Here is a 57671-nt window from a genome sequence, read left to right as displayed (position 1 = left end):
CCTGACCATCGTCACCGAGTTCATCGGCATCAGCCTGGCCGCCGATTACATCGGCATCTCCAAATATGTCGTGGTGCCGATCGCGGCGGTGGCGTTGGTCGCGATCATGGCCAGCGGCAGCTTCCGGCGCTGGGAGCGCGCGATGTTCGTCTTCATCGCCATCACCCTGTTGCAGATCCCGATGCTGCTGATGTCGCACCCGCAGTGGGCGCACGCGGCGAAGTCCTTTGTGGTTCCCAGCATCTCGGGCGGCGTGAGCTCGGATGCGGTGCTGTTGATCATCGCCATCGTCGGCACGACCGTGGCGCCCTGGCAGCTGTTCTTCCAACAGTCCAACATCGTCGACAAACGCATCACCCCGCGGTTCATGGCGTACGAACGCGCCGACACCGTCATCGGGGCCTTCGTCGTGATCGTCGGCGCGGCGGCGCTGCTGATGACCGGCGACTGGGCCGCCCGCTCCACCGACACGGTGGGTAATTTCACCGACGCCGGCGCCGTCGCCCACCTGCTCGGCCAGCACAGCGCGGCCCTGGGGGCCTTCTTCGCCATCGTGCTCATGGACGCGTCGATCATCGGCGCGGCCGCGGTGACACTCGCCACCAGCTACGCCTTCGGCGACGTGTTCGGCCTCAAGCACTCGCTGCACCGCGGGTTTGCCGACGCCAAACAGTTCTACCTGTCCTACACCGCGATGGTGGTGCTGGCCGCGGCCATCGTGCTCATCCCCGGCGCCCCACTCGGGTTGATCACCACGGCGGTGCAGGCCCTCGCCGGGCTGCTGTTGCCCAGCGCCAGCGTGTTCTTGCTGCTGTTGTGCAACGACCGGGAAGTGTTGGGGCCGTGGGTGAATCGGCCCTGGCTGAACTGGGTCGCCGGGCTCATCGTGGGCACCCTGCTGCTGCTGTCGGGGATCCTGATGGCCACCACCCTGTTTCCCCACATCGACGTCGTCGCCGTCGCCGGCTACCTGGCGCTGGCGCTGATCGCGCTCGCGGCGGCCGCGGTCCCGACGCTGCGCTGGATGGCCCGCCGGCAGCCCGCGCCGCCGGCACCGAAAGAGCCGGCGCGTCCCGTCGACCGCGACACCTGGCGGATGCCACCACTGACCCTGCTCGAGCCGGTCACCTGGTCCCCCGGCACCCGGCTCGGCATGATCGCCCTGCGCAGTTACCTGGTCGTCGGCGCGCTATTGCTCGTGGTCAAGGCCGTCCAGCTCAGCCACTAGCACGCGAGCCGAGTGGCGCCACCGGCGCCGGTATGCGTAGATTGGCTATCAGGTTGAGTTCGCAGCCTCAGATGCGCCACCGGAAGTTCCCGCGGGTTTCCTCCCGAACGCGGCATCGTTCCCATTCCCCGCCGCGTGCGACCCCCTCGCAACGACGCAAACGATCAACGCCCGTCAGGGCGGGAAATGTGGTGCAATGCGCGTGCAACAAGCCCCTGCCGGCAAGGCGATCACCGACGTCAGCCCGTCACAAGCCCTGTCGGTTCGCGACGGTGACCAGCTGGTCGAGAAGGTTGCCCATGGGCTCGCCGGATCGCTCAACCTGCGCCGCACGGCCCTGCGACTGCTGACGATGATCCGCCCGCAACTCGCCGACTGGTCCGTGGTTATCTTGCCGGACGCCCAGACCGGGGGCCTGTTGCTCGTCGGTGGCGACGACGCCGGGTTCCATGCCCTCGTCTCCCAGCGCTCCGTCGACCCACAAGGGCTGGGCCGCGTCTTGCGGACCGGGCGGGCCGAGCTCGTCCACGTCGCCCTCGGCGCCGACGCCGAGGGCAGCCTGGCGACCATGATCCCGCACCCGCGGCTGGTGCAAGAGGCCGCGACGTTGCGGCCCGCCGACGTGCTCGGTGTCGGGCTCACCGCGCGGGGCACGACGTTCGGCGCACTCGTCATGGTGCGGGGCGGCGGGCGATGCCCCTTCGAGGACGAGCTCGCCGTCATCCGGCGCGTCGCGGAACGGGCCGCGCTGGCGTTGGATACCGCGCGGCTGTACGAGGAACGCGCCAGGGTCGCCGCGGTGTTGCAGGACAGCCTGCGTCCGCCCGCCCTGCCCCGGATCGATGGTGTTCGCCTGGCGGCCCGCTACCGCCCGGCGGCCGAACAGCTCGACATCGGCGGCGACTTCTACGACGCGCACGGCGACGACGGGGACTGGCTGCTGTGCCTGGGTGACGTGTGCGGCAAGGGCGTCGAGGCGGCGGCCCTGAACGGCCGGGCCCGCCAAAGCGTCCGCACCGCAGCGCATTTCGACCGCCGTCCCGAGGCGGTCCTGGGCGCGTTGAACGCCGTGTTGTGCGACGAAGCCACCGCGCAATTCGTCACGGTGGTGTGCGCCCGGATGCGGCGCGCCGCCGACGGTGGCCTGCGGGTGGATCTCGCTTCGGCCGGCCACCCGAAGCCGATCGTGCTGCGCGCCGACGGCCGGGTGGAACAGGTCGACGTGGGCGGCACCGCGGCGGGCATGGTGGCGCGGCTCGCGTACGAACAGGTGACCATCCGGTTGGACCGCGACGACACGATGCTGATGTTCACCGACGGCATCGACGAGGCGTTCGGCGCCGACGGGCAGTACGGCGTCGATCGGCTGATCGACCTGCTGCCCCCGTACGCCGGCGCGGGACCGGAAGTGGTGTGCGAAGTCGTCGAGCAGCAGGTCCTCGAACACCTCGACGGCCGCGCGCACGACGACATGGCACTGCTCGCCGTGACATGCGGCAGTTGAGCCTCCCGGCCGATCCGCTGCGGGATTACGACCGCGCGCTCGGCAGGGGCGATGCCACCGCCATCACCGAGCTGGTGCACGACATGCTGGCCGCCGGGGTTGACCCGGTTTCGGTGCTCACCGACGTCATCGCCGCCGCCCAGCGCGAGGTCGGCAGCCGCTGGCAGCGCGGCGAATGGACGGTGGCACAAGAGCACGCCGCGACCGCGATGGCTGTCTCGGCGACCTCCGTCGTCGAGGAGCACGTGCAACGCGTTCCGGTCACGCACGGCAGCGTCGTCGTCGCCTGCGCGGAACGCGAATGGCACGCACTGCCCGCGATGATCATCCACTGCGCGCTGCGGGCTTCGGGCTGGGACACCACCCTGCTGGGAGCGTCGACAAACCCGCTTCGGCTCAATCAGCACCTTCAAGACTTCGGGCCCGATGCCGTCGCGGTCAGCTGCTCGGTGCTCGGGTCGCTGCCAACCTGCCGCCGGTTCATCGAGGCGAGCACAGCGGTCGGCGTGCCGATCCTGGTGGGCGGTCCCGCCTTTGGCGACGACGACGTGCGCGCCCGCGCCCTGGGCGCCACCGCGTGGGCGCCGGACGCGCCGGGTGCCATCGCCGCGATAGCGCGCTTGCCGGCCGTCGTGGAACCGGCCGCGCCGTTGCCCGACGCCGCGGCCGCCGAGCAAGCCGCACTCGAGGAGGATCACCGCCACCTGGTCGCCCTGTTGAGCGAGCGATGGTCACTCGTCGCCGCGGTGACCACGCCCGAGGCCGACGTCATGCACAGCGTCATGGACATCGCCGACGACGCCTTGCACCAGATCCTGCACGCCGTCTCGGCAGCCTTGCTGACCGGCGATCACCGTCCAATCCCGGAGACCGCAGCCTGGATCGCCGACCTCGTCCGCAGCCGCAACGGCGACGACATGATGCTCAGCGAACTGGCCGGCGTGTTGGGCGTCGTGCTGCGCGAGTACCCACACGCCAGCCGGCTGATCGCCGAGCACTTTGCCGCAGGCTAGCCGCGAAACCTATTGGGGCAGCTCCTCGCCCCGGGTCTCGGGAGCCAGCGGGATGACGAACAGCCCGATGACGAAGGCCACGGCCGTCAGCGCGACGGGCAACCCCAGGGTATGGGTGCGCAGGACCGCCGCGCCGAGCAGGAAGTTCACGCCCGCGCCGACGAAGCGGCCGAACGAGGTGCAGAACGCGAACGCCGTTGCGCGGACGCGCGTCTCGAACTGCTCGGGTAACCACAGGCTGAAGATGGCGAAGTTGCCGCCGAAGAACCCGAGCACGAACAGCCATGCGATGAACGGCGCCAGACCGTTGGGCAGATAGAACGCCCAGCCGAAGCTGCCGGCGATCGAAATCGCCATTCCGGCAAAGTAAATCGCGAGGGTCTTTCGGCGCCCGATGCGCTCGGACAGCACCGGCACGACCAGACACCCCAGGATGGTGCCGATGGACAACAGGCCCGTGGCAAAGGACGCGGTTCTGGTTGCGTCGCCCTTGCCGAAGCCCGCGTGCTGCGCCAACTGAATCACGGCCGTCGGTTCGTAGACCGCGCCCGCCCACAGGCCCACGATCGCAATCGTCAGCAGCGCGCAGGCCACCCAGGTGCGGCGCCGGTAGCGCGGACCGAGGATCTCGCGCAACGGCTTCACCCGGACCGCGGGATCGGCCTCGAGCTTCTCCCACTTCTCGGTCTCCTGCACCCGGGTCAAGATCAGGATCGCGACGACGATCGGCACCGCACCCGTCAGAAACATTGCGCGCCAGCCGAATTGCACGCCGACGGTGTAATTCAGGGCCGCCGCCAGAAAGAATCCGGCGTAGTAACCGGTCTGCAGATAGCCCGCGCCCATCTTGCGCCGGTCCTCGGGCCATGCCTCGGCCACGTAGGTGCCCGCCAGCGCCCACTCGCCGCCGATGCCGACACCCGCGATGAAGCGGAAGATCGCCAGCTGCCACACGTTTTGCGCCGCGGCGGAAAGCCCGGTGAAGATCGCGAATGTGAAGATGGTCGCGGCCAGCACCTTGGTCCGGCCGAAGCGGTCGGCGATCGGCCCCCAGATGAACGACAGGCCCCAGCCGACCAGGAACAGCGCGAACAGGATCGATCCCGCAAGACCGACATTCGTCGACGTCGCCGCAAAACCCGAACGCGGCAGCAGCTCGGTCAGTGCCGGGGCGAGCACGAGCGCGTAGATGAACGAATCCATCCCGTCGAGCGTCCAACCCGTCCACGCGCCCCAGAATCCGGCGATCTGAGAGCGATTGAGCGGTGTGCGGCGTCGGGCGACACCGGCCCGTTCCGTTGTCGAAGTCATTCGGCGCCTCCGTTGGTACGGTCAACCGACCGCCGGGATTCGAGCAGGCGCGCGGGCTTTGCGGCCGCTGCGCGTCACATTGTATATAATATAGTGATGAGCGTAACAGGTCCGTCCGCCCCGGACAACGCCCTCGGCGCACTCCCCACGGCGCTTTCGATCGCCGAGCGGGGCAGCACCCCGCGGCTGATCGCCAACGCGCTGCGCGCCGCGATCGTCGACGGCACCCTCGCCCCCGGCGCGCCGCTTCGCCAAGACGCCATCGCCCGGCATTTCTCGGTCAGCGCAATCCCGGTGCGCGAAGCCCTGCGCCAACTCGAAAGCGAAGGCTGGGCCAGGGTCGAGATGAACAAGGGTGCCACCGTGGCACCGCTGTCGGCCGATGAGGCGCGCGAAGTCTATGAGATGCGCGCCGCGCTCGAGAGTCTCGCCATCGGACTGGCGATACCGGCCCACACGCCGGCCTCGCTGCGCCGGGCCGAAACATTGTGCGAGGCGGCCTCCGTCGAAACCGAGCCGTCACTGTACGTCGCGCGCAACGAGGCCTTTCACACGAGCCTCTACGAACCCGCCGACCGACCGCAACTTCTCGCGATGATCGCGCTGCTCCACGAGCGCGGCGAACGCTACCTCCGGCTCAAGTTCGGTCTGCCGTCCTACAAGGGACAGTCCGACCGGGAACACGCGGCGCTGCTCAGCGCGGTGCGCCGGCGCGACGTCGCGAACGCGCAAGCGCTGGTGAGCAGGCATCTACTCGACACCGGGGAACTGCTTTACCGCGTCCTGTCCGAGGACGCGAACGGGTTTGGGAAATAGACGATTTGATGCGGGCCCGCCGGCCGCCTAGCGCGGATCACGCGGGCGCGCCACCGACGCCGGTCGGCGGCTCGGAACGGCGGTGAACCCCTCGGTGTCGTCGAAGAACGCCCACTGCCCGTCGTCGTCGACCTCCATCCGCCAGCCCAGCTCGGAACTGGCGATGGAGCCGCTGAACCACGCGTGCGCGTCCTCCGCGTTGTCAAAGTTCCTTGTCGCCACGATCTCGCCATGTGGGTCGACAATTCGAAACGTGGCCATGGAATGTGATTATCCCGCGTACCGCGTTTTCAATCACGTGTGTGTTTGCTGTGACCATGGTGAACATTGAGTAACCGGACGCGCTCCGCTCACATGGTGCGAGCCAGCCGGTCCGCCAGCAGCTCGGCGAACCGCGCCGGATCCTCGAGCGCGCCGCCTTCCGCGAGAAGCGCCGTGCCGTAGAGCAGCTCGGCGGTCTCCGCGGCCAGGGTGCGGGCCGCGTCGTCGTCCGCGTTCTTGTGGGCGTCCCGCAGGCCGGTGACGAGCGGATGATTCGGGTTGAGTTCGAGGATGCGCTTGCCGATCGGCACGTCCTGCCCGGACGCCCGGTAGAGGCGCGCGAGCGCCGGCGTGATCCCGAAAGCATCGGTGATCAGGCAGGCCGGCGACTCGGTCAGGCGCGTCGACAGGCGCACTTCCTTGACATGGTCGCTCAACGTCTCGGTCAGCCAGGCCAGCAGGTCGGCGAACTCCTTCTGCTGCTCCTCGCGCTCGGCGCCGCTCTGCTCCTCCTCGGAGTCGAGGTCGACCTCGCCCTTGGCCACCGACTGCAGCGGTTTGCCGTCGAACTCGGTCACGGTGCCGACCCACACCTCGTCGACGGGGTCGGTGAGCAGCAGGACCTCATACCCCTTGGCCCTGAAGGCCTCGAGGTGCGGCGACTTGAGCAGCTGCTGCCGGGTCTCGCCGGTGGCATAAAAGATCTGCTGCTGCCCGTCCTTCATCCGCTCGACGTACTCGGCCAGTGTGGTCGGTTCCTCCTCGCTGTGCGTCGAGGCGAACGACGCCACGCGCAGCAGGGCGTCCTGGTTGTCGAAGTCCGACAGCAGCCCTTCCTTGAGGACTCTGCCGAACTGGGTCCAGAAGGTGCGGTAGTCGTCCGGCCGCTCGGACTGCAGGTCTTTGATGGTGGACAGCACCTTCTTGGTCAGCCGGCGACGGATCGCCTTGATCTGCCGGTCTTGCTGCAGGATTTCGCGAGACACGTTGAGCGACAAGTCCTGCGCGTCGACGACGCCCTTGACGAAGCGCAGGTACTCGGGCATCAATTCTTCGCAGTCGCCCATGATGAACACCCGCTTGACGTACAGCTGAACCCCGGTTTTGGCGTCGCGGTTGAACAAGTCGAACGGGGCGTGGGAGGGGATGAACAGCAGGGCCTGGTACTCGAACGTGCCCTCGGCCTTCATCGCGATCACCTCGAGCGGGTCGTCCCAGGCGTGCGCGATGTGCTTGTAGAACTCCTTGTACTCCTCCTCGGAGACCTCGTCTTTGGGCCGGGCCCACAGGGCCTGCATCGAGTTGAGCGTCTCGGTCTCGACGGTGACGGTCTCCTCGCCGCCCTCCTCAGTTGCCGGCGTGCGATTCTCGACCTCCATCCGGATGGGCCAGGCGATGAAGTCGGAGTACCTCTTGACCAGATTGCGGATCTTCCACTCCGCGGTGTAGTCGTGCAGTTCGTCCTCGGCGTCCTCGGGCTTGAGGTGCAAGGTGACCGACGTTCCCTGGGGGGCGTGCTCGACGGATTCGATGGTGTAGGTGCCCTGGCCGCTGGACTCCCACCGGGTGGCTTCGCTCTCGCCGGCCTTGCGGGTCAGCAGCTCGACCTTGTCGGCGACCATGAAGCTCGAGTAGAAGCCGATGCCGAACTGGCCGATGAGCTCCTCCGAGGCCCCGGCGTCCTTGGCGTTCTTGGCCTCCCTGAGCTGCTGGCGCAGCTCGGCGGTGCCGGACTTGGCCAGCGTGCCGATCAGGTCCACAACCTCGTCGCGGGTCATCCCGATGCCGTTGTCGCGAACGGTCAGGGTGCGCGCGTTCTTGTCGACGTCGATCTCGATGTGCAGATCTGAGGTGTCGACATCGAGGTCCTTGTTGCGGAAAGCTTCCAGTCGCAGCTTGTCCAGCGCGTCGGAGGCGTTCGAGATCAACTCCCGCAGGAACGAGTCCTTGTTGGAGTAGACGGAGTGAACCATCAGATCCAGGAGCTGGCGAGCCTCTGCCTGAAACTCCAACTGCTCGACGCGTGCGTTCATGGCCTTCCCTACATTCGGCGTCCCGACATGACGTTTCAAATTTACCGAGATCCGCGTCGCCCACGCGCAGGGGCTGGCCCTACCCTGAACGCATGACCGTTGCACAACGCGAACGCGCCGCCCTCGTCGACACCCTGCGAGCCGTCGGGCCGGATGCGCCTACGCTGTGCGAAGGTTGGAAGACCCGAGACCTGGCCGCTCACCTGGTGATTCGCGAGTACCGGCCCGACGCCGCTCCGGGCATCCTGATCCCGTTTTTCGCTTCCCACACCGCCAAGCTGCAGGACGAGGTGGCGGGGCAGACGGAGTGGGATGAGCTGGTCGACAAGGTCGCGTCCGGCCCTCCGGTCTACTCCCCGTTCAAGCTGCTCGACCCGGTGGCCAACGTCGCGGAGATGTTCATCCACCACGAGGACGTCCGCCGCGCGCAACCGGACTGGGAGCCGCGGGTGCTCGAACAGGGGCTGTGCAGGGCGCTGCGCCGCACGCTGTCGCTGATGGCACGGATGACGCTGGCCAAGGTGCCCGGCCGGGTCGCCCTGCGCATCCCGGAGGGCAAGACGGTGCTGACCGCGGGGTCCGGCAAATTCGATGGCACGACGGTGGTCGTGACCGGTGCACCCGAGGAGCTGCTGCTGTTCTCCGTTGGCCGGGAGGCGCGGGTGGAGTTCGACGGCGATGCCGCGGCGGTGCAGGCGGTCCGCGACGCGCCGAAGGGGTTGTAGTCAGCGGTTCAGCCGAAGGCCGCGCGCAGGTCTTTCTTGATCACCTTGCCGAATTGGTTGCGCGGCAGCGCGTCGACGATCACCAGTCGCTCGGGGTGTTTGTAGCGGCTCAGTCCTTGCGAACGGCAGTGCTGCACAAGGGAATCCAGCGAGACGCCATCGCCCGATGCGGGCACCACGACGGCGCACACGCGCTCGCCGGTGCGCGGGTCGGGCACCCCGATGACCGCGACGTCGGCGACCGCGGGGTGGGTGGCCAGCGCGTTCTCCACCTCGAGGGCCGAGACGTTCTCGGCGTTGCGGATGATCGCATCCTTGATCCGGCCCGTGACGCGGACGTTGCCGTCCGCGTCGACCATCCCGAGATCACCGGTGCGCAGCCAGCCGTCCGCGTCGAACGCGTCGGCGTCCAGGGCGCCGTCGGCGTAGCCGAGGAAGCATTGGGGTCCCTTGAGCCGGAGCTCGCCCTCCTGCCCCGCGGCCAGCTCGATTTCCCCGTCGCCGACCACTCGAACGCTGACCCCGGGACCCGGCGAGCCAACGGTGTGGTCGAGCACCTCCGGCGCCGCGGTCAGCGAAGGTGAGGTGGCCACCGGGAATTCGGTGAGCCCCCACGCGTTCGCGATGCCGGGCAGGCCGAGGGTTTCGCGGACCTGGCGCCCCAGCTCGGCGGTGATGGGCGCGCCGCCGGCCAGGCCGCCGCGCGCGTAGGGGAACAGCGGCTCGTCCCCGTGGTTCTGCTGGGCCTCGAGGAACGCCACGAAGAACGGTGTCGCCATGCCGAGGAACGTGGGGTTGTGCGCCGCCATGGACAGCGGCGTGGTGGCCGGGTCGAACACCTCGAACAGCGCCAACCGCATGCCCGTCAACAGTGCGGCGGCCAGCATCACGGCGCCACCGATGTGGGCGATGGGAAAGGCGACGGGATCCACGTCGCTATCCGTGATTCCGATCTTGTTCACCAAGCCCACCGCGGGGGCCATCACCGACGCGTCGGTGTGGCGGATCCCTTTGGGCGACGAGGTGGTCCCCGACGAGTAGTAGATCCATCGAGCGTCCCCTGTGGGGTCCGGCGGCGGCGGCAGGGAATCGGCATCGGCGCTGGGCAGCCGAATCTCACCGGTCGCCGGCGGGGTGGCCAGATCGACGGTGATGACCTCGAAGCTCCGCCCCGCAGACAGCGACCGCGCCAGCCCACCGTAATCGAATTCGTGCCAAAACTCCGGCACCACAAGGAATTCCGACGAGAGCTGCGCGGTGATGAAGCCGACCTCGTGCTCGCGCAGGATCGGAATGATCGGGTTTTGCACCGCGCCAAGGCGCGCCAGCGCCGCCATCACGATGGTGGCCTCGAGCGTGGTCGGCAGCTGCCATGACACGACGGTTCCCGCGCCGATCCCCCGGCCGGCGAACGCGGCGGCCGTCGCGCACGCTGCGTCGTGGAACTGGCGCGCCGTCAAGCTGCGTCCATGGTCGTCGGCGAGCAGCGCCCGGTTCGACCCCCGCCGCGCCGCGTCGGCGATCAGACCCCAGTAGCCGGCGTCGCTGCCGACCGTCATCCGGCCGGCGGCTCGGCGATCGGACGGAACCCGGAGTGCGCGATCGCGACGGACACGGCACTGCCGATCGGGCCCGTCCGGTCGACCAGCACGGCCGCGCCGCTGGCTACGCCGTCGTGGCTGTGGTGGGTGAGCGAGGCCAGCCCGATGTATGGCCCGTCCGGCAGCCGGGTCAGCGTGAGGGTGTAGTCGACGTTGATGAACTGCAAACCGTTCGTGCCCCAATTGGCGAGCGACGCCGTGATGTCGGCGCCCATCGCCGCGCGGGTGAAGGCGCCGAGCGGTTCGCCGTCGATGAGCGGGCGCGTCTCCTGCAGCCAGGTGTATTTGGGGCCGCGGCGGTCCGCCCAGTCGCGGTCGGGGTTCTGAATTCCGGTGCCCCAACCGTAAGTCCGCATGAACAGCGACGGTTGCGCGCCGTCGTCGATGGGCAGCGGGGGCATCTGGACCGGCGGGGACCACACGTCCCCCTCGGGCTGCGGGCCGCGCCGCAGGAACAGCGCACTCCCCCGCGCGACGGGGACACCGCCCTGGGTGAGAACGGCCTCGACGAGCCGCAATCGCCGGCGATCGTGGCGCACCTGCGTGTGCACTTCGATCGGTTCGAGGGCGGCCGGTGCGGGAAGGTCGACGGTCAGGCGCGCGGGCTGGAATGCGGGGTCGTCGACGGCGCGTTCGGCCGCCCGGCCCAAGAGGCCGCCCACCACGTGGCCGCTGAGTGACGGACCCCAGCCGCCGCGCGCGATTTCGGTTGGCACGAAACGGTTTTCGTCGCGCAGGAAGTATGGCATCGGCGCGGCTGGATCAACGTCGTTCGGCAGGGTCTTCGTTTCGGTCAATGCACGACTCTTTCGGGTCAGAACGGCAACGGTAAATATTACAGTTCCCGTTCCAGTCCCGACGCCCGGCGTCGACCGGGCCGGTCAGGCGATCGCGGCCCCCACCACGTGGCCGATCACATACGTGACCGCCAGGGCGAGCCCGCCGCCGATGACGTTGCGGAGCACGGCCCGGCCCGGCGGCGCACCGCCCAGTCCCGCCGAGACCGCGCCGGTGAGCACCAGGGCCAGGAGCACGGCGACGACCGTGGCCGGGATCCGCCAGGCCGCCGGGGGCGCCAGGATCACGATCAACGGCAGCAAGGCGCCCACCGTGAACGACAGGGCCGAGGACAGCGCCGCCTGCCAGGGGTTGGTCAGGTCCTCGGGATCGATACCGAGCTCGATCTCGGCGTGCGCGAGGAACGGATTGTGGTCGGTGAGCTCCTCGGCCACGGTGCGCGCGGTCGCCGCCGACAGGCCCTTGCCTTCGTACAGCGTGGCCAGCTCGTCCAACTCCGCCGCCGGATCGTCGCGCAACTCCTGAAGTTCCTTGGTCAACAGCGCCTGCTCGGTGTCCCGCTGGGTGCTGACGGAGACGTATTCACCGAGCGCCATCGACACGGCCCCGGCGGCCAGCCCGGCGATTCCGGCGGTCAGGATGGGGCCGCGGTCCACCGTCGCCGCCGCGACGCCCACGACGATGCCCGCGGTGGACACGATGCCGTCGTTGGCGCCCAGGACTCCGGCGCGCAGCCAATTCAGCTTCGACGAGACCGATCCCACGTGGGGTTCGGCCGGATGGGAGGTAGCCGACACGACCGCCACGATATACGTCAAAACCGCTTCCTACCAGCAAATATAGGCTAGCCAAAGCGAGCGCAGGCTTGCCTTATTCGGCGTTTTTCGGCGCCGCCGCGTCCCCAAAAGTTGCACATGGGGTCGTCACAGCGGATCCATAGACGCGCTATCTAGCGTGTGGATTGTTGGGGGGTTCTAGGAACTCACTTCTAGACAGGTGAAGGACTATGAAATTAAAGCAATTCATCGCGGGGGGAACGATCGCCGGCGCTCTGGGTGCCGCCGCGTTGGGCATGGGTGCCGGTTCGGCGTTCGCCGCTCCGGGTCCGCAGCCGCCGGCCCCGGGTAACCACGGCGCCCCGGCGCCCGCGGACCACCGCCCGGCCGGACCGAACGATCCGGGCGGCCCGGGTGGGCCTCCGGGCGGCCCGGGCGGGCCCGGCAATCCTGGTGGGCCTCCGGGCGGACCCGGTCACCCCGGCGGTCCCGGTGGACCCCCGCCCGACCATCCCGGCGGCCCCGGTGGGCCCGGCGGTCCGGGCGGACCGCCGCCCGACCGTCCGGGCGACGACCATCCCGGCGGCCCCGGCGGTCCCGGTGGGCCCGGCGGACCGTGGCATGGCGATCCGCAGCGCGGCTACTTCCACGGTGCCCCGTGGGGCGACGGACCCGGACCTTGGGGATACGGTCCGCCGCCGCGGCCGGCCTGGGACAGGCCCCTTCCGCCCCCGGGCGGGCCATGGGGTTACGGCCCGATCAACTACTACGGGTACAACGAGACGCCCGTTTGGGATCCCGGATTCAACCAGTGGGGCTTCTGGTTCTTCGGGGTCTGGATCCCGCTGTAACAAGCCAATCCACGCGGATACCCGCCTCGCCGTCCGGTGAGGCGGGTATCCGCGGGGTCCGTTAGGGTCAAGCCACTTCGGGCTTGATCTCCTCGATCACCCAGTCGGCGTAGTCGAGGTATTCGTCGATCCCGCGCACGGCGGGGACGGGCACCGCGCTGAAGGTAACCCCTTGCTCGGCAAGCTGATTCAGGGTGTCGATGAGCTCTTGGGCGCTCCTGCCGGGGCGTGCGTGCGGATCCTTGACCACGCGGTGGCCCTCACCGACGCGGTTGGTACCCAGCCCGTGCATGATTTCGAAAGGCCGCCCGTCGTAGCCGGGTTGGCTTTTGAGGAATTGGACACGTTCGGCGATCTTGTCCGGTGGGGTCAAAAACGGCCACCAGCCGGAGGCGAATCGCGCCGCGCGCTTGAGGGCGGCATCGGCGTCGCCTCCGACCCAGACCGGAAGGTGGGGTTTCTGAACGGGTTTGGGTTCGAATGCCATGTCGCGGAAGGAGACGTATCTGCCCTCGAAACGGGGCGATTCGCTGGTCCACAGTTCGATGATCGCCGCGAGATATTCGTCGGCGATGCGGCCGCGCTCGTGGAACGGTACCCCGAGGAAGTCGAATTCGCGTTCCAGCCAACCGATTCCGAAGGTGACCATCATGCGCCCGCTGCTCATCCAGTCGGCGGTCGCCAGCGCTTTGGCGACCACGATCGGATGCTGCAGCGGCAGCACCGTGACGCACGAATTCAGCCGGATCTTCTCGGTGGCTCCCGCGATGTAGGCCTGCGCGACGGTGGAATGGAGGTAATGCGGACCGGACAGCTCGACGTGGTCGGTGGGGATGACGAAATGCTCGGGGATCGCGATCATGTCGTAGCCCATCGCCTCGGCGCGCTTGACCATTCGGGTTTGGTCAGCGCCCGTGACGTCGGCTTCCCACGGCTGGGTGATTGCCTTGAGTCGCAGCATGTGCGGTAGGGGGAAGGCGAATTTCACTCCCGCATTCTGGCCGTCCCAGTGGGCACCGGCAATAGTATAGCATTTCTGCTATATTACTGGACATGACGTCCTACGGTGGCGACCTGGTCCGTGAGGCGCGCCGGCGCGCGGGTCTCACACAGGCCGAATTGGCGATCCGCGCTGCTACAACGCAGTCGGCCGTCGCCCGCTGGGAGTCCGGCCGCACCGCCATCAGTCTCGATGACGTTCGTAGATTGGTGCGCTTGTGCGGCTTCGACCTAGAGCTGATGCTGGTGCCGCGCGACGACAGCGATACGGCGCAGGCGACTCGGCTTGCGGACCTGAGCGGCCAGGAGCGCATGGATCGACATGCCCGGGTGGCGCGGCAGCTCGCTGCACTGCGGCAGGCCGGAGGGGACTGACATCGAACTCGACCTACCCCGCATCCTCGAGATTCTGCACCGGCACAAGGTCGCTTACGTTCTCATCGGCGGCCTCGCCGCGGTCTACCACGGGTCGCCTTTTCCGACAGAGGATGCCGACATCACCCCCGAATTGGGCCGGCGAAACCTCGACAGACTCGCTGCCGCGCTGCGTGAGCTCAACGCACGGATCCGTACCGACTCCGAACCAAGCGGCCTGCCGTTCTCCTGTGACGGCGAAACGTTGGCCGCCGCTGAAACCTGGAACCTCACCACCGACGCCGGTGATCTCGATGTAAGCTTCAAGCCTTCTGGCACAAGCGGATACCGCGACCTGCGCCGCGACGCGGCCCAGGTCGAGCTCTATGGAGTCAGCGTGCGCATCGCCTCACTCAGCGACGTGATCCGGTCGAAGCAGGCAGCCAACCGACCAAAGGACCAGCGAACGTTGCCGACCCTTCGGGAGATCCTCGCCCGACGAGGCTAACTCTTGGTGCCGACGGTGATCAGGTCGGACACGATTCGGGCCCAGACCGGCCGCGGAATGCGGTGCTGATCGGTGACGGCGAACCCGGCGCCTTCGAACAAGCTCCGCATCTCGGCCGGCGACGCGTTGTGCTGCGGTTTCCACCGATTGGTCGCGGGGGCCTGCAGGAGCGGTTGCCGGGTGCTCAGGGCCGAGACCGCCACCAGGCCGCCGGGCGCCAGCACCCGGTGGAATTCCCGCAGGGCCGCCGGCTGGTCGAGGAAGTGAAACGCCGAGGTCGTGACGACGGCGTCGAGCGCCCCGTCGTCGAACGGCAGCTGCTCGGCCGGGCCGCGCATCCACTGCACCCGATCGGACCTGGCGCGGGCCTGGGCGAGCATGCCGTCGGACATGTCGACGCCGTAGATCTCGTCGGGATGCAGTTCGCGCTCGATCCGGTCGCTGAGAATACCGGTGCCGCAGGCGATGTCAGCGATCTTGCGGGCGTTGTGGGAGCGCAGTTGCGCGATCACCTCGTCGTGGGGCGGCCGGTAGACCCACTGCTGCAAGAACGGGAGATCGTAGGCCGGGGCGAGGAAGCTCCACATCCGGGTGACCGCGTCGTTGAGACCGCGGCGCTGCGCTGCCGTCATCCGCCCAGTATGGAGGCGTAGTAAATCGCGTCGGCCACCGACACCGGGTCGTTGGTCTGGGGGATGGCTGCAAGGCCGCCCTCGGCCAGCAGCTGACTCATCGGGGTGCCGACCGTGCGCCATCCCAGGCCCTGCAGGTAGGCCTCCACATCGTTGCGCTCACCCTCAAAACCCAGGTCGGCGAACTCGAGATCGAGGCCGTGCTCCCGCCACTTGACGGCGGCCCTGCGCATCATCTCTTGCGCTCGCCCGCGGTCGGGGTCCGGCAGGTCGGGCACGGCCTCGCAGGCCAGCCGACTGCCGTCGGCGCTGAGCCCGGTGATGTTGTCCAGCAAGCGGTCTTGCGCTTCCGGCGGCAGATAACCGAACAGGCCCTCGGCGATCCAGGCGGTGCGCCGCTGCGGGTCGAAACCCGCCTCGCGCAGGGCGTTCGGCCAGTCCTGCCGCAAATCGATTGCAACGGTGCGCAAGTCGGCTCGCGGGGCGGCGCCCAGATCGGCCATGGTCGCCGCCTTGAACTCGACGACCTCTGGCTGGTCGATTTCGAACAGGGTCAGGTCGGTCGGCCAGGCCAAGCGGTAGGCGCGCGCGTCGAGGCCCGACGCCAGGATCACGGCCTGCCGGATTCCGGCGTCGATCGCGCCCTGGAAGAACGAGTCGAAGAAGCGGGTGCGCGCGGTCATCGCGTCGGGCATGTGCCCGAGCTTCCAGCCGGACTCATGGTCGTCGACGTCGGCGGCGTCGAGGTCTCCGCTGACCCAACGCGTGAAGAAGTCCACGCCGACCGCGCGAACGAGCGGTTCGGCGAACCGGTCCTCGATCAACGGGTTGTCGGCCTTGGTGGCGATCGCCCGGGCCGCCGCGACCATCGTGGCCGTCACGCCCACGCTGGTGGCCAGGTCCCAGGTGTCGTTGTCTGTGCGTGGCATGCGCCTGCTCTCTGGTGTCGAATCCAAGCTTTACTTAGTCAGTATAACGACTGCTGGAGACGCGGTTGCGCGGCTTCCCGCCGGCGCAACAGTGTGCGCTGACGGCTTTGGGTGTGCGACAGGGCGGGATTTGCGCGGTTTTTCCACCCAGTGCTCACACGCAAAGCCCGGGGCGCACACCCGCCCGTCGACTAGTGGCGGCCGGGTCCGCCCGGTCCGCCGGGACCACCGGGCCCCGCAGGGCCGCCCGGCCCGCCGGGTCCCCCCGGTCCACCCGGCCCGCCGGGGCCACCGGGGCCGCCGGGTCCATTTGCGGCGGGAAGCACGAACACGCACTGATTCAAGTCGGCGCTCCAAGCCCAGCCGGGGGCGCACGGAGGCGGATCGTCAGCCCGGCTGACCGCCGGCGCGGCGATGGCGATCGTCGGCAATCCGGCCAGGGCGAGCGCGAATACCGTTAGACCGCAACGTGTTCGAAGACGCCCTGATGCGTGCGACCTCGCCTGGTCCGGACCCGTTGCCATGGCGTCGGTCATGTCGATCCTCCTCGTGCCGTATGCCTCGATGCCCGCTCAGTACTGATTAAATCGCTGCGAGGGTTCGTCTATCGGCTTTTTTATGAACTTGCGGTGGTGCCGCGACGCCTTGAGCGACTCGCGAGCAAGCGGCGCGACCGAGGCTATGCCGCCGAGCGGCCGTCGGCCATCGGTATCAGTTGCACGCGCGCCCAACACGGTGAGGGCGGAGACAAGCGAATCGAGCCGGTGGGTTGGCGATTCGCGAATCCGGGTATGCCTGGTCATCCCATCGATTGGGTGTCGGCTTTGAGATATGAAGTGAGCACCGATGGTCGGCTGGCTGGACAGGTTGCAGCGACGGAACCGCGCCGTCGGTGTGGTGATCGCCGTCTTCTACAAGTACCTCGACGATCAAGGCGGCTACCTGTCCGCGCTGATCACTTACTACGGTTTCGTGTCGCTGTTTCCGCTGCTGCTCCTGCTGACCACGGGCCTGGGCGTGATCCTCGCCGGGCGCCCCGACCTGCAAGACCAGGTGCTGCACAGCACGTTGAGCCAGTTCCCCGTCATCGGAAGCCAATTGCACCAGCCCGAGGGGCTCAGCGGCGGCACGGTGGCGGTGGTCGTCGGCATCGTAGGGGCACTCTATGGCGGTCTGGGTGTCGGCCAGGCGGTGCAGAACGCGATGGATTCGGTGTGGGCCGTCCCGAGGAACAAGCGCCCCAATCCAATCCGATCGCGCCTGCGCAGCTTGCTGCTGCTGTTGGTCCTCGGGTCGGCCGCCGTCACGGCCACCGTCCTGTCCGCGGCCGGCCAGGCTACGGGCGCCCTGGGCTTTGTCGGGAAGATCGGCGTCACGCTCGCCGCCGTCGCGATCAACGGGCTCATCTGCCTGGTGGCGTTTCGCGTGACCACCGCCCGACCACTCACGTACCGGCAGGTGTGGCCGGGAGCCCTTGCGGCGGCATTGATCTGGCAGGTCCTGCAGCGGTTCGGCGCCGGTTACGTCGCGCACACGGTGAAATCGGCCAGCGCGACGAACAGCGTTTTCGCGTTGGTGCTGGGGCTGCTGGCCTTCCTCTTCCTGGTGTCGTCCACGCTGGTGCTGTGCGCCGAGATCAACGTTATCCTCGTCGAGCAGCTATACCCACGCGCGTTGCTCACCCCGTTCACTGATGAAGCGGAGCTCACGCAGGCCGACCGCAAGACTTACACCAAGAAGGCAAAAGCCGAGCGCGTCAAGGCCTTTCAACGAGTCAGCGTCAGGTTCCACGATCTCACCCGCAAGGAAGCCGATCCGCAGACTCCGCCCGCGCACAGCCGGCCCGCGGGTTAATCGGCACCGCGACCCGTCTGCTGCTGCAACTCGTCGATCAGCTCCGACGCTTGCGCCTTCGTCAGGTCGTCGGGAACGTCGCGCCCGGCTTCCTGGGCGAGTGTGTTCAGGTAGCTGCGCTGCGGCCCGGTCATCGGCTCGTCACCGGTCACCCAGTCCGACCGGTCCTTCTCGGGGGTTTCCCGCGGCGCCTGTTGCATGTTGTCAGCCATGCCACTGGAATAACCATCGCACACCCGTTCGAAACACGATGGTGTCAGGCGTCGATCACCACGCGACCGCTTTTCGCCCGCGAGACGCAGACGAGCATCTCGTCATCGCCCTCGACCGTGCGGCCGCGGCGATCCACCTCACCGGCCAGCACCTTGACCTTGCATGTCCCGCAGAACCCCTGCTGGCAGGAATACGCGGTCGCGGGGTCGCGGTCGAGCATGACGGCCAGCGCCGACCGATTCGCCGGCACGCTGAGCACAGCCTCCGAGCGCGCGAGCTGCAGCTCGAACGGGATGCCGTCGACCACCGGCGGCGGGCTGAACCGCTCGTAATGCAGTGGCGCGTCGACGTGTTCGTCGCGCGCCCCGCGGACCGCCTCGAGCACGGCCGTCGGCGCGCATACGTAGACGGCCGTCTTCGGGCCCGCCCCGGCCAGCAGCTCGTCGGTGGTCGGGAATCGGCCGCGCTCGTCGTCGGCCCACACGGTGACGCGCTCGGCGTCCACCGCCAGCACCTCGTCGAGCAGCGGCATGTAGTCGCGGCTTCGGCCCGCATAGACTGCGCGCCAATTGATTCCGTGCTGTTGGGCAACCCGGATCATCGGCAGGATGGGCGTCACCCCGATGCCGCCGATGACGAACAACACTTCCTGCTCGTCCGTCACCAGATAGAAGGCGTTGCGGGGCCCTTCGAAAGTGAGCGTGTCACCGACGGCGAAGGTGTCGTGCATCTCGATCGAACCGCCGCCCCCGTCGGCGATCCGGCGCACGGCGATGCGGTAGTCGGTGCGCCGCCCGGGCGGTCCGCACAGCGAATACTGCCGCCGGCGACCCGATGGCAGCCGAACGTCGATGTGCGCTCCCGGCGTCCAGGACGGCAGCAATCCGCCGTCCGGATCGGACAGCGTCAGGGCCACCACGTCGGGCGTGAGGAGCTCGCGTTTGGTGACCACCGCGGTGTTGGCCCGCCGCACCGGCTGTACCCGCGAGGGCGTCCAGCGCGACGCCGACGCGAAGGCACCGAACACCGTTCCCACGCCCCACAACGCCGCGTAAAGCCGGTCGCGCTTGCGCCGGCCGTAGAGGTCGGCGGGCCTGGAGCTCCAGATGGCATGTGTCACAAAGAATTCCTCGGTCTGTCGAGTGCGACGATCGAGTCGACCCAGTCGGCGGTGAGCTGGGCGATGACGTCGGGGTGGGAGGCCACCACCCAGTGTCCACCCTCGATCGGGACGATCCTGTTGTCGGGCGGTATGGAACCGGTGAACCGCTGCAGCGCGGGCGACACGAAGTAGTCCCTCCGGGCCACCAGCACCTGCACCGGGACGCGTGTCTCGGGCAGCTGCGCCGGCGGCGCCAGGATCGGCCCGGGCATGTTGGCGCGGTACAGGTTGAGACCGTTGAGGTAATCGTCGAGCGACCGGGTCGGGGCCGCGCGCAGCGGACCGGCGCCGCGTGGCCGGCCGATGCGTTCAACGGCCCCAAAGACTTTCAGGGTCGCCCGGGACCGGATCGCCAACTCCGGCAGGACCGGGCACAGAAAGAACCAGATATACGCCGAGGCCAAGATCTGTTTGACGACGTCGGCCGCGGCGCGGGGCGTGCGCGGTGACCGCAGAAACCTGCCCGCATAGTTCAGGTGCGGCCCCGAGATCGAGGTGAACGAGGCGATCCTGCCCATCACCGACTCGTCGGTGACCGCCGCCCAGGCCTGAATCGAGCCCCAGTCATGGGCCAAGAGGTGCACGGCGTCCACCCCCAGGCTGTCGATCACCGTGCCGATATCGTCGACCAGTTGGACGAAGCGATAGCCCGATCGGCTTGCCGGCCTGGCCGATTCACCGATGCCACGGACGTCGTAGGCGACGAAGTTGTATCGGTCACCGAGCTTTTCGGCGACGCCGTCCCACACGTGGTGGTTATCCGGGTAGCCGTGGATGGCCAGGACCGTCGGGCGTCGGGGGTCGACATCGGTGTAGGCGTGCACCGCCAGCGATACGCCGTCCGACGCGGTCACGGTGGTGAGCTGAGTCATCCACCGGCCTCAGTAAGACGCCCGCGCCGCTGGTGATCGGGCCAGATAATCGACCGCGCGTCCCACCCCGCCCAGCTTGGACGGGTGGAAACTCGGCTTGTAGTACGCGCCGATGACACCCAGGAACTCGAAGGGCCCGGGCACCAGGCCCCGGCGCGCCGCACGGAAGTAGTCCCGCCAGCGCGGTTTGCTTCCCGCCGGCAGGTTCGGGTCCACCGAATACATGAATCGCACCCCGCGGATGAACAGCCACAGCAACGACGGGGTGACCAGCAGCTGGGTGCGCACCTGCCGCCAGTACCCCGCCCGCAGATGCTTCATGGTGTCGAACGCGACCGCCTTGTGTTCGACTTCCTCCGCGCCATGCCAGCGCAGCAGGTCCAGCATCACCGGGTCGGTGCCCATGGCGTCATGTTGCGGGGTGTCGAGGATCCACTCACCCAGGATGGCCGTGTAGTGCTCCAGCGCAGCAACCATCGACACCCGCTCCAGCAACCAGCTCTCCCGTCGACACCGGCTCCACCCGGGCCGGTCGCCGATCAGCTTGCCGAACAGCCACGCCATCTGGTCGGTGAACGGCGTCACGTCGATGCCGTTGGCCGCGAAGTGCCCGAGCACGCCCGAATGCGCCTGGGAGTGCATGGCCTCCTGGCTGATGAAGCCCTGCACGTCCAGCCGCAGCTGATCGTCCTTGATCAGCGGCAGGGTGTTTTTGAACGCGTCGACGATGAACTCCTCGCCCGCCGGCAGCAGCAGGTGCAGGACGTTGCAGAAGTGGGTGGTGAAGGGTTCGTTGGGCACGTAGTAGAACGGCAGCTTCGCCCAGTCGAATTCGACGTCACGCGCCTGCAGGACGATCCGCTCGTGGTCGAGCGATACGTCATGCGGACCCGCCGCCTGGTCGTCGACTGTGAACATGGTGGATCCCCCGACGTGTGCGTTGTCAGGCACTGCGTTGCGCCTCTTCCTCAGCCTCGGTGATCAACCGCTCGCGCCGCAAGAACCGGACCAGATTATCGACCGTGTCGGTGAGGGCCGGCTCGCGCAGGTGGACCTTGGCCAGCGCGCGGGCGTGCCGGTACTGGGTGTTGTCGTACCGCTTGTCCCGCATCGCCGCGATCTTGTCCGCCGAGCGGACCAGGAAGTCGACCAGCGGATAGAGCTGATCGCGCGGCGTGCACCGGCGGTTCAGCTGCTCGACGAACGACGGGATGTCGTGGTACTCGAAGCGGTAGCCGTGGCGTTCGGACAAGACCCGGGCGATGTCGGTCAGGTTGTAGTAGTCGTCCGCGGTCATATTGAAGACACCGGACACGGTGTCATCTTTCGGCAGACCCATCAGCGCCACGACGTGATCGGCGATCAGGTCCGCCGGCAACAGGCTGATCTGGTTGAGCGCGTCGACGGCGAGCCCGTGCTCGATCATGAACGCGGTGAGGCGAACCAGGATGTCGTCCTGGCTCCCGAAACCGGCCCTGGTGGGCGAGATCAGCGAAGGCCGATAGATGCGCACATCGAGACCCTGCCGTTGCGCCGCCAGCACCAGCTGCTCGGCGACCCACTTGGTCTGCGAGTAACCGAAGTCCAGCCCGCTCATCCTGGCGTTCGCGTCCCACTCCCCGACCACCGGCTCGGTGCTCCACCCGTAGATGAAGGTGCTGGAGACCAGGTGGAAGGTCTTGCGGTGGTGGGTCATGGCCAGGCGCAACAGTTCTCGCGTGCCCTCCACGTTGGCGGGCCGCAGCGCGTCGTACGTCCGGACGTAGTTGACCAATGCACCGTTGTGGACGACGGCGTCGACGGTGTCGGCCAGTCGCCCGAACTCCGCCTCACCGATTCCCAGGTGCGGCTCGGCGAGGTCGCCGCAGACCACGCGCACCCGCGCGCGGACCTCGTCCTCCAGGGCCGGGGACCAGAGCTGCGCCCGGCGCAGCGACGCGACGATCCGGTCCAGCCCGTGCGCGGAGTCCGTGGCGCGGACCAGCGCGTGGATGGTGTAGGACGTCTGCCCGATCAGGCTGTTCACCAGGAACGGCCCCAGGAACCCGGTCGCGCCGGTGAGCAGGATGTCGGCCGCCGGACCCGACCGCTCCACCGGCAGGGCCGGCAGCGCGAGCCGCGCGTCGGCGCGCATCTGCTCGACCTCCTGCGCCTCGTACTCGGCGGAGATCTGGTCCAGCGCCTGCCGCAGGGCGTCCAGCGGCTGCCCGGACCGATCGCCGAACTGGCGCATCAGCCGGAAGAACTCGGCGACCGTGAGGCGCTGCAGGAGGCGCGTGTTGACCTCCTCGGCCAACTCGCCCGCCCCGTGCTCTTCCAGCAGGGACTGCAGGTCCGCGCGGAGCTCGGCCAGGGCCAGCGAGTCGATGCCCAGATCGGCGAAGGAGCAGTCTTCGTACCCGGTGAGGTCGTAGCTCTCGATGAGGTGGCGGAACCGGCCGAGGGGGCCCGTGCTGGCGGCCGGCCCTTCGTGGGTTTTGTGGACCCAGGTCGCCAGCACGGGCAGCTTGTCGTCCAGCCACAGCCGGCGGGTTTGCGATCGCCTGATCTTCCCCGAGGTGGTCTTGGGGATGCTGCGGGGCGGCACGAACACGATGGTGTGCGGATCGATGTGTCCGTGCCGCCGGATCGCGCGCGCCAGGGCCTTCCCGTCCGGGAGGTCGCCGCCGTCGCGCACCTCGGCGACCACGACCAAAGCCTCCTCGTCCTCGCGCTCGACGGAGAAGGCCGCGACGCAGCCGTGCCGGACCTGCGCGGCCGACCGCTCAACGACGGCCTCGATGTCCGACGGGTAGCAGTTGACGCCGCGGACGATGATCAGGTCCTTGCTTCTGCCGCAGACGAACAGTTCGCCCTCGTACAGGAAGCCGAGGTCACCCGTCCGCAGGTAGGCGTGCTCGTCGTCGCCCTTGATCCGCGCCCCGAACATCTCGGCGGTGACGTCCGGACGGTGCCAATAGCCACCGCCCTTGGACGGCCCGGAAAGCCAGATCTCGCCGACGCGGCCCTCACCCAGCGCCCGCCGGGCGTCGGGATCGACGATGCGGACGACGGTCCCGGCGGCGGGCTTGCCGCTGCTCACCAGCGGGGTCTGGTTGTTGTTCTCGGGCACGGCCTTTTCCACCCGCACCACGTTCTGCTGCAGGGCCCGCTTGTTCACGGCCAGGGTCTGGCGCCCCTGCAGGGACACGATCAGCGTGTTCTCGGCCAGGCCGTAGGCGCCGGTGAGCGCGTCGGGCCGCAGGCCGTAGGACGCGAACCGCGCGCGGAAGCGCGTGAAGGTCTTGGCCCGCAGCGGTTCCGCGCCGATGAGCATGGACTCCAGACTGCTCAGATCGATGCCCTCGAGCTCCGATGCGGGCAGCTTGTCCTCACGCAGGCAGTACTCGAGCGCGAAGTTCGGCGCCGGCGTGCGCGTGCCGCGCACATCGCTGATCAGGCGCAGCCACGCCGACGGCCGCTTGAGGAAGTCCTCCGGTGACATGCCGTGGGTGGTCCCGCCCAGCACCACGATGAACAGGTACGGCGAGATCAAACCCATGTCGTGGTGCTGCGGCAGCCAGCTGACCGCCACCTCGCTGTCGGTGAAGGCCGAGGCGTTGGCGATGACGTTGGCGTGGGTCACGACCACGCCCTTGGGATCGCTGGTGGAACCGGACGTGTACTGCAGGAACAGCACCCGCCCGGGCGTGTCGGCCACGGCAGCGCCGCCGTAGTCCCGCGTGGCGTCCGTCGCCACCCAGGGCAACTCGGGGAGCCGCTCGACGTCCGGCCAGGGCAGGCCGCCCTGCCGGTGGCCGAGCAGCTGGCGAAAGGTCTGCTCGAGCTCCTTGGTGGACAGCACGGCCTTGGCCTGCGAATCCCGCGCGATGAAGCTCAGCTTGGCCAGCCCGGCCTCGAACGACATGGGCAGCGGCGGGCTGACCGGCACGGCGATCACCCCGAGGCGTGCGCACGCGTAGAACGCGGCCGCCATCTCCAGCCCCGGCGGGTAGACCAGTAGCGCCCGATCTCCCGGCTTGAGCCCGGCCTCGGTGGACAGGTAGGCCGCCAGCTCACGCGTGCGCTCGGCGAAACTCGCGTAGGTGTAGCGCTCAAGCTCCCGCCCGTCGGCGTCGACGAACCGGAAGAGGGTCTGGTCGGGTCGCCGCGCTTGCCACATCCGCAAGTAGTCGATCAGCGTCTGCATCGAGGAGTCCCTTCGGGGTCGGTGGTCCGTCTTGAGTCGGAATCGGAACAACATGTTCTACTTCGCAATTCGTAATTCCACGGTAAAGGTCGATCAAACTCTAGGAAAGATATTTTGGAGCCGCACATTAATTTCACAGGCTCGCCGAAGGCGGGTAAGTGACGCGGCTCATAGCCCGCCATTTCTCCAAGGCGGGAATACGGCTTTAGGAAATACTGGTATCAGTACCTCAGCATGCACTTACGAGATGAATATCCAGCTCACACGGCTTCGACGGAGATACTGAGATACGGATTTGCGGGCCTACGTAACGAATGGTTACGAGGCCGAAATTAATTCTGCGAGCCGAACCCGGATGATTTCCGGCGCCAAAGCGCGACAGGTAAACACTTCGCTAAGGCGATGCCCCGGCCATTGCGCATCTGGGCCCTGCTTGAGGCAACAATTGTCGGCCCGGAAGAGGCTTTGGGACGCGGGGCCGGCGACCGGCCGCGCCCTCGGGTGGGACTCATCGTCTACGCATATACTGAGATGACTTACTGATCACCGGACCTACTGTTGCCCCGAGAAGGTCGTCCAGGATGAGCCCTCCAGACCCCGCGTACCGCCCCGGCGACGCGCTGACCCCCGCGGTCGCCGCGGCACCCACCGAACCCTTCGCCGTCGGACGAACCCGAAACGTGAAAACCCGTCGCACCGTCGACCTCGCGCCGGCCCAGCACCGGGCCCTCGATATCTGGCAGCGAGAAGCCGCCGACCGGCTCGGCGTTGCCCGTGTCACCGGCCAAGAGGTCCTTGCCACCCTCGTCGACCAACTGCTGAACGACCCGAAGCTGTCCGCGCAGATCGCGCGCACCATTCGGGCGCGACGCTGATCGAAGCGACTTACCGCCCGGTGACCTGGGCGACGCGAATGCGCGGTCCGGCGCGGACGACCAGCCGGGTGATGCCCGGAAAGCGCTCGCCGTCGATGATCGGCGACAGCGGCTCGCCGTCGGCTTCGATGATCATCTCCCGGCCATTGACGTCGCGCACCCGCTCGCCGCGCATCGTTCCGTTGGTGAGCGCCGCGGGAAGCTGCGCAACGATCTTCGAGGGCCGCACCTCGCCGGCTTGAAACTGCAGCACACCGGGCTTGGCGGCCTTCGGGAAGAGCCGGAACGGGCCGCCGATGCGAAGGTCGATGGCGCCGGCGTGCAGCAGGCGGTGCGTCCGCGTCGGCACCTCCTCGCCGTCGATCACGACGCGGGCGCGCGTCGGAGTGAACAGGACCGACGCGTAGTTCGGCGTCTTCACCCGGCTCGGCGCGACCTTGGAGGTCAGGTAGTCACCGAACGAGCGGGCGATCACCCTGGCGACGGCCAGGCGGTCATGATTCGGCGAGTCGTAATACCGTTCGTAGAACCGGTTTCCGACACCGCCGGCGGCCAGACCGAAGCAGAGGCGATGAAACGCCGCGCCGTCCTCGGTCTGACCGTCGAGCTCGAGGGTGTCCAGGCGCATCTCGGCCGGGGGCCGGTCCGCCTCCGCGGCCGCCGCCAAGGCGCCGATGATCCCGTCGGCGCGACCGCGGATACGAGCCTTCCGGGCGACGGCGTTGACGCTGCCACCGTTGCTGGGCACGAACGTCGGCCAGCGGTCCGAGTCGGCGATGCATTGCTCGATTTCGTTGACCAACCAGTGCAGCGCTCCGTCGCCGCCGTCGCCGACGAGGTGGGTGGTCCGCGGATTGAGCTCCTTCACGGTCCTGCGAAGGTCCTCGACCGAGGCCGTCTCGTGTACCTCACCCCATGGCCCGATGAGCCGGCGCAAGTCGGCGGCGCGATCCGGCGCGGCGCGGTTCTTGCGCGCTTGCGGATTGACGATGACGCCGAGGTACATTCCCCGAACGATACCCGCGGCGCCTGGGTGGGCGAGGTCGCGCCGCTGGGCCGTTCGCTCGTTTTGGTCTGTTACGCAGCGGGTTTGCTCCCTGCGCAAGCCGCCCGTGCTACGCAGATAGGGTTGCTGTCATGCCTGGTTGGACCGCCGCAGACCTGCCCTCGTTCGCCGGACGCACCGCGATCGTCACCGGCGCCAGCGGCGGCCTCGGCGAGGTGACCGCCCGCGAGTTGGCCCGCGTCGGTGCCCACGTCGTCCTCGCGGTGCGCAACACCGACAAGGGACGAGCCGCGGCCGCTCGCATGACCGGCGACGTCGAGGTGCGCCGACTCGACCTGCAGGACCTGACCTCGGTGCGCCGCTTCGCCGACGACACCGGGGAGGTCGACGTCCTGGTCAACAACGCCGGCATCATGGCCACCAAGCACGCGGTCACCGCCGACGGGTTCGAGGGCCAGATCGGCACCAACCACCTCGGGCACTTCGCGTTGACCAACCTGTTGTTGCCCAAACTCACCGACCGGGTAGTGACGGTGTCGTCGCTGCTGCACCACATCGGCTTCATCAGCCTCACGGACCTGAACTGGCAGTCCCGCCGGTATTCGGCCTGGCTGGCGTACGGCCAGTCCAAGCTGGCGAACCTGTTGTTCACCAGCGAGCTGCAGCGCCGCCTGCGGGCCGCAGGTTCTTCGCTGCGCGCGCTGGCCGCCCATCCCGGCTGGTCGCACACGAATCTGCAAGGCAACTCCGGCCGCAAGTTGGGCGACGCGGCGGTGCTGGCCGCCGACCGGCTGGTGTCCACCGACGCGGACTTCGGCGCCCGGCAGACGTTGTACGCGGTGTCGGCCGACCTGCCGGGCGACACGTTCATCGGTCCCCGGTTCGGCCTATACGGCCGCACGCAGCCGACCTGGCGTAATTGGCCGGCCAAGCGAGCGACCACCGCCGCCGCCCTGTGGGATCTGTCCGAACGGCTGACCGGTACGAAGTTTCCGCTGTGACCCCGGCATCGTCGGCTCGACGGGCCCGTCTCGCCAGTCGCGGTTAGATTGGATGGATAGCCGGTCGCCGAGGCCGACAGCTAACAGCGCGACGCCACCTTGGCAAACAAGCGCGTAAGCGAGGAGGTCATCCCATGTCTGGAACGGATGTGGCGGCGCTTCTCGCCCTGCTGGCCGCGCTGGCATCCGCGATCGGAAACGTCATTCGGCAGCGGTCCGCGCAGGAGGTCACCGACAAACAGGTCGGCCACCTGACGCTGTTCGGTCTTTTACTGCGCGACAAGCGCTGGTGGCTGGGTGGTTTGGGGGACATTTCCAGCTACTGCCTGCTCGCCGCCGCCCTCGACAAGGGTTCGGTGTTGCTGGTCATGTCGCTGCAGGTGACCGCGCTGCTGTTCGCCTTGCCGATCTATGCACGGTTGACGCGCCATCAGGTGACCCGCGCCGAGTGGCTGTGGGCGCTGCTGCTGGCGGTTGCACTGGCGGTCGTTATCGCCGTCGGGCAGCCGGTGGGCGGTCATGAGCAGGGCTCGCTGCGGGCTTGGCTTGTGGTGGCCGTGGTGATGGGTCCGCCGTTGCTGCTGGGGGTGCTCGGCGCGCGGATCTGGGCGGACCGCCCGGCCGCGGCCCTGTTGCTGGCGGCGGTGGCGGGCTCGTTGTTGGCGGTGTTCTCGGTGCTGATGAAGGGCGTGGTCGACGTCATCGAACACACCCCCGGCCAGCTATGGCACAAACCCGAGCTGTATGCCTGGGTGGCCACCGGGGTGGCCGGGATGATCTTTCATCAGTCGGCCTATCGCGCCGGCGCGCTGACGGCCTCGCTGCCGACGATCATCGTCGCAAAGCCGGTGGTGGCCGGAATCCTCGGTGTTGCGGTGCTCGGCGAGACTCTGCGCGCGGACGGTCCGCAGTGGTTGGTGCTGGCGGTGGCCGCCGCGGTGGTGATCGCCGCGACGGTGGGCCTGGCCCGCGGCGAGGCGGCCACCATGGCCGCCGGCGCCGGGCGCGACCTGAGGATCGCCGACCAGCCGAAGGCGGCGTCGCAAGCCTGACCGGCGGTGCGGTGGGCGCCGTCTAGGGCAACGGAGCCGCCCAGCGCACCCGGGTGCCGCCGCCGGGGCCGTCGCCGACGGTGAGGGTGCCCCCAACCGCTTCGGCGCGTTGGCGCAAGTCGACCAGGCCACCCCCGGTTGCGTTGCCGTGCATGCCTTTTCCGTCGTCCACCACCTCGATGCACAGCATGTCCCCAACATCGACACTGACGGTGAGCTTGGTGGCCCCGGCATGCCGCGCCGCATTGCTGATCGCTTCGCTGACGACGGCTTCGGCGTGCTCGGCCAGCTCCTCCCCCAGCGCCGACAACGGTCCCTTGTACTGGACGGTGGTCGCCATGCCCTCCGACAGTTCGCCGATCATCTCGTCGAGGCGCCGCCGCACCCTGGCCACGTCGGCGGACCTGGTACGCAGGCCGAAGATCGCGGCGCGAAAGTCTTGGACCACGCCGTGCAGGTCGTCCACCGCCCTCATCAGGCGCTGCTGCACCTCCGCCGATCGGGCCCGCGGGATAGTGGCCTGGAGAGCGAGTCCGACGGCGAAGACGCGCTGGATCGCGTGGTCTTGCAACTCGCTTCCGATGCGGTCGCGTTCCGCGAACACCTCGGCCTCGGCATAGGCGTCGGCCAAGTCGGACTGAATCGCCAGCTGCTCGGTGATATCACGCATCGCCGCCGACACCAGCACGCCGCGTTCGGTGCGCAGCGGGCTGAGGCTCACCTCGAGGGGAAACTCCGTACCGTCGCGACGCAGCCCGAATAACTCCAGACCGACGCCCATCCGCCGCACCTTCGGGCTCGCGAAAAACGTTGCGCGGTGGTGCTCATGGGCTTGCCGAAGCCGGGGCGGGATGAGCGCCTCGACCTCCATGCCGATCAGGTCCTCGCGCTCGTAGCCGAACATCTCGTCGGTCTGGGCGTTCGCGAGCATGATGCGACCGTCCGATCCGACGATCACCACCGCGTCGGGCGCCGCCTCCAGCAGGCCGTGGAACATGCTCTCGGTTCGCCGATGCTCGGCGGTCACGTCCCGAATGACCTTTGTGAAGCCGGTGATGGCGCTTGTCTCATCCTGAATCGGGGTCAACACCACGCCGGCCCAGAATCGCCGGCCGCCCTCGCGCACCCGCCAGCCCTCGAACTCGTACCGGCCCGACTCGCGGGCGGCGGCCAACTCGCGTTCGGCCAGGCCGCCGGCGCGGTCCTCCTCGATGTGGAACAGCGACACCGGCCGGTCGAGGACCTCGGCCGCGGAGTAGCCCAGCAACGCCTCCGCACCCGGGCACCAGCGGAGCACGTTCCCATCGAGATCCAGCTGGATGATCGCGTAGTCGGTAATGGCGTCCACCATCGCGTCGACGTCGCAAAGACGTTCGCGCGTACTCTTATTCAGTAATGCCGCGCTGAGGTAGCGTTCGGCGCTGGGCGTCGTCATCAGTGCGCCTTCCTCGTTGTCCCGCGGCCGCTTGCGCCGATGCTACCGCCCAGGCAAATCTTGACCTCGTCAATCAGCAGCGGGGCAGCCGCGCCCTGACTGGCGGGCCCCGCTGGCCTACCACCCGCCGGCCCACACTTACCCGCGTTGGTCGGGCCGGCCGTCAATGGCAGCGTCACTGAGGCGACCGTGTGCCCGGACCGCGAGTAGACAGGCCAACCTCTTATCAAACGGCCGGAGAATTCATGTCGTGGACACATAGGTGTTTCGCAAAAGGCATTTCACAAGCGGTTTCGCGCGCCCTAGCGTCATAACCGGGGGTTAGAAAGCCCTATGAGGACGTTTGGGCAACGATCCCTGGCCGCGCGACATGCCGACAATGTGCTTGAGCCAAACCCGCCACCGGGGGTTAGCTTCGAGGCATTAGCTGGACCCGTAAGCGATACGGCGAATACCAGCCGCGGTTGCGGTGTTGTGTCGGTTATGGCCCGGACAGGAGATTGAGATGACCGCACCGTCAGCGAACCCAGCCCGGGCCAACGGCGTCGACGCACGCCGAACCCTGACGGTCGCGCGCCGCGTCATCCTCGCGGCCACGACCCTGTGCGTACTGCTGACCGGCTGCACCGTGTCCGCCACCGGCCGCCCGGTGGCGGCAGCCAACCTCGGGCACTGGCAACCTCCGCGGATCCTCAACACGCGCCTGGACCACCTGCTGCTGAGCGCCGGCGACGTCGACGCCGTCGGGCAAACGACCAACATGGTGTTGCGCAGGCCCATCGTGGAGATGTCACACAGCGAAGACCAGGTTTCGGACCGCAATTGCCTGGACGCCTATTCGCCGGTCGAGGCCGCCGTCTACGGGGCCGGCACCTGGGTGGCGCTGGAAGGCCAGTTCCTCGATAACGCCCGGTCGCGGGACCCGCAGCGCAAGCACGCCCTGCTGCAGGCCGTCGTCAGGTTCGGTGACGCCGACTTGGCGCAGCGCTTCTTCAGCCAGGCCAAGCCCCGCTGGGCCGCCTGCGCCAACCGGCCGCTGACCGTCACCCAGCCCGGTGACGACCCGGTCAAGTGGACCTTGGGCCAGCTGGTCGCGACCGACACCACCCTGAGCCTCGTCCAGACCCTCGACCGTGGCCGCGGCTTTGCCTGCCAACGCGCCGTGGGAGTGCGGAACAACATCGTCATCGACACGCTGTGGTGCGGGTTCGACACCGGCAACCAGGCGGGCGATGTGGTCAACAAGATCGCGTCCGCGGTCGAAGTCTGATCAGAGCCGAAATCGCTTGCGGCGCAACACCAACACCGTGACCAACGCCAGCACGGCCAGCACCGGTGCCCACGGGATGAGGAACCCGGCCGCCACGACGGCGCCACGGACAACGGCGAGCAACGAGTGCCACCCGCGTTCGAGCGCGCCGAGGAACCCGCCGCGTGTCACCGTGGGCTCGGCCGCGATGTGGACGTTGATCGTCGCGTAAGCAACCTGGTCACCCAGCGCGGCGCGCTGTGCCCTCAACGAGTCCAGATCTGCCTGTCGCTGGGTCAGTGACGATTCCGCGGCCAGCAGGTCCGCGACATTGCCCGCCCGGCCCATCAGCTCCAGCAGCCGATTGACCGACGTCTGTAAAGCCTCGATGCGGGCGTCGAGGTCGACGCGCTGCGAAGTGACGTCGGTATGGCCGATCGACATGGAGTCGACGGCGCCAAGTTTCTTGGTGTCGGCAAGAACCCCGTCGAGTTTGTCTGCGGGAATGCGCAACACGAGATCCACCGTCGGCGAAGCCGATCCGGATCGCTCCGACCGCGAGTCCACCCGCCCGCCGGCAGCGGTGACCGCCGAAACGAGCCGGTCGGCCACCTGGGCGGGCTCGGCGACGACCATCTGCAGCGATCCCGTGGTGACGATGTCGCGTTTGAAGGTGCTGTCCTGCGGGGCCTGTGGCGGCGGTGGCGCCGCCGGTGCCGCGATCGTGTTCTCCTGAGCGCCGGGCCTCGCCCCGGGGACTGGCGCGGTGGTCTTGCCGCTCACTGCGCCGTCGTGCGTCGGGCTGGACAAGCCACCCCGGCTCAGCGACCCGACCCAGCCGACGCCGATAATCAACGCGCTGACCACCGCTACCGCAATCACGTTGCGCAGCTTGACCGTTCGCGCTTTTGAGTCGTCCGAGGACGCCTGGGCGGGCGGCGGGGGTTGGCTCGGCACGGTGCCCGCGGCGTAAGCGGGGGCCGACGGCATCGGCCCGGCGAAGGAGGCTCGCCCGGCCACGGCACCTTGGGGTGGCGGCGCGCCCACAAGCAGCATGTCGGCCTTGACCGGTGTCGGGCCCTGCTCCCAACCGGCCGGCGCCTCGACAGGTTGCATCACCCGGTGCCGCACCGGGCCGTCGGCAACTATCCGGCTGTCGACGGCGACGTAGGCCGTGAACCGGCACAGCACGCCAAAGCGTAAGGAGGTCTTGACGATTCGCCTCGCCAAGTCCGAGTTGGTTGCCGACGCGTAGCGGTCTTCGAGGTCGCGCAGGTGGGCCCTCGCCCACTGCGCGGTCACCGCGGGCGCGTCGCGGCGCTGCCCGGCGGCGGTCCGCGTCCAGTCCCCGCCGTCGCGAGAGGTGCCGCGCAGGGCGAGCGACCCGGTCGCGCTCCCCCGATACCGCCCCGTCACCACCAGCGGCGCCCCCGGGAACAGGTCGGGAATCCGGGCCGGGCTCGCGGTGTCGTCGATGGTTTCCAGCCCCTCGGCGCACAGTCGCAGCGAATATGCGAGCGGCGCACCGATGCGGCGATGGATGGCCTCCATCGCCTCGTCGAGGCGGTCCTCGCTTTCCACCAGCTCGCAACGGCCGCCGCCGGCAGTGGCGAGGCGTCCCAGGAATCCGGCGTTGACGGCTTGGTCAATCCCCACCGTGTGCACCCGCACCCGCTGCAGGCCGTCTGAAAGCTCGCGCAGTAGCTGGTCCTCGTTGCCGACCTGCCCGTCGGTGACGAGGACAACGATGGCATCGCGGGCCTCGCCGTTGCGCGAGGCGCCCAGCAGGGCGAGCGCCTGCCGTAACGGCGCGGCCATCTCGGTGCCGCCGCGTGCGTCGGCGCGGGCGAGATGTTCGATCGCGCGGTACCGGTTCCGGTCGGTCGCGGCGACCAACCCGTCGGGCAGACCGGCGGGGCGGTCGATCGTGTCGTCGAACGTCAGCACCGCGAACCGGTCGGCGCCGGTCAGTGTGTCGACGATGCGGGCCGCGGCGCGGCGGCCGGCCACCATCTTCCACCCGGCCATGCTGCCGGAGCGGTCGAGCACCAGCACCAGGTCCCGCGGGCGCGGCGGCGCGCTTGAAGCCGGCGGCAGCACGGTGAGCTGATAGGTCCCTTCGTCACCTTCCGAATCCGGTACCAGCACAAGCGAATCGGAGAAGTCGCCGGCGCCGTAGCGCAGTCGCAGGACAAAGTCCCGGTTGGCCCGCTCGCCGGGCTGCACCCGTATCCGGCCGTCGGCGGTGGACACCGTGTGCAGGCTTGACCGAACCTCCGACAGCGAGAGACCCGCGGGGTCGACGCCGACCTCGATGGCCAGCGGAACCGGATGGGGGAAACCGGGCAGCAGCACGGGCGGGGTGATGCGCGACGCGTCGGGCACCGCGTCGGTGTCATCGGCGTGGCCGTCGCCGACCGCGGCATCCGCGAGGGCGTCGCCCGGAATGTAGCGCGGCGCAACCACAAGCGGGAAGCGGAACGTCGCCTCGCCGTCCTCGTAGGCCAGGGGGCTCACCAGCGTGAGCGCGATGCTGACCCGCTCCCCGGGCAGGATGTTGCCGACCCGCATGGTGAAAACGTCCGGCCGCTCCTCCTCGGCGATGGATGCCCGCCGACCCGACGCGATCGCCTCGTCGTAGGCCTCGCGAGCCGCTTCGCGCTCGCGCAGCTCGGCCTCGACGACCCGCCCGTCGGCGGTCATCTGCATCCGTGTGACCGCGCCCCGATCCGGCAGTGGAAAAACGTAGGTCGCCTCCAGCGGCACGTCGTAGGCGTTGACGAAGTCCTGACTCAGCTCCACGCGGCTGGTGAGTCCGGTGATCTGCGCCCGCACGTCGATGCATGCGAGCGGCAGATTTCCGCGCTCGGTGCGCAGAGCGCCCAGCCCCGCCTCGTCATCGGCGGCCGCGCGGGCCGCCGCCGCCTCGTCGCTCATCGATGTGATGGGGACGGTCATGATGGGCTCCGTTCATCGAGGGAAAGCAAGCCACGTTCGGCCAGCAGTTCGAGCAGCGGCCGCGCCGCCACATGGATCGCGTGGACGTCGTCTTCGTCGGGTCGACCGCTGCGATCGGACCGGGTAGGCAGGAGCAGCAGTGCCCCACCGGGCAGGCTCACCGCGGCCAGCTTGGTGACAGTGTCATCGCCGCCCCCGTTCGCCGAGGGTTGGGCGGCGGCTGGCGGTTCCGCCCAGAAGCGGCGTCGGCGATCGTGGCGCTGCGTCAGTCCGTCAGGCGGCGGCTCCGCGGCGAGCAGTTCGTCGGGAACGGCGGCGACTTCGCGCAGCGTTGCCTCGGTGGCCCCGGCAAGCTCGGCCTGGATGTCGGCGAGCGAGCGGCCCTCGGCCTGACGGCGTTTGACGGCCACGATCTGCAGCAGCTGCCGCGGGCCGTAGAGCGCCGTACGTCCGTGCATGGCCGGCCGGTCGACGAGCCCGCTCGTCGTGTACCACCGCACCACCCGCCGATCGGGCAGCTCTCGAACCCGGCCGTTGGGCGCCCCCGGATAAGCGGGGTCGGCGAGCCCCACGGCCACCCGCCGCACCAGCTCGTCCAGCGTCCAAGACGCCCCGTCGCTCACGCTTCGATACTGACACTGTCACGATGACACTGTCAATGTTTGGGCCTCCGACACGATCCGGAAAAGGCGCCCGCCGCCACGAGCCACGCATACGCTGCACGCGTGTCTCTTCTGGTGGCGGCCCCTCAGTCATTGGCGGCCGCCGCCGCGGATGTGGAGAGCATCGGTTCGGCGCTGACCGCGGCGCATCTGGCGGCCGCCCTTCCGACCGGCGGGATCGCGGCGGCCGCCGCCGATGAGGTGTCGCAGGCCGTGGCGGCGCTTTTCGCCTCCTACGGCCGGGAGTATCAGGCGCTCAGCACTCGGGCCAGCGCGTTCGGCCAACAGTTTCTGCAGGCCCTGAGCTCGGCGGCGGGTTCGTATGCGGCGGCCGAGCAGACGAACGGGTTGCTGCTGCAGGTGCAGCAGGATGTGCTCGCCGCCGTCAACCCACCCACCGAGGCGTTGTTGGGCCGTCCGCTGATCGGCACCGCAAGTGCCACAGGGACGGGCGTTTTGGACGCGGCGGCCAGCGACGCGAACCTGCTCGTCCAGCGCGAACTGGGCATCTACAACTTTCGCGACTGGCGCGGCTGGGCGGCCTTCCTGCTGGACTACACCTGGGGCTCACCGGGCACGGCGCTGGGCTACGGGGTGCAGATCGTCAACGCGTTCTATCCCAACTCCAACTACGATCCCGCGCTCAGCGCGCTTGTCGGTTCCCACGTGTACCGCGGCGGCATCGGGTTGCCGGGCTTTACCACCACGACGGGCAACGTCACCACCAACCTCGGGACAGGCCCGGGCGCCACCGACGTGATGGTCAATCACGAAGAGGTACACGTCTGGCAGAACAGGCTCTTCGGCCCGCTGTTCTCCACCAGCTACGCCGGCTGGCTGGTCGGCGGCTACGTCGTGGGGACTGGTTATTGGTTGCTCCACCCCGGCCAAGATTGGTTCAGCCTGGTCGAGACTGCCGCCTATTACGACAACCCGTGGGAAGTGTGGGCCTACGCCAACGACAACAACTGGCCGCCGCCGGGGGCAAACCCGGCCCTGCTGTGGCCGGCCTGGACGGACCCGGTGCTGCTGTGGCCGGCCCGGGCGAACCTGCTGGGCCCGCTGCTGTGAAGAGGGGTTGTTGCTGGCCGGGCGGTTATCTCGGTGGGCCCTCAACCCGCCGGCTCGCAGAATTGCAGGTAAAACTCGTCTTTACTCGACCTTGACCGCTTGTTGAATCCCCTCCCCCACGATTGCCAACGTGACTACGCTTCATCGGGTGGAGCTGGAGGTTTTGGGGCCTCTGCGAGTCCGGCAGGCTGGCCTGCCGGTCGCGATTCCGGGCGCCAAGCCCCGCGCGATCCTCATCATGCTCGGGCTGCACGACGGTTCCGTGGTGTCGGCCGACTCGCTCGTCGAGCTGCTCTGGGGCGACGACCCGCCGCGCACCGCGGCCAAGGCCCTGCAAACCCACATCTCGTTGCTGCGCCGCACGCTCGGCGACGGCTTCGTCTTGACGCAGGGGGCCGGCTGGGCGCTGGCCGAGACCGAGGTTGACGCCGCGCGCTACAAAGCGGCCGCGCGGTCGGGCCGCGACGCCGCCGCCGCCGGGGACGACAGGCGGGCGGTGGTCTGCTTCGACGAGGCGCTTGCGCTGTGGCGCGGGATTCCCGAACTGCCCGGCGGCCGGCGGGGAACGCCGGAGAAGACGCGGTGGATCGAGGCCCATGCCGCGCTGGTGGAGGACCGGGCCGATGCGCTGCTCGCGACGGGCCGCGCCGCCGAGATCGTCGGCGAGCTCGAGGCCGCAGTGGCCGACGCGCCGCTGCGCGAAAGGCGTTGGGGCCAGCTGATGCTCGCGCTCTACCGGGCCGGCAGGCAGGGCGAGGCCCTAGGCGCCTATCAACGGGCGCGCGCGTTGCTCGCCGACGAACTGGGCGTCGACCCCGGGCCGAACCTTCGCCGGCTCGAGACTCTGATTGTCGCGCAGGATGTCGCGTTGGAAGTCCCTGCTACACAACGTGTTTCGCCGGTGACCCGCGCCGTGACCTTCCTGCTCACCGACATCGAAGGGTCGACGGCCGCGTGGGAGGCGGACGCCGGCGCCATGGCGGCGGCGCTCGCCCGCCACGACGAGCTCGTCGAACAGGTCGTCACCTCGCGCGGAGGGCGGTTGATCAAGACCCGCGGCGAGGGCGACGCCACGTTCTCCGTGTTCGATCGGCCGTCGGCGGCGGCCGCCGCGGCGATCGAACTGCAAGATGCGATTGACCATGAGCCGTGGGCGCTTTCGGAGCCGATGCGCGTCCGGGTGGCGTTGCACACCGGGGAGGCCGAGCTCCGCGACGGCGATTACTTCGGCCGGGCGGTCAACCGCGCCGCGCGCCTGCGGTCGCTGGCCACGGGTGGCCAGATCCTGTGCTCGGGCGCGACCGCCGAACTCGTCATCGACTCACTGCCGGACCACGTTGCGCTTGCCGACCTGGGAAAGCGCGAGCTGCGCAACCTCGCTCGCCCGGAGCACGTCTTCGAGCTCCGCCTGGATACCGCCGACGACCAGCCGCAGTCGGTCTCCCCCGATGCGCCGATGCAACGCCCGGCCCTGCCCGCCGTGCTTTCGGGACCCGGGCCGTTCGTCGGACGCGGGAACGAACTGCAGCGGCTCTTTTCCGCGTGGCAGACGGCGCTCGCCGGCGGCACCAACGCGATATTGATCGCCGGTGAACCGGGTGTCGGCAAGACGCGGCTGGCCGGCGAATGGTCCCTGCAGGCGTACGACCAAGGCGCCCTGGTGATTTACGGCCGCTGCGACGAGGACCTCGGCGCGCCGTACCAGCCGTTCGCGGAGGCGCTGCGCGCGCTCGTGCCCTGCCTCGGCGCCGGGGGGCTGCGCGGGCTGCGTGGCGTGGAAGCATTGCTCGCCCTGGTCCCCGGGCTGATCGACTTCCTGCCCGATCTTGCCCCGCCGACCCGCGCCGACCCGGACACCGAACGCTACGCGCTGTTCGACGCCGTCGTTGCCGTGCTGGTGGTCGCCTCGGCGAGCGCGCCCGTCGTGTTGATACTGGACGACCTGCACTGGGCCGCCAAGCCGACGCTGTTGTTGCTCCGGCACCTGCTGCGCTTCGGCGAGCAGGCGCGCGTGCAGATCATCGGCACCTACCGCAGCACCGATCTGGACCGCTCCCATCCCCTTGCCGCGATGCTCGCCGACCTGCACCGCGACGGCAGCGGCAATCGGATACAGCTCAGCGGTTTAGACGAGGACGACGTGACCGCCTACGTCGCCGAGGCCGGCTACCACGACGAAGAGCTGGCCCGCGCGTTGGCGTCGGTCACCGGCGGCAACCCGTTCTTCCTCATCGAGGCCTTGCGTCACGTCGATGAAAGCGGCGGCCGCTGGGATCAGAGCACCCTGCCGCAGGGCGTGCGCGAGGCCGTAACCCGCCGCCTCACAAGGCTTTTGCCCGAGACGAACAAGGCCCTGGCCGCGGCCGCGGTGGTCGGCAGCAGGTTCGACCTGGAACTGGTCGAACGCGTCGTCGGCGACGACCTCGTCGACGCGTTCGACGAGGCGTGCAAGGCCGGCATCGTCATCGAGGAGCCCGGGGGCCGCTACCGGTTCAACCACGCCCTGGTCCGGCAGTCGCTGCTCGCCGAGCTGCCGTCGGTGCGGCGCATGCGGCTGCACCAGCGCATCGCCACCACGCTGGAGAGCCAGCCCGGCGCCGATGACGAGCTGCTGGCCGAGTTGGCCCATCATTACTTCGAATGCGCGTGGGCGGGAAACGCCGCCAAGGCCGTCGAGTACTGCCACCGCGCCGCCGACCAGGCGATGACACGACTCGCCTACGAAGGTGCCGCCGACCTCTACGACCACGCCCTGCACGCGCTGGAGGAGATCGACGACGAGCTGCCCGACCGCGACGACCAGGCCGCCGAGCTGCTGGTCGCACGGTGTGAGGCCCTGCTCGCCGCCGGCGACGTGGCCGCGGCCGCCGGTGCGGTCTCGCAATTGCAAGGAACCACAGTCGATTCGGCGCGGCTGGCGGCATGGGCCACGTGCTTCGACGGACAGCTGTCGATGCTGATCCACCCCGAGCGGTTGGACGAGGCCGAAGCCGCGCTGAGCGCGGCGGCCGCGAAGCTGGCCGAATTGGACGATGCCGCAGGCGAAGCCAAGGCCCACACCGTCCGCGCAGGGTGCCTCGCCCGACTCGGACGGATCGGCGACTGCGAGGTCGCGCTGGACGACGCCCTGACCGCGGCCCGGCGCGCGCGCGAACACCGACGGGTGAACAACGTGCTGGCCAACGCTCCCCTCGCGGCGCTGTGGGGACCCAATCCGGTTCCGCGCGCCGGCGGTCGGTGCCTTGACGTGGTGCGGCTGCTGCGAATCACCACCGATTCGCCCGCGGTCGAGGCGACATCGACACGATGCCAGGCCGTGCTGGAGGCGTTCCGCGGCCGCGCCGCGGCCGCCCGGCGGATGATCGACTCGGCCCGGCGCACCGTCACCGAGCTCGGCCTGCGTCACGCCCTGCTCGAGGTCGAGCAGTTCGCCGGCATCGTCGAGCTGGTCGTCGATGAACCCGCCGCGGCCGAGACCCCTCTCCTGAAGGCCTACAACGGATTTCGACGCATGGGACTGGATGCCGACACCGCCGAGACCGCCGCGCTGCTGGGCCGTGCGTGCCTGGCGCTCGGCCGCGATGCCGAGGCCGACGAATTATGTTCGGAAAGTGAGCGTCTTGCCGGGCACGCGCTGAAGCCGTCGATCGCCTGGCGCACGCTTCGGGCGCAGCTGCTGTCACGCGCTGGCGATCACGGCGAGGCCCGGCGTGTTGCGGAGGACGCCGTCAGCTTGGCCGAGCGCACGGACGCGTTGGTCGATCACGGCGATGCGTGTGCGACGCTGGCCATGGTGTTGGGCGCTGCCGGTGATGTCGCCGGCGCGCGGGCCGCGGCCGAGCGGGCGGTCGGTTTGTACGAGCGGAAAGGCGCTGCAGCGCTTGCCGAGAAGGCGCGGGGCATTCTCGGTAAGCGCGTCACGCCGGTGGCCGAGACTCCACCCGAAGCCCCGAGCGTCGAGTTGGACAACGCGGCCGCGCGAGTGGGCGAACGTGTGATGGCCGCCATTCATCGGAGAGCCTGGGATGAGGTCGACCAGCTATTCGCGCCCGATGCCTCGATCGAAAGTCGCCGGAAGATAGTCGGCTTAACGCTCTCCTCGGAAGCCGTACGACGTGCGATGAGGCGCGAACTCGAGCTTGGCACCATGCGGATCAACCACGTCATGGTCGCGGCCCGAGGCGAGCGGCTAGCTCTCTCGCGGCTCATAACGAGCAGTCCCGACGTGAGCGTCGGAGCGCCGCGCGACGAGCTTCTTCAACTGTATGCCATCAACGATGACGGGCAAGTCGCGTGGCAGGTATGGTTCGACGTCGAAGACGTCGATACCGCACTCGCCGAACTCGACATGGCGCACGCGCGATTTGTACAAGAGCGACCACAGGCAAAGCGGCTTGAGAACGCGGCCTATCGCATGTTCGAGCGCATGCAGGCGTGCTTTACAGCCCGCGACTGGGACGCGTTGGCGGGCACCCTGGTCGGCGACTTCCACAACGAAGATCGCCGTCGGGTGGTTAATGGGGGCGTCTTACGGGGGCAAGGCGCCGCGGTCGAAACGATGCGGCGGGCCGCCGAACTCGGAATCACTCACGCGACATCAACCGTCCTCGCCACCCGCGGTAAACGGCTCGTCCTCGCTCATGCGCGATTCGCCCAAGGCGACGAGAACCCGGAGACGTTCCAAGCCGAAGCCCTCCAGATTGCAGAGATCAACGCCGAGGGGCAGCTCACGGCAAGCATCCTGTTCGATGCCGACGATCTCGGCGGCGCTACCGCGGAACTCGACGCACGTTATCTGGCCGGCGAAGCCACAGCGCACGCACGCACGTGGTCGGTCATAGGAGGGGTCTACGCCGCGCTGAACCGGCATGAATTGCCGGCGACGACACCGGACTGGATAAACATTGATCATCGATCGCTGGTAAGCGTCGAGGCAGGTGGTATTGCCGCATACCTTCGTGCCACGTGGGATCACTCCCCCGACGCCGGCATCTACATCGAGGCCGTGCATCGGCTCAGCGATATGGGAGCGGTCCTTACTCATGCGGCGTATGGCACTTCGCACAAGGGATTTGACGCCGAGTGGCGGATGGTCGAACTGCTGACGTTTGACGGTGATCTGATCAGCCGCTCTGAAATGTTTGACGAAGCCGACGTCGACGACGCGGTCGCGAGATTCGATCAACTGAGCCGGCCGGCGCGACGGCTGGAAAACGCAGCGAGCCAAGTCACTGAACGCTTGCTGACGTGTTTTACAACCCGCGACTGGGACCTGTTCGCCAGAACTTTGGCCGGCAATATTTCAACCGACGATCGTCGTAGGGTCGTGAATGCCGGCGTCCGGCAGGACCGCGATGCTGAACTCAAAGATTTCCGGTCGGCCGCGGACCTAGGGGTCGCGAACGCGACATCAGATGTCATTGCGACCCGTGGGGAGCGACTTGTCCTCACAAGTCTGCGATTATCGCGTAGCGAAGGGGAAGACGAGGGCTTCCACGTCGACCTGTTGTGGCTAATCGAGATCGACGCCGACAAAAAGATCGCGGCCTGGGTCACATTCGACCTCGACGACTTCGGGGCCGCAATCACCGAACTTGATGCCCGATACCTCGCTGGCGAAGCAGCCGCCCATTCTCACATCTGGGCCGCCGCGCTCGAGGCCTACGCCGCAATCAACCGGCGCGAACTCCCCGCCCTGACACCGAACTTCGCCAGCATCGACCATCGGCGAGGTACAGCTTTCGCACCAGGTGAGTTAATCGAATATCTCCGTGCCGGTTGGGATCTCGACCAAGGCATGCATTTCTACATCGAGGCCGTGCATCGGCTGAGTGATCTCGGGCTAGTCGTCACACACACTGGACGCGGGACCTCACGCGAGGGCTTCGATGCCGAGTGGCGAGAGGTTGCGCTTTTAACCGCCAGCGGTGACGCGGGCAGCCGCTACGAGGTATTCGAGGAGGCAGACCTCGACGCCGCGATCGCGAGGTTCGATCAACTGAGCCGGCCGGCGCCACGGCTGAAAAACGCGGCCAGCCAAGTGGCAGAGTGTTTTCTGGCGCACTTCTCGACAGGCGACTGGGACGCGATGGCCAAGCTACTGGCCGACATCTACAACCTCGATGATCGCCGTCGGGTGGTGGGAGCGGGAGTCCGGCATGGTCGAGAAGCCCAGATCGTGGACTTGCGGGCTATCGCCGAAGTGTGGATCACGAATGTTACGCCGACCGTCATAGCAATCCGTGGGGAGCGCCTTGTCCTCATGCGTGTTCGCCATTCGGACAACGATCAACAGTCCGACGCGTTCCACACCGATGCGCTGGTCGTCGGCGAGATCAACGACGACGAGCTGATCGTCGCGGCAATATCATTCGACCTCGACGACATTGACGCCGCCTTCGAGGAACTCGATGCGCGATACCTCGCCGGCGAAGCGGCCGCCCACGCGCGCACGTGGTCGGTGATCAGGGATGGCTACGCCGCGCTTAACCGACACGAACTTCCCCCGACCGCTGCGACCGGAGCGAGTATCGACCACCGGCGAGGGCGAGCATTCGCGCCCGGTGATTTAGCCCCGTATATCCGCGCGACGTGGGACTTGACGCCGAACGCCAGAATTTACGTCGAGGCCGTGCACCGGCTGAGCAACCTGGGAGCCGTCGTCACCCACGCATCGCATGGCGCTTCAACACAGGGCTTCGACGCCGAGTGGCGCGAGGTCACACTCGTAACAGTCGACGGCGCAGTGATCAACCGGGGCGAAATGTTCGACGAGGAAGATGTCGACGCCGCGATCGCGAGGTTCGATCAATTGAGCCGGCCGGCGCCACGGCTCGAAAATGCGGCAACGCGCGTATTCGAGCGCTACCAGTCGCATCTCGCAGCCCGTGACTGGGAGGCCATCGCTGCCACGGTGGGCGACCACTCCTACACCGACGATCGCCGGCGGGTGGTGAACGCCGGAATCCGGCATGCTCCAGATGCAGTCGACGATTTGCGTGCGCTCACGGACGTCGGCTTCAGGTTAAAGATGGTGGGCGTCGTGGCGACCCGCGGCGAGCGCCTCGCCCTTACGCACGTCCGCGGATCCGGCCAAGGCCCCGGAGCGATCGAAAACGAGGCGCTCAACGTCGTCGAGATCGACGCCGACGAGCGGTTCGCGGCGGTCGTCGTTTTTGATCTCGAGGACTTCGACGCCGCCATCGCCGAACTCGACGCGCGCTACCTCAATGGCGAAGCTGCCCCGCACGCACGCGTTTGGTCCGTCATTACGCGGGCCTACGCCGCGCTCAATCGGCGCGAACTGCCTCCTACGACGCCAGATTGGGTGAACATCGACCACCGCCGAGGCACCTCGTTTGGCTTCGGTGAAATGCCCGCGTTACTCGATGCCGCATGGAATTTCACCACCGATCTCAGCCACTCCATCACAGCTGTGCATCGGCTGAATGATCTTGGAGCGGTAATTACCAACACGTCGCACGAGACATCACAAGAGGGCTTCGACGCCGAATGGCGGGTGATCACCGTCGGGATGGTGGAAGGTGGATTGCTCAACCGCTGCGAGATATTCGACGCGGCAGACTTAGATGCCGCTCTCGCGCGCTTCGAAGAATTGAGCTCGCAGATAAGGCGCTTAGAAAACGCGGCGAGCCAGGCCTACGAGCGCTTCCGGACGTACTTCGCCGCGCGCGACTGGGTCGCGATGTCGGAACTGCTGACCTCAGACACGTCTGTCGATGACCATCGACGAGTCGTCAATGCGGAAATCCGGCGCGGTCGGGATGTCGAGATAGCGAACATGCGGGCCTTCGCCGACATTGGGGCGAGGAGAAGTGTTGCGACGGTCCTCGCGACTCGAGGCGAACGCCTTGTCCTGTGCCGGACGTGTGTCTCGGGCGAGGACAACCAGGCTGGCGAGTTCCGCATCGAAATGCTCGTTATCGTCGAAACCTCTGCCGACAAGCGGATCCTGGCACGCGTGGCTTACGACCCAGACGACATCGACGCCGCCTTCGCGGAACTCGATGCGCGGTACCTCGCTGGCGAAGCCGCCGCCCACGCGCATACATGGTCGATTGTTTCGGCGGCTTATGCCGCGATGAACCGGCACGAGCTTTTTGCAACGACGCCGGATTGGGCAAACGTCGATCACCGACGGCCCACGATAATTGAGGAGGGCGGGCTGAATGCATCCCTCCTGTCGCTGTGGAAACTGGTGCCCGACATCACCTTCCGCATCATCGCCGTGCATCGATTGACGGATCTCGGAGCTGTCTGCACCCACACGGCGGATGGTGTCTCGGAAGACGGCTTCGGTGCCGAATGGCACGGAATCGAAGTCATGACTGTCGAACGCGATCTCATCAACCGCTGTGAGATTTTCGACGAAGCGGACCTAGACACCGCCATCGCGCGGTTCGATGAGCTGAGCGGGTCCGCGTCGCGGCTAAAGAACCCGGCCAGCGATGCGGCGGAGCGCTTGTTGGGTTGTCTGGCGACAGGCGACTGGGACGCTATGGCAAAGACGTTGGCCGACAATTTTTCCCAGGATGATCGTCGGCGGGTAGTGGGCGCGGGGCTACGACACGGTCCAGACGCTCAGATCGCGGACATGCGGGCGATCACCGAGCTGCAGATAGCTGACGTGACGTCAACCCTGATTGCGACCCGGGGCGAGCGCCTTGCCCTCGCGCATGCCCGTTTCTCGGACCGCGACCAGGACGCCAGGGCGTTTCTGACGGAAGTACTCGGCATTGTTGAGATTGATAGCGACGGGCGTATCGTCGCGGCCGTTTCATTCGATCCCGACGACGTCGACGCCGCATTCGAGGAGCTCGACGGCCGATACCTCGCCGGCGAAGCGGCTCCGTATGCGAGCGCCTGGCAAAGCGCCTTGGACGTGCTGCACGAGCTCAACCGCCACGAGTCGGGTCCGATGATCAAGCGACTGGCGTACACCGATCACCGGCGAGTCCCGTTCGCGGACGGGGACTACGGGCGCGCGATCGAGGAGCTGTGGCTCCTCGTTCCGGATGCGCGCTATCGGTTCCAGGCAGTACATGCTCTGGATGCCCGCGGCGTCGTTGCCAGCCTGGTCATCGAAGGCACCGACGCCCAGGGAAGCGAATTGCAATGGGGCCGCGCTTTTTTCCTCGATCCCGACGAGCCGCGATTGGAGATCTACGAAGAAAGCGATGTCGACGCCGCGATCGCCCGATTCAAGGAGCCGCAACGGCGGGCACCACTACTGGAAAACACGGCAAGCCAGATCGGCGAGCGCTTTCTGGCGCGTTTCGCAGCGGCTGACTGGGACGCCATGGCGGAGCTACTGGCCGACGACTTCTCCAACGACGATCGGCGTCGGGTGGTAGGCGTAGGAGTCCGAAATGGTCGAGGCGCCCAGATGGCGGACATGCGGACGATCGCCGACCTCTTCAGCACGACGGTGACGACGACCACGATCGCGATCCGAGGGGCGAACCTTGCCCTGATGCATCTCCGCTTCTCCGCGCGCGATCACGAGTCTGATGCATTTGTTCTCGAAACGGTCTGCGTCCTTGAAATTAACTCCGACCAGCGAATCTTCGCAGCGGTCTTCTTCGACGTCGACGGCCTTGATGCAGCCTTCGAGGAACTCGATCGTCGATACCTCGCCGGCGAAGCGGCCCCGTATGCGCGCGTGTGGAAATCCGGAATGGACACGGTCGCGGAGCTAAACCGCCATGAGCCGGGACCCAGGATGAGGCAACTCACGTACGTCGATCATCGACGGGTCCCCTTCGCATCGGGCGAGGACTTCGGCCGAGGGGTCGAGGAGCTGTGGGAGCTCGTGCCTGACGCTCACTATCGGGTGACATGTGCGCACGCTCTCGACAGCCGCGGCACCGTTGTCACGTTCGTTATCGAAGGCACCGATAAGCATGGCAACAAATTGCAATGGCGTCGCATCCTTCTCTTCGACTCCGAAGCGCCGCGCTTGGAGGTGTACGAGGAAGAGGACCTCGACGCCGCGCTCGCAAGATTTGAGGAGCTGCGACCAGAGTCGCGGCGGCTTGAAAACGCGGCGACCCGAGTAGACGAACGCTTTTGGAATTGCTACGCGGCCCGCGACTGGGATGCCATGGCAGAGATCCTCACCGATGACCTCTGCACAGACGATCGGCGTCGAGTCGTCAACGCCGGCCTCCGACACGGTCGGGACGACCACATCGCGGAAATGCGAGCCGTCGCCGAAATGAGCACTCAGGGCATCGGGTCAACCGTCCTCGCCACTCGCGGGGAACGCCTCGCCCTCACTCATGTTCGCGTGATCACCCACGGATTGCGGCCGGAAGAGGTCAGCGCCGATGTGCTCAACATCGTCGAGATTGGAGCTGGCAATCGCATTGTGGCGCGGATCGGGTTCGATATCGACGACATCGACGCCGCGTTCGAAGAACTCGACGCCCGGTACCTCGCGGGTGAAGCAGCTGCTTACTCGCAGACGTGGACGGCCATGACGCAGGTCCAAACCGTGTACAACCGGCATGAATTCCCTCGGACGACGAAGGACTGCGTCAACATCGATCATCGCCGTGGCAGAGCGTTCTCGCCCGACGACGTGATCCCTTTTCTACGCGCCAGCTTTGACGTCGTCCCCAACCTCAAGGGTCACATCGAAGCTGTGCATCGGCTGAGCAACTCCGGGGCGGTCGTCACAGAGGTGATGACTGGCACCTCACAGGAGGGCTTCGATGCCGAGTGGCGCGAGATCGGCCTTTTCGCATTTGACGGCGATCTGGTCTGCCGATTCGAGCTTTTCGACGAGACGGACCTCGATGCCGCGCTCGCCCGTTTTGAGGAACTGCGCCGGCAGGCGGCGCGGCTCAAGAACGCGGCAAGCCAAGTGAACGAACACTTTTTCAGCTGCTATGCGGCTCGCGACTGGGCCGCGATGGCCCAGTTACTCGCCGACGACATCTCAACGGACGATCGCCGTGAGGTCGTAAACGCCGGGGTCCTACACGGTCGAGGTGTCCATATCGAGAACATGCGAGCGGTCGCCGAGTTCGGAGCGAATATGACGGTTGTTGTGATCGCAACGCGCGGGGCGCGCCTAGCCCTAACTCGTATCTGTTCGGCGAACGTCGACCTGGGCGCCGGAGAATTCCTCAGCGAGCTGCTCTACATCCTCGAGATCGACGCTGACCACCGAATTACGGCGGGCGTCTTCCTCGACGCCAACGACATTGACGCCGCCTTCGAGGAACTCGACGCGCGGTACCGCTCCGGCGAAGCGGCGGCCCACGCGCATACCTGGTCGGTGATTTCAGGGGCCTATCCCAGCGTAAATCGGCACGAACTTCCCGCGCCGACGACCCAGGCTCCGGTTTACATCGATCATCGACCGCTCGTCTCGGTCGAGGGGGTCGATCTCGCCGCATCTGTTCGTGCCATGTTGGACCTCACTTCGGAGGTCTGCGTCTATATCGAAGCTGTGCACCGGCTGACCGAACTCGGAGCCGTCGTCACACAGGTGGTTAAGGGGACCTGGCAAGAGGGCTCTGACGCGGAGTTGCGGATGATCGCCCTGTTCACCGTCGAGGGCGACTTCCTCGGCCGCTGCGAGATCTTCGACGAGCGGGACCTGGACGCCGCACTCACCCGCTTTGACGGATTGCAGCCACCAAACCGCCGATTGGACAATTCCGCAAGCCGACTGGCCGAAATCTTCTTCGCGTGTGTCGAGTCTCACGAGTGGGACGCGATGGCCGAGATCGTCGCGGACAACAGTTTCTTCGCGGACCGCCGGCACGTGGTAAATCTCGGGGTATGGCACGGTCGCGACCTCGCGATCGCAAACATGCGAGTCCTCCACGAGATTGAGGCGAGCGTGACGTTGACCGTCATCGCGACCCGCGGCGAGCGCCTCGCACTCACCCGTGTCTATTCCTTGAATCGCGATCTTCGGCACGGCGAGTTCGACGTCGAGCTGCTCAGTATCGTCGAGGCAGACGCTGACAACCGGATCGCGACGCTAATAACATTCGATCCCAACGACATTGACGCTGCGTTCGCGGAACTCGATGCCCGGTACCTCGAGGGCGAAGCGGCCGCTCACGCGCACACGTGGTCCGTCCTGATGCGAGCATTCGCTGCGCTCAATCGGCATGAGGTCCCCGCAATAACGTCGGACTGGGTCCGGGTCGATCATCGGTCCCTCGCACCGTTCGAGGCGGGAGATTGGGCCGCATTTCTCCATGCGACGTGGGACGTCACGCCGAACCTGACCACCTACATCGAGGTTGTGCATCGACTGAGCGACCTCGGGGCGGTCGTCACGCACGTTTCGCATGGGAGCTCGCAAGACGGGATGGACGCCGAGTGGCGGATAGTCGATATCTTCACTGTCGACGGCGAGCTCATCAGTGGCGCCGAGTTATTCGACGAAGCAGACCTCGACACCGCGCTTGCGCGTTTCGACGAGCTCGATCGACGGCCCATGCAAGAGAACGCCGCGACGCGAATCTGGTCGCGGCTGGCCGACGCGTTCAACCGCCGCGACTTGGACGGGTTCTTCGCCCTCACGACTGCAAACCTGCGCTATGAGGACCGGCGAAAAGGCCTGCGGGACGAATTCGAAGGCCCCGCAAGGCGAAAGAACATGCAGGCGATGTTCGAGGCCACGCCCAGCGGCTCCCGATTGACGGTGGAAACCATCGCAATCAGGGGCCAGCGTTTCTCGCTGACCCGCGCGCATTACGGCGACCCCGACGACGCCGGTGCACCGATCGTCGAGATGTTGCAGGTCACGGAAGTCAGTCGGGACGGCCTCCTGCACGCATGCGTGAGCTTCGATCCCGACGACATGAACGACGCGTTCGCTGAACTCACGGCTCGTTGGATCGCATCCGGAGAGGTCACGCATCCCCTGGTCGTTGAGGAAATTCGCCGGCTGAACGAGATCATTAACCTTCATGACCGGGATGCGTTCGCCACCAGCATCGCCGGCGCCACGTTCGTCAACCACCGGCAACTGTCCGGTCCAGGAGCCCAGGCGATCGCCGACCACATTTCATCGATCGAGATGCTGGCGGCGCTCGTGCCCGACTATTGGATCGAACTCGCCGAGGTTCTTGCGCAGTCGGCGACGGGCCTTGTCGACTACGAGGTCTTGAGGGGCACCTCGAAAGATGGCGTGGCGATCGAGATTCCGCTTGTCGTGCTCATCCTGCTCGATGACGGTCGCGTGACGCGTGTGGAGGCCTTCGACGCAAACCAGCGCGACTTGGCCTTGGCCAGGTTCGAGGAACTCAGCGTCCAGTCTCAGCAGAAGTGACCGTCAAAAGACTAGCCGAGATCATGCCGGCGGCGGTCTTCCGAATCGGCCGCATTCAAACGTATTCGGCTGCGGCGGGTCGCCTTATGAATACTGTTACCGCGGGATACCGTGGTGCCGTGCCAAATTGGTGCGGGTGCTCAGCGCCACCGTCTGTTTCACGCCGTCATGTTCTCAAATACGTTGCGGCCACCCCACTTGTGCTGGGTTTGGGCACCGCCGCATCAGGGCTGATCCAACCCCCGAGCGCGGCGGCGGATCCGGCTTTGGTTGCGGCGGTCGAAACACCTGGGCAAGAGCTCAATATCATCAGTCGCGCGCAGTGGGGCGCCGACGAGTCAATCCGCAGGCGAGCACCGGTGTACGACAACGGAATCAAGGCAGCCGTCGTGCACCACACCGCCGGCGTAAATGATTACGCGCAGCAGGATTCGGCGGCAATTGTCCGGTCGATCTACGGCTACCACACCCGCACCCTGGGTTGGCCGGACATCGCCTACAACGCCCTGGTCGACAAATACGGTCAGGTATTCGAAGGCCGATTCGGCGGCATGACGAGACCAGTTCAGGGCACCCACACTGGCGGGTTCAACCGCAACACGTGGGCTGTGTGCATGATCGGCGAGTTCGACGCGGTGGGCCCCACGCCGGCTCAGGTGCACACCGTCGGGCGCCTGCTCGGGTGGCGGCTGTCCATGGATGGCATCGACCCGCACGGCAGTGTCGCGTTGACGTCGGACGGCGGCCCCTACACCCGTTTCCCACAAGGCGCCGCCGTGAACCTGCCCTGCGTTTTTGCCCACCGCGACGTCAGTGACACCGATTGCCCCGGCCACCTCGGATATGCCTTGATGAACCAGATTCGCGACATTGCCGCGCGGTTCAACAGTCACCCCAGCGCCCAGGATCTGGCGCAGTCGCTGCAAGGCACTGCCATCTATGACCGGTGGCAGGCGATGGGCGGCATGAACAGCACACTCGGCGCACCGACCTCGCCGGAATCACAAGGGGAGGGAGCCACGCGATACGTCATCTTCGAGAAAGGAGCTATCTACTGGTCACCGGCCAGCGGGGCCCAGCCCGTCACCGGCGCCATCTACGCCGCGTGGGGCACCCTGGGCTACGAACACAGTGCACTGGGATTGCCGACGAGCGCCGAAATCGACGAGCCCGAGTGGGCCGTCCAGAATTTCCAACACGGCACCCTGAACTTTAATCGTGCCAGCCGGTCAGTCGTAAGCGTGATCGACGGTGCCGCTGAACTGGTGCCGCCGTCAGCAGGCGGGCCACCTGTCCAGCTAGAGCGGTTTTCACCGGCGCGCAATCGAGTTTGACCGGGAAGAGGTTCGCCTCTCCGAGCACACATTCAGGGTAGTGAAGCGCGCGGCGGGTATTCCTGATCGACCTCTTCACGAGCGAAGGTGTCCTGGTCAACCGTCGTGCAATGTTCGACGAGACCGACCGGGACGCCAATGGCCCGACAGCGGGCGGGTGGAGGTGTAGCCCATCGCGATTTGGGGCTCCCGCGGCTGTTGTCCGGCCAATGCGGCGGCCTCGCCGCGGCTTTGGCTCGCTCGCTCATGAAGGACCGAACCCCTTGTCTTCGAATGGCTTTCGTTTCCTAGTGGCATTCAATCCCAACTACTGCGCGGGTGGCAGACTCAATTCACACAAGCGTCAGCCCGGCAACCCGTTCGGCCCGTTCGGGCCGAAGAAGTAGTACGCGCCGAAGCCGCCGGGTCCGCCAACGCCCGGGACCGCCCCGGTGCCACCGTTGCCGCCGCCGCCGCCGATGCCGAAGAGAAGTCCGCCGTAGCCGCCCTGGCTGCCGTTGCCCCCGAACGCCAAGCCGGGCGCACCAAAGCCGTTGCCGCCGTGGCCGCCCAGGCCGAACACCAGGCCGCCGAGACCGCCGAGCCCGCCGGTGCCGCCGTGGCCACCGGCCTGGGCCACCCCGCCGTCGCCACCGGCTCCGCCGATGCCGAACAGGGAACCCCCGGCATAGATGCTGCCGGCACCATCACTGAACACGTAGCCGTTGTCGCCGCCGTATCCGCCGGGCCCGCCGGTGCCGCCGGCGGTCAGGGCGGTTCCGCCGGCCCCGCCGTGGCCGCCCAGGCCGAAGAGGATGCCGCCACCCCCACCGCCCTGGCCGCCCTGGCCCCCGATGTTGCCCGCGCCGACGCCGGCCCCGCCGGTGCCGCCGTCGGCCCCGGTGCCGATGAGGTTGAAGAGTGCGCCGCCGCTGCCGCCGTCGCCGCCGACGCCCGCGAGCCCGTTGGCGAAGTTGAGGCTGGACCCGCCGGCGCCGCCGGCGCCGCCCAGGCCGTAGATCAGGCTGCTGCCGTTGCCGCCGGCGGCGCCCCAGCCGGCGACGAAGCCGTTGCCCCCGGTCCCGCCGATGCCGCCGTTGCCGAGCAGGAACCCGCCGTTGCCGCCGAAGCCGCCGTCGCCGCCGACGCCATTGACGCTGACACCGCCGGTCCCGCCGCCGCCGCCGTTACCGAAGAGTCCGACGGCATTGCCGCCGTTGCCGCCAAAGCCGGCCACCCCAGCGCCAATAGCGTTCCCGCCGTCGCCGCCGCGGCCGCCGTTGCCGAACAAGAACCCGCCACTCCCGCCGTTCCCGCCGTTCTGTCCGGGCCCGCCCGAACCGCCGGCGCCGCCGTTACCCCACAACAACCCTCCGTTCTGCCCGTTCGCGCCGGTTCCGGGGGTGCCGTCGGCGCCGTTTCCGATGAGTGGCCTCCCGAGGAATGTGCTGAAGGGGGCGTTGATGTCGTTGAGGAGCCCCTGCAGAGGGTTCGCATTGGCGGCCTCGGCGCCGGCGTAGGAGTTGGCGCCGGCGGTCAGCAGCTCGACAAACTGCTCGTGAAACGCCGCCGCCTCAGCGCTTAGCGCTTGATAGGCGCGGGCATGCTCGCCAAACATCGCCGCGATGGCGGCTGACACCTCGTCACCCGCCGCGGCCACCACCGTCGACGTCGGGGCCGCCGCCTCGGCGTTTGCGGCGGTGACGCTCGAACCGATATTCGCCAAATCCGAAGCCGCCGCCGTCACGTATTCAGGGACCGCAATGAGAAATGACATACCGACCTCCGAACGACGCGGCGACCGCCCGACGGTCACCGATACCAGAATCGTCTCGTTTTGGTCGCCCTACCGATCCCAAGTTTCAGTCGGCATACCAGTAACGGTCTGACTTAACCCCCGTTCGATGAGGCGGGCGTAGGCGTCCCCTGAGTTCAAACTGTGAAAACCCAATTTTGTTTGTATGCCAAACGGAAGTGTTTTGACTCGACGCAGCAAGCAGTGGGTGCGCGGGCACGCGCGAATGACACTGCGCGCCAACTCGATCCGAGCCCTACGTGGCCACGTTCTAGCGATCCGACGGCTCCAGGAAGGCGCCGCGTCGTCGGCCCAGCAGCACGCAGACCAGGGCAAGCCCGGCCAGCAGCGGGTGGACGACGCGGTCGCGGGTATCGACGGGGACCGCGCCCAGCAGGTCGGTGCCGTGGAATGCCTCCAGCCCGGTCGCCACTGCATAAACCAGCGCGACGGTCACCGCCGCGGCGAGGGCGGCGCGGGGGTATGCGATCCCGACGGCGAGCACAACCACCATCGCCAGCTGCCAGACCGACCGCCAGCCATCTCCAGGCAGCTGAAAACTTGCCCCCGCCAACAGGGTTGAGATCGCGCGCACGCCGAGAAAAAACGCAACGACCACGCAATACCAGCGGGGGGCGCTCGCCGCGCCCGTCCAGCCAGATCTCATCGGACACTCCTCCATTTCCGTTACTGCCGGGGCGGCAGTAACGCAACCGACTATACTGCCACCGTGGCAGTAACGGGAGTGGCTCGTGACCGAGGATCCGGTCCTCCTCGGCGGCGCCGCGCTCCGGCGGAGGCGCGCCGCGAAATCCTCGAGGCGGCGTCCGGCTTAGTGACCGAACAGCCCGCTCACACGGTCAGCGTCGCGGCGATCATGGATCGAACCACCTTGTCGCGCAAATCCTTCTATGTATATTTCCGCGACCGCGCCGAACTGATCGGCGCGCTGGTTCGACCCCTGCGAGCTGAGACGGACGCCTCGCTTGCTCAATGGCGCCAGGCCGAGGATCCGGTCGCGGCCGGACGCGAGGCGCTGCTGAGTGCGGCACACACCTACCGCCGGCACGGGGCGATTCTGCGCGCGGTGTTCTGGTCATCGGACGACGATCCCGAGGTAGCCGCGGCCCGCTCGGCCCTCATCGACCCGGTTGTCGAGGTCGCCCAGGCGATCATCGACGCCTCGAACAGCGGCCTCGCCGATTCCCACGGAGCCGCAACGGCATTGGTGACCATGAACGTCCATCGCCTGTTGACGCTGACCCCCGGCACCTCCGATGCGGAGATGCACGTGCTCGTGGACACACTGGCGACGATCTGGGAACGCGTGCTGTATCCAAGCACGGGTTAGCGCGTCGTGCGCCTTCCGTTGTAATCACAACCTCGAACGGCGAAATTCAAATTTGCGTCGACACAGTTACCATTCTTCACGTTCCTGTCTTCCTATTCCTACCGCATTGGACCCGCACACTGACGGCGTCGTCGACGCATAGAACAAAGGAGACGTGTCACATGTCCTCACCCCGCTGGCCGGCAATGCTCGCCATCCCCGTCATGGCCGGCGCTGGCTTGGTTTGTAGCACCGCGATCGCGACCGCCACCACTCCCCAGGATGACGCCTACCTCGCGCAGCTACGCGCCGTCGGTCTCAGTTGGCCGCCCAAGACGGAAGAGGCCCTCATCGGCGAGGCGCACCTCGTCTGCTACGACCTCACGTGGGGCTGGACGCCACAACAGATCGCGGACGACATTCACGCCCACTTGGACGCCAGGGGCGTGACGTTGCTCGACGTCGGAACATTGGTCAACGCCGCACACAACACCTATTGCCCCGGCAACGTGTGCGACGCCCCCATTCTTTGCACATGACGCCGTCCACCGATCATCGCTTGGATGCGGTGCCTCGACGTCGTGGGGTGCGGTGCGCCGCCAGCACGTCGGCGTTAGCTTGCGTTTGGGCCTGAGCGGCCAGAGTCGATGCCCTGTTGGCATAGGCGATTGCATCGGCCTCGTTCGCTGCTTGGGTGCCATGCGCCGCCGCCAAATGCCGCTTGGCGTCTTCGAGCCGGGCTTGGGCCTGGGCGCCGATGCTGTCGCCATGCCTGGCGGCGTAGTCGGAGATCTGGCGCACTCTGGCCTCCGCGGTGGACAATGCCTGCCCCAGCGACCGATCGCTCCCCTCGATGCTCACCGGTCCATCGCGATGCGCGGCGCGCCGGCGGCGGCGCGCGCGATAGAGCACGAGAACCACCACCAGCACAACGATGACGGCCACCGCGACGATGGCGGCGATCGCGATCGGCGCCCAGTTGCGCTTCGACGAGGTTGCCGGGGGGGCCGATTTGTCCAGTCCGTCGGCCGCGGCGACCGCAGCGATGCTCCATTCTTTGGCGTTGATCGCCGGTTCGATTTGGTTGCTGCGCAAGGCGTTTAACTCGGCCGCCGGGAGGCCCGGCACGTCGAACACGTACGACTTGGTGTTCGTGGCCACGGCCAGCAGCGCGTCGTGGTCGCCCATGCCGCTGGCGCTGCGGGTTTGGTTCGCCCAGTTCTCGGGCTTGAACCGGGAGAAGTTGTCGACGTAGACCACCCACAGTTGGATGTGCCGGTCGCGGTACAGCCGGTCAATGGCCGAGCTGACCGCCGCACGGCCGGAGTCCGTCAACGCTCCCGTGTTGTCGGTGATGTGATCGGTGACTTTGGACGGCGGTTGCGCGCCGGCCGGGGTTGCCAGCAGCAACCCCGCCGTGAGAATCGCCAGGACCGCACCGAACCGGCGAACAACGCGCATAGGGGTAATGTAGCCCGCCGTCGGCCGAGCCGAGCGCACCATCACCTGCCGTCGGCGACTGGCGATGAATGAACTAATTTCCCTTGGGTGACGTTCTCAGCTGCTGGCGCAGTCGCGCGTTGGATCGCCCCTCTCCTCACGGTTGCGGCCGTTGTCGCGACGAACTCCCTCGTCGACCCGGCCGTGCGCTTGGCCGACGACGCCAATCCGTTGGCCGGCATGCCCTTCTACGTCAATCCGAATTCGGCGGCTATGCGTGCCGCGCAGCATGCCGATCCGCCGAGTCCCGAATTGACCGCCATTGCCAACACGCCGCAGGCGTACTGGATCGTCCCGGGCTCTTCCGCCGGGACGGTCGGGAAGTACACCGCCGATGCGGCGGCCGCGGGGACTATCCCGGTGCTGGCGATCTATGGGATCCCGCACCGCGACTGCGGCAGCTTCGCCGCGGGTGGCATGGCGACGGCCGACGACTACCGCGCGTGGATCGACGGCATCGCATCCGGCGTCGGCGCGACGCGCACGGCGATCGTCCTCGAACCCGACGCGCTGGCCATGGCCGACTGCCTGTCGGCAGATCAGCGCCAAGAGCGCTACGACCTGATTCGCTACGCGGTCGACACGCTGACGCGCAATCCGGGCACGGCCGTCTACGTCGACGGTGGTCACTTGCGCTGGCACAGCGCCGAGGACATGGCCGCCCGGCTCAACAAGGTCGACGTCGCCCGCGCGCGGGGTTTCAGCCTCAACACCGCGAACTTCTACACCACCGGCGACGAAATCGGTTACGGGGAGACGATTTCCGGGCTCACGAACGGTTCGCACTACGTGATCGACACGTCACGCAACGGCGCCGGACCGGCACCCGACTCCGGGCTCAACTGGTGCAACCCCAGCGGCCGCGGACTGGGCACCCCGCCCACCACCGCCACCACGGGCGCGCATGCCGACGCCTATTTGTGGATCAAACGCCCGGGTGAATCCGACGGGACCTGCGACAAAGGTGACCCGCCGGCGGGCACCTTCGTGAGTCAGTACGCCATCGACCTGGCCCACGCGGCCGGCCACTAAGGCGAGGCGTTCGACCGACGCGAGCAGTGTTAGCGTCATCGGCGTGACCCTCAAAGACATCGCCCTGACCACCCTCGATGGCAAGCCGACCACTCTGGCCGAATTGTCTGACGGCGCAACGCTGATCGTGAACGTCGCGTCCAAGTGCGGACTGACTCCGCAGTACACGGCGTTGGAGAAGCTGGCCACCGACTACGCCGATCGCGGCCTGACGGTGGTCGGCGTCCCGTGCAATCAGTTCATGGGCCAGGAACCCGGCACGGCCGATGAGATCCGGCAGTTCTGCTCGATGACCTACGGGGTGACGTTCCCATTGCTGGAGAAGACCGACGTCAACGGCGACAACCGCCACCCCCTCTACGCCGAACTGACCAAGGCCGTCGATTCCGATGGCAAGGCGGGCGACATTCAGTGGAACTTCGAGAAATTCGTGGTCACGCCCGACGGTGAGGTGGCCAATCGATTTCGGCCGCGCACCGAACCGGACGCGCCCGAGGTCATCAGCGCCATCGAGGCCGTACTGCCCCGATAGGCGGCTTCCCGTCGCGTCGACCACGAGAAGCAAACGGCGGACCCCGCGGCTCTCCCCCGCACCCGTCGGATTCGCCGATGGCCCAACTATCCGCGTCACCGACAATGCGCAACGGTCCTGTGTCGCAAAGGATTAAATGTCTGAGCCGCGGCGCCACAGCCAAGCAGATCTGATCCAATCCAGTCATTGACGATGACAAAGAAGTGTTGGCTTCCCATTCCCCGGTTCTTTAAATAAAGTTATCGGTCCGAGCCGCCCCGTTGAGCTGATGGGAGCCGCAGATGTCGACTTTCCTGATCGCAGCACCCCAGGCCTTGGCCGCGGCGTCGGCGGATTTGACGGCCATCGGCGAGGCGATCAAGGAGGCTGCCGCATCGGCGGCGCCGTCGACCACGGGGATTGCGCCAGCGGCCGCCGATGAGGTGTCGGCCGCGATTGCGCGGTTGTTTGGCAACTATGCGCAGTCTTATCACGCGATGGGCGCCCAGGCTTCGACGTTCCAGGAGCAGTTTGTTCGGGCGTTGAGCGTGGGTGCGGGCACATACGCCGCCGCCGAGGCGACGAACGGATCCTGGCTGCAGATCCCGGGGCTACAGGCGGTGGAGCACAACCTGCTGGCCGCGGCGAACACGTACAGCTTGGCGTTGACCGGACGCCCACTCGTCGGCAACGGCGTCAACGGGGCGCCCGGGACTGGCGCCAACGGGGGCGCCGGCGGGTGGTTGCTCGGCGATGGCGGGGCCGGCGCCTCGGGCGCGGCCGGTAGCGGCGGCGGCGCGGGTGGGCCCGCGGGGCTGATCGGCACCGGTGGGGCCGGCGGTGCCGGCGGCACCGGCGGCGGGGCCGAGCCGCCCCGTTGAGCTGATGGGAGCCGCAGATGTCGACTTTCCTGATCGCAGCACCCCAGGCC

Annotated in this window: 40 protein-coding genes and 4 pseudogenes (1 of these 44 running past the window's edge); 22 read left to right on the top strand and 22 right to left on the bottom strand. The window is 67.5% G+C overall.

Features of this window, described 5'->3' with window-relative positions; all coding sequences use genetic code 11:
• From A5696_RS04300 to A5696_RS04290, 3 genes are all read left to right on the top strand, one after another.
• Nucleotides 1–1228, top strand: the 3' portion of a protein-coding gene (locus A5696_RS04300; RefSeq protein ID WP_067873948.1) for an Nramp family divalent metal transporter. 419 nt of this gene lie to the left of the window's left edge; only the last 1228 of its 1647 coding nucleotides appear in the window; its start codon lies beyond the left edge, outside the window; its stop codon occupies nt 1226–1228.
• A 196-nt stretch (nt 1229–1424) separates the two neighbouring features.
• Nucleotides 1425–2732 (top strand): PP2C family protein-serine/threonine phosphatase, encoded by a 1308-nt coding sequence (locus A5696_RS04295; RefSeq protein ID WP_082968903.1) that lies wholly within the window; start codon nt 1425–1427, stop codon nt 2730–2732.
• Nucleotides 2729–3745, top strand: coding sequence for a B12-binding domain-containing protein (locus A5696_RS04290; protein ID WP_369803287.1), 1017 nt, complete (start codon nt 2729–2731; stop codon nt 3743–3745). The genes A5696_RS04295 and A5696_RS04290 overlap by 4 nt, the downstream gene beginning before the upstream one ends.
• Nucleotides 3746–3754: 9 nt before the next feature.
• On the opposite strand, the gene A5696_RS04285 is transcribed toward A5696_RS04290, so the two are convergent.
• Complete coding sequence (locus A5696_RS04285; protein ID WP_067873945.1) at nt 3755–5056, bottom strand: MFS transporter; 1302 nt, start codon at nt 5054–5056, stop codon at nt 3755–3757.
• 96 nt (nt 5057–5152) lie between these two features.
• On the opposite strand from A5696_RS04285, the gene A5696_RS04280 reads away from it, so the two are divergent.
• Complete coding sequence (locus A5696_RS04280; protein WP_067873943.1) at nt 5153–5872, top strand: GntR family transcriptional regulator; 720 nt, start codon at nt 5153–5155, stop codon at nt 5870–5872.
• A 27-nt stretch (nt 5873–5899) separates the two neighbouring features.
• Here A5696_RS04280 and A5696_RS04275 read toward each other — a convergent pair whose 3' ends face one another.
• Both A5696_RS04275 and htpG read right to left on the bottom strand, forming a co-directional pair.
• Entirely contained in the window at nt 5900–6133 is a 234-nt protein-coding gene (locus A5696_RS04275) for a hypothetical protein (protein WP_067873940.1), read from the bottom strand.
• 89 nt (nt 6134–6222) lie between these two features.
• Nucleotides 6223–8166 carry a molecular chaperone HtpG gene (gene htpG, locus A5696_RS04270; RefSeq protein WP_067873937.1) on the bottom strand — a complete coding sequence of 648 codons (1944 nt, stop codon included), beginning with the start codon at nt 8164–8166 and terminating at the stop codon, nt 6223–6225.
• Nucleotides 8167–8258: 92 nt separating this feature from the next.
• Between htpG and A5696_RS04265 the strand changes: the two genes are divergently transcribed.
• Nucleotides 8259–8891, top strand: coding sequence for a TIGR03085 family metal-binding protein (locus tag A5696_RS04265; RefSeq protein WP_067873934.1), 633 nt, complete (start codon nt 8259–8261; stop codon nt 8889–8891).
• 8 nt (nt 8892–8899) lie between these two features.
• Here A5696_RS04265 and A5696_RS04260 read toward each other — a convergent pair whose 3' ends face one another.
• The 3 genes from A5696_RS04260 to A5696_RS04250 all read right to left on the bottom strand — a co-directional run bounded on the left by A5696_RS04260 (nt 8900) and on the right by A5696_RS04250 (nt 12087).
• The gene (locus tag A5696_RS04260; RefSeq protein WP_067873932.1) at nt 8900–10450 is read right to left on the bottom strand and encodes a class I adenylate-forming enzyme family protein; all 1551 of its coding nucleotides are present in this window, start codon (nt 10448–10450) and stop codon (nt 8900–8902) included.
• Nucleotides 10447–11241, bottom strand: a complete 795-nt coding sequence (locus tag A5696_RS04255; RefSeq protein WP_067874435.1) for a thioesterase family protein — start codon at nt 11239–11241, stop codon at nt 10447–10449. Before A5696_RS04255 ends, A5696_RS04260 begins: the two co-directional genes overlap by 4 nt.
• A gap of 132 nt (nt 11242–11373) precedes the next feature.
• The gene (locus tag A5696_RS04250; protein WP_067874432.1) at nt 11374–12087 is read right to left on the bottom strand and encodes a VIT family protein; all 714 of its coding nucleotides are present in this window, start codon (nt 12085–12087) and stop codon (nt 11374–11376) included.
• A gap of 209 nt (nt 12088–12296) precedes the next feature.
• Here A5696_RS04250 and A5696_RS26890 point away from each other — a divergent pair, with 209 nt between their 5' ends.
• Entirely contained in the window at nt 12297–12917 is a 621-nt protein-coding gene (locus tag A5696_RS26890; RefSeq protein WP_082956269.1) for a chitin-binding protein, read from the top strand.
• A 67-nt stretch (nt 12918–12984) separates the two neighbouring features.
• Here the strand turns inward: A5696_RS26890 and A5696_RS04240 are convergent, their stop codons facing one another.
• Entirely contained in the window at nt 12985–13905 is a 921-nt protein-coding gene (locus A5696_RS04240) for a TIGR03619 family F420-dependent LLM class oxidoreductase (protein WP_067873927.1), read from the bottom strand.
• Between the two features lie 65 nt (nt 13906–13970).
• Between A5696_RS04240 and A5696_RS04235 the strand changes: the two genes are divergently transcribed.
• Together A5696_RS04235 and A5696_RS04230 are read left to right on the top strand one after the other, a co-directional pair.
• On the top strand, nt 13971–14291 hold the full coding sequence (locus A5696_RS04235; RefSeq protein ID WP_067873924.1) for a helix-turn-helix transcriptional regulator: 321 nt from the start codon (nt 13971–13973) through the stop codon (nt 14289–14291).
• Entirely contained in the window at nt 14239–14778 is a 540-nt protein-coding gene (locus A5696_RS04230; protein WP_067873921.1) for a hypothetical protein, read from the top strand. Before A5696_RS04235 ends, A5696_RS04230 begins: the two co-directional genes overlap by 53 nt.
• On the opposite strand, the gene A5696_RS04225 is transcribed toward A5696_RS04230, so the two are convergent.
• The 3 genes from A5696_RS04225 to A5696_RS27555 form a co-directional block, all read right to left on the bottom strand.
• Complete coding sequence (locus tag A5696_RS04225; protein WP_067873918.1) at nt 14775–15410, bottom strand: class I SAM-dependent methyltransferase; 636 nt, start codon at nt 15408–15410, stop codon at nt 14775–14777. The two genes, A5696_RS04230 and A5696_RS04225, sit on opposite strands and share 4 nt — an antisense overlap.
• Nucleotides 15407–16339 (bottom strand): SAM-dependent methyltransferase, encoded by a 933-nt coding sequence (locus A5696_RS04220; protein ID WP_067873917.1) that lies wholly within the window; start codon nt 16337–16339, stop codon nt 15407–15409. The genes A5696_RS04225 and A5696_RS04220 overlap by 4 nt, the downstream gene beginning before the upstream one ends.
• A 572-nt stretch (nt 16340–16911) precedes the next feature.
• Complete coding sequence (locus tag A5696_RS27555; protein WP_156738240.1) at nt 16912–17142, bottom strand: hypothetical protein; 231 nt, start codon at nt 17140–17142, stop codon at nt 16912–16914.
• A gap of 43 nt (nt 17143–17185) precedes the next feature.
• Here A5696_RS27555 and A5696_RS04215 point away from each other — a divergent pair, with 43 nt between their 5' ends.
• Nucleotides 17186–18193, top strand: coding sequence for a YihY/virulence factor BrkB family protein (locus A5696_RS04215; RefSeq protein ID WP_067873914.1), 1008 nt, complete (start codon nt 17186–17188; stop codon nt 18191–18193).
• Here A5696_RS04215 and A5696_RS04210 read toward each other — a convergent pair.
• Genes A5696_RS04210 through A5696_RS04190 form a run of 5 tightly spaced genes read right to left on the bottom strand, consistent with a single transcriptional unit; the run spans nt 18190 to nt 24629 of the window.
• Complete coding sequence (locus tag A5696_RS04210; RefSeq protein ID WP_067873911.1) at nt 18190–18405, bottom strand: DUF3072 domain-containing protein; 216 nt, start codon at nt 18403–18405, stop codon at nt 18190–18192. The two genes, A5696_RS04215 and A5696_RS04210, sit on opposite strands and share 4 nt — an antisense overlap.
• Before the next feature lie 44 nt (nt 18406–18449).
• Nucleotides 18450–19526 carry a PDR/VanB family oxidoreductase gene (locus tag A5696_RS04205; RefSeq protein WP_067873908.1) on the bottom strand — a complete coding sequence of 359 codons (1077 nt, stop codon included), beginning with the start codon at nt 19524–19526 and terminating at the stop codon, nt 18450–18452.
• Complete coding sequence (locus tag A5696_RS04200) at nt 19523–20440, bottom strand: alpha/beta fold hydrolase (protein ID WP_067873906.1); 918 nt, start codon at nt 20438–20440, stop codon at nt 19523–19525. The genes A5696_RS04205 and A5696_RS04200 overlap by 4 nt, the downstream gene beginning before the upstream one ends.
• 9 nt (nt 20441–20449) lie before the next feature.
• Nucleotides 20450–21358 carry a metal-dependent hydrolase gene (locus tag A5696_RS04195; RefSeq protein WP_067874430.1) on the bottom strand — a complete coding sequence of 303 codons (909 nt, stop codon included), beginning with the start codon at nt 21356–21358 and terminating at the stop codon, nt 20450–20452.
• Between the two features lie 25 nt (nt 21359–21383).
• On the bottom strand, nt 21384–24629 hold the full coding sequence (locus A5696_RS04190) for a thioester reductase domain-containing protein (RefSeq protein ID WP_067873902.1): 3246 nt from the start codon (nt 24627–24629) through the stop codon (nt 21384–21386).
• A 581-nt stretch (nt 24630–25210) separates the two neighbouring features.
• Here A5696_RS04190 and A5696_RS04185 point away from each other — a divergent pair.
• Entirely contained in the window at nt 25211–25504 is a 294-nt protein-coding gene (locus tag A5696_RS04185; protein WP_067873899.1) for a hypothetical protein, read from the top strand.
• 10 nt (nt 25505–25514) lie between these two features.
• On the opposite strand, the gene A5696_RS04180 is transcribed toward A5696_RS04185, so the two are convergent.
• A complete protein-coding gene (locus A5696_RS04180) occupies nt 25515–26510 on the bottom strand; it encodes a diacylglycerol kinase family protein (protein ID WP_067873896.1) in 996 nt (331 codons plus the stop codon).
• A 131-nt stretch (nt 26511–26641) separates the two neighbouring features.
• Here A5696_RS04180 and A5696_RS04175 point away from each other — a divergent pair, with 131 nt between their 5' ends.
• On the top strand, nt 26642–27511 hold the full coding sequence (locus A5696_RS04175) for an oxidoreductase (protein WP_067873894.1): 870 nt from the start codon (nt 26642–26644) through the stop codon (nt 27509–27511).
• A gap of 134 nt (nt 27512–27645) precedes the next feature.
• A complete protein-coding gene (locus tag A5696_RS04170; RefSeq protein ID WP_067873891.1) occupies nt 27646–28563 on the top strand; it encodes a DMT family transporter in 918 nt (305 codons plus the stop codon).
• 22 nt (nt 28564–28585) lie between these two features.
• Here A5696_RS04170 and A5696_RS04165 read toward each other — a convergent pair whose 3' ends face one another.
• On the bottom strand, nt 28586–29998 hold the full coding sequence (locus A5696_RS04165) for a PAS domain S-box protein (RefSeq protein WP_067873888.1): 1413 nt from the start codon (nt 29996–29998) through the stop codon (nt 28586–28588).
• Between the two features lie 505 nt (nt 29999–30503).
• Here A5696_RS04165 and A5696_RS04160 point away from each other — a divergent pair.
• The gene (locus tag A5696_RS04160) at nt 30504–31268 is read left to right on the top strand and encodes a sensor domain-containing protein (RefSeq protein WP_067873885.1); all 765 of its coding nucleotides are present in this window, start codon (nt 30504–30506) and stop codon (nt 31266–31268) included.
• On the opposite strand, the gene A5696_RS04155 is transcribed toward A5696_RS04160, so the two are convergent.
• Nucleotides 31269–34205, bottom strand: a complete 2937-nt coding sequence (locus A5696_RS04155) for a DUF4349 domain-containing protein (protein WP_067873882.1) — start codon at nt 34203–34205, stop codon at nt 31269–31271.
• Nucleotides 34202–34828, bottom strand: coding sequence for a MerR family transcriptional regulator (locus tag A5696_RS04150; protein WP_067873879.1), 627 nt, complete (start codon nt 34826–34828; stop codon nt 34202–34204). The genes A5696_RS04155 and A5696_RS04150 overlap by 4 nt, the downstream gene beginning before the upstream one ends.
• A 102-nt stretch (nt 34829–34930) precedes the next feature.
• Here A5696_RS04150 and A5696_RS29090 point away from each other — a divergent pair.
• The 3 genes and pseudogenes from A5696_RS29090 to A5696_RS04135 all read left to right on the top strand — a co-directional run.
• A pseudogene (locus tag A5696_RS29090) lies at nt 34931–35317 on the top strand (PE family protein); the annotation flags it as partial.
• Nucleotides 35318–36176: 859 nt separating this feature from the next.
• Entirely contained in the window at nt 36177–49259 is a 13083-nt protein-coding gene (locus A5696_RS04140; protein WP_369803293.1) for a BTAD domain-containing putative transcriptional regulator, read from the top strand.
• A 266-nt stretch (nt 49260–49525) separates the two neighbouring features.
• The gene (locus A5696_RS04135; RefSeq protein WP_369803286.1) at nt 49526–50593 is read left to right on the top strand and encodes an N-acetylmuramoyl-L-alanine amidase; all 1068 of its coding nucleotides are present in this window, start codon (nt 49526–49528) and stop codon (nt 50591–50593) included.
• 346 nt (nt 50594–50939) lie between these two features.
• Here the strand turns inward: A5696_RS04135 and A5696_RS04130 are convergent.
• Both A5696_RS04130 and A5696_RS04125 read right to left on the bottom strand, forming a co-directional pair.
• Nucleotides 50940–52349 (bottom strand): annotated as a pseudogene (locus A5696_RS04130) (PE family protein); the annotation flags it as partial.
• Between the two features lie 289 nt (nt 52350–52638).
• On the bottom strand, nt 52639–53034 hold the full coding sequence (locus A5696_RS04125) for a hypothetical protein (RefSeq protein WP_156738239.1): 396 nt from the start codon (nt 53032–53034) through the stop codon (nt 52639–52641).
• Between the two features lie 63 nt (nt 53035–53097).
• On the opposite strand from A5696_RS04125, the gene A5696_RS04120 reads away from it, so the two are divergent.
• Nucleotides 53098–53718 (top strand): TetR/AcrR family transcriptional regulator, encoded by a 621-nt coding sequence (locus A5696_RS04120; RefSeq protein WP_369803285.1) that lies wholly within the window; start codon nt 53098–53100, stop codon nt 53716–53718.
• A 203-nt stretch (nt 53719–53921) separates the two neighbouring features.
• On the top strand, nt 53922–54236 hold the full coding sequence (locus A5696_RS04115) for a DUF732 domain-containing protein (RefSeq protein WP_082968920.1): 315 nt from the start codon (nt 53922–53924) through the stop codon (nt 54234–54236).
• A 13-nt stretch (nt 54237–54249) separates the two neighbouring features.
• On the opposite strand, the gene A5696_RS04110 is transcribed toward A5696_RS04115, so the two are convergent.
• On the bottom strand, nt 54250–55158 hold the full coding sequence (locus tag A5696_RS04110) for a YgcG family protein (protein ID WP_067873857.1): 909 nt from the start codon (nt 55156–55158) through the stop codon (nt 54250–54252).
• 87 nt (nt 55159–55245) lie between these two features.
• Here A5696_RS04110 and A5696_RS04105 point away from each other — a divergent pair, with 87 nt between their 5' ends.
• The 4 genes and pseudogenes from A5696_RS04105 to A5696_RS29080 all read left to right on the top strand — a co-directional run.
• Complete coding sequence (locus A5696_RS04105; protein ID WP_067873854.1) at nt 55246–56229, top strand: glycoside hydrolase family 6 protein; 984 nt, start codon at nt 55246–55248, stop codon at nt 56227–56229.
• Nucleotides 56230–56272: 43 nt separating this feature from the next.
• A complete protein-coding gene (locus tag A5696_RS04100; protein WP_067873850.1) occupies nt 56273–56761 on the top strand; it encodes a glutathione peroxidase in 489 nt (162 codons plus the stop codon).
• Between the two features lie 281 nt (nt 56762–57042).
• A pseudogene (locus A5696_RS29085) lies at nt 57043–57315 on the top strand (PE family protein); the annotation flags it as partial.
• Between the two features lie 84 nt (nt 57316–57399).
• Nucleotides 57400–57606, top strand: a pseudogene (locus tag A5696_RS29080) (PGRS repeat-containing protein); the annotation flags it as partial.
• Nucleotides 57607–57671: the final 65 nt, after the last annotated feature.

Source organism: Mycobacterium sp. E2699 (genome assembly GCF_001666745.1).
Classification (GTDB): domain Bacteria; phylum Actinomycetota; class Actinomycetes; order Mycobacteriales; family Mycobacteriaceae; genus Mycobacterium.
Note: the sequence above shows the minus strand (reverse complement) of the source record. Positions and strands in the feature narration are given on the sequence as shown.

What these genes read in the sequence shown, in the direction of transcription:
- A5696_RS04295 (WP_082968903.1), top strand. Translation starts at nt 1,425, where the DNA reads ATGCGCGTGCAACAAGCCCCTGCCGGCAAGGCGATCACCGACGTCAGC.
- A5696_RS04285 (WP_067873945.1), bottom strand. Translation starts at nt 5,056, where the DNA reads ATGACTTCGACAACGGAACGGGCCGGTGTCGCCCGACGCCGCACACCG.
- A5696_RS04280 (WP_067873943.1), top strand. Translation starts at nt 5,153, where the DNA reads ATGAGCGTAACAGGTCCGTCCGCCCCGGACAACGCCCTCGGCGCACTC.
- A5696_RS04275 (WP_067873940.1), bottom strand. Translation starts at nt 6,133, where the DNA reads ATGGCCACGTTTCGAATTGTCGACCCACATGGCGAGATCGTGGCGACA.
- htpG (WP_067873937.1), bottom strand. Translation starts at nt 8,166, where the DNA reads ATGAACGCACGCGTCGAGCAGTTGGAGTTTCAGGCAGAGGCTCGCCAG.
- A5696_RS04265 (WP_067873934.1), top strand. Translation starts at nt 8,259, where the DNA reads ATGACCGTTGCACAACGCGAACGCGCCGCCCTCGTCGACACCCTGCGA.
- A5696_RS04260 (WP_067873932.1), bottom strand. Translation starts at nt 10,450, where the DNA reads ATGACGGTCGGCAGCGACGCCGGCTACTGGGGTCTGATCGCCGACGCG.
- A5696_RS04255 (WP_067874435.1), bottom strand. Translation starts at nt 11,241, where the DNA reads ATGCCATACTTCCTGCGCGACGAAAACCGTTTCGTGCCAACCGAAATC.
- A5696_RS26890 (WP_082956269.1), top strand. Translation starts at nt 12,297, where the DNA reads ATGAAATTAAAGCAATTCATCGCGGGGGGAACGATCGCCGGCGCTCTG.
- A5696_RS04235 (WP_067873924.1), top strand. Translation starts at nt 13,971, where the DNA reads ATGACGTCCTACGGTGGCGACCTGGTCCGTGAGGCGCGCCGGCGCGCG.
- A5696_RS04230 (WP_067873921.1), top strand. Translation starts at nt 14,239, where the DNA reads ATGCCCGGGTGGCGCGGCAGCTCGCTGCACTGCGGCAGGCCGGAGGGG.
- A5696_RS04225 (WP_067873918.1), bottom strand. Translation starts at nt 15,410, where the DNA reads ATGACGGCAGCGCAGCGCCGCGGTCTCAACGACGCGGTCACCCGGATG.
- A5696_RS04220 (WP_067873917.1), bottom strand. Translation starts at nt 16,339, where the DNA reads ATGCCACGCACAGACAACGACACCTGGGACCTGGCCACCAGCGTGGGC.
- A5696_RS27555 (WP_156738240.1), bottom strand. Translation starts at nt 17,142, where the DNA reads ATGACCAGGCATACCCGGATTCGCGAATCGCCAACCCACCGGCTCGAT.
- A5696_RS04215 (WP_067873914.1), top strand. Translation starts at nt 17,186, where the DNA reads ATGGTCGGCTGGCTGGACAGGTTGCAGCGACGGAACCGCGCCGTCGGT.
- A5696_RS04210 (WP_067873911.1), bottom strand. Translation starts at nt 18,405, where the DNA reads ATGGCTGACAACATGCAACAGGCGCCGCGGGAAACCCCCGAGAAGGAC.
- A5696_RS04200 (WP_067873906.1), bottom strand. Translation starts at nt 20,440, where the DNA reads ATGACTCAGCTCACCACCGTGACCGCGTCGGACGGCGTATCGCTGGCG.
- A5696_RS04195 (WP_067874430.1), bottom strand. Translation starts at nt 21,358, where the DNA reads ATGTTCACAGTCGACGACCAGGCGGCGGGTCCGCATGACGTATCGCTC.
- A5696_RS04190 (WP_067873902.1), bottom strand. Translation starts at nt 24,629, where the DNA reads ATGCAGACGCTGATCGACTACTTGCGGATGTGGCAAGCGCGGCGACCC.
- A5696_RS04185 (WP_067873899.1), top strand. Translation starts at nt 25,211, where the DNA reads ATGAGCCCTCCAGACCCCGCGTACCGCCCCGGCGACGCGCTGACCCCC.
- A5696_RS04180 (WP_067873896.1), bottom strand. Translation starts at nt 26,510, where the DNA reads ATGTACCTCGGCGTCATCGTCAATCCGCAAGCGCGCAAGAACCGCGCC.
- A5696_RS04175 (WP_067873894.1), top strand. Translation starts at nt 26,642, where the DNA reads ATGCCTGGTTGGACCGCCGCAGACCTGCCCTCGTTCGCCGGACGCACC.
- A5696_RS04170 (WP_067873891.1), top strand. Translation starts at nt 27,646, where the DNA reads ATGTCTGGAACGGATGTGGCGGCGCTTCTCGCCCTGCTGGCCGCGCTG.
- A5696_RS04165 (WP_067873888.1), bottom strand. Translation starts at nt 29,998, where the DNA reads ATGACGACGCCCAGCGCCGAACGCTACCTCAGCGCGGCATTACTGAAT.
- A5696_RS04160 (WP_067873885.1), top strand. Translation starts at nt 30,504, where the DNA reads ATGACCGCACCGTCAGCGAACCCAGCCCGGGCCAACGGCGTCGACGCA.
- A5696_RS04155 (WP_067873882.1), bottom strand. Translation starts at nt 34,205, where the DNA reads ATGACCGTCCCCATCACATCGATGAGCGACGAGGCGGCGGCGGCCCGC.
- A5696_RS04140 (WP_369803293.1), top strand. Translation starts at nt 36,177, where the DNA reads ATGCTCGGGCTGCACGACGGTTCCGTGGTGTCGGCCGACTCGCTCGTC.
- A5696_RS04125 (WP_156738239.1), bottom strand. Translation starts at nt 53,034, where the DNA reads ATGAGATCTGGCTGGACGGGCGCGGCGAGCGCCCCCCGCTGGTATTGC.
- A5696_RS04115 (WP_082968920.1), top strand. Translation starts at nt 53,922, where the DNA reads ATGGCCGGCGCTGGCTTGGTTTGTAGCACCGCGATCGCGACCGCCACC.
- A5696_RS04110 (WP_067873857.1), bottom strand. Translation starts at nt 55,158, where the DNA reads ATGCGCGTTGTTCGCCGGTTCGGTGCGGTCCTGGCGATTCTCACGGCG.